Origin of the sequence: Acidihalobacter sp., assembly GCF_037381185.1 — a bacterium.
Classification (GTDB): domain Bacteria; phylum Pseudomonadota; class Gammaproteobacteria; order DSM-5130; family Acidihalobacteraceae; genus Acidihalobacter_A.
The window spans coordinates 57672-98371 of record NZ_JARRQY010000028.1; the positions used below are offsets into that span (position 1 = coordinate 57672).

The 40700-nt window shown below is 57.3% G+C and carries 49 protein-coding genes; 15 read left to right on the forward strand and 34 right to left on the reverse strand.

Translation table 11 applies throughout. The features are described 5' to 3' along the window. The first annotated feature begins 185 nt into the window (after nucleotides 1-185). The 8 genes from P8014_RS10885 (at nucleotide 186) to P8014_RS10920 (ending at nucleotide 8434) form a co-directional block, all read left to right on the forward strand. Entirely contained in the window at nucleotides 186-1532 is a 1347-nt protein-coding gene (locus P8014_RS10885) for a sugar ABC transporter substrate-binding protein (RefSeq protein ID WP_337817347.1), read from the forward strand. A 161-nt stretch (nucleotides 1533-1693) separates the two neighbouring features. After that, nucleotides 1694-2596 (forward strand): sugar ABC transporter permease, encoded by a 903-nt coding sequence (locus P8014_RS10890; protein WP_337817348.1) that lies wholly within the window; start codon nucleotides 1694-1696, stop codon nucleotides 2594-2596. A gap of 67 nt (nucleotides 2597-2663) precedes the next feature. Next, nucleotides 2664-3488 carry a carbohydrate ABC transporter permease gene (locus P8014_RS10895; protein WP_337817349.1) on the forward strand — a complete coding sequence of 275 codons (825 nt, stop codon included), beginning with the start codon at nucleotides 2664-2666 and terminating at the stop codon, nucleotides 3486-3488. A 234-nt stretch (nucleotides 3489-3722) separates the two neighbouring features. Continuing rightward, nucleotides 3723-4451: an SDR family oxidoreductase gene (locus P8014_RS10900; protein WP_337817350.1), complete on the forward strand. Its 729-nt coding sequence runs from the start codon at nucleotides 3723-3725 to the stop codon at nucleotides 4449-4451. 217 nt (nucleotides 4452-4668) lie between these two features. After that, nucleotides 4669-5346 carry an HAD family hydrolase gene (locus tag P8014_RS10905; RefSeq protein ID WP_337817351.1) on the forward strand — a complete coding sequence of 226 codons (678 nt, stop codon included), beginning with the start codon at nucleotides 4669-4671 and terminating at the stop codon, nucleotides 5344-5346. Between the two features lie 175 nt (nucleotides 5347-5521). After that, entirely contained in the window at nucleotides 5522-7039 is a 1518-nt protein-coding gene (gene xylB, locus P8014_RS10910) for a xylulokinase (protein WP_337817352.1), read from the forward strand. Between the two features lie 86 nt (nucleotides 7040-7125). Continuing rightward, nucleotides 7126-7698, forward strand: coding sequence for a hypothetical protein (locus tag P8014_RS10915; protein ID WP_337817353.1), 573 nt, complete (start codon nucleotides 7126-7128; stop codon nucleotides 7696-7698). 10 nt (nucleotides 7699-7708) lie between these two features. Beyond that, on the forward strand, nucleotides 7709-8434 hold the full coding sequence (locus P8014_RS10920; protein WP_337817354.1) for an SDR family oxidoreductase: 726 nt from the start codon (nucleotides 7709-7711) through the stop codon (nucleotides 8432-8434). 169 nt (nucleotides 8435-8603) lie between these two features. Here the strand turns inward: P8014_RS10920 and P8014_RS10925 are convergent, their stop codons facing one another. The 8 genes from P8014_RS10925 to P8014_RS10960 form a co-directional block, all read right to left on the reverse strand. Continuing rightward, nucleotides 8604-10019: a mannose-1-phosphate guanylyltransferase/mannose-6-phosphate isomerase gene (locus tag P8014_RS10925; RefSeq protein WP_337817355.1), complete on the reverse strand. Its 1416-nt coding sequence runs from the start codon at nucleotides 10017-10019 to the stop codon at nucleotides 8604-8606. Next, nucleotides 10016-11599 carry an apolipoprotein N-acyltransferase gene (gene lnt, locus P8014_RS10930; RefSeq protein ID WP_337817356.1) on the reverse strand — a complete coding sequence of 528 codons (1584 nt, stop codon included), beginning with the start codon at nucleotides 11597-11599 and terminating at the stop codon, nucleotides 10016-10018. Before lnt ends, P8014_RS10925 begins: the two co-directional genes overlap by 4 nt. A gap of 128 nt (nucleotides 11600-11727) precedes the next feature. Then, nucleotides 11728-12597: a transporter associated domain-containing protein gene (locus tag P8014_RS10935; protein ID WP_337817357.1), complete on the reverse strand. Its 870-nt coding sequence runs from the start codon at nucleotides 12595-12597 to the stop codon at nucleotides 11728-11730. Between the two features lie 112 nt (nucleotides 12598-12709). Then, nucleotides 12710-13141 carry an rRNA maturation RNase YbeY gene (gene ybeY / locus P8014_RS10940; protein ID WP_337817358.1) on the reverse strand — a complete coding sequence of 144 codons (432 nt, stop codon included), beginning with the start codon at nucleotides 13139-13141 and terminating at the stop codon, nucleotides 12710-12712. Further along, complete coding sequence (locus P8014_RS10945) at nucleotides 13138-14127, reverse strand: PhoH family protein (RefSeq protein ID WP_337817359.1); 990 nt, start codon at nucleotides 14125-14127, stop codon at nucleotides 13138-13140. Before P8014_RS10945 ends, ybeY begins: the two co-directional genes overlap by 4 nt. Next, nucleotides 14124-15467 (reverse strand): tRNA (N6-isopentenyl adenosine(37)-C2)-methylthiotransferase MiaB, encoded by a 1344-nt coding sequence (gene miaB / locus P8014_RS10950; protein ID WP_337817360.1) that lies wholly within the window; start codon nucleotides 15465-15467, stop codon nucleotides 14124-14126. The genes P8014_RS10945 and miaB overlap by 4 nt, the downstream gene beginning before the upstream one ends. Before the next feature lie 188 nt (nucleotides 15468-15655). Continuing rightward, nucleotides 15656-15868, reverse strand: a complete 213-nt coding sequence (locus P8014_RS10955; protein ID WP_337817361.1) for a DUF2892 domain-containing protein — start codon at nucleotides 15866-15868, stop codon at nucleotides 15656-15658. A gap of 200 nt (nucleotides 15869-16068) precedes the next feature. Continuing rightward, entirely contained in the window at nucleotides 16069-16629 is a 561-nt protein-coding gene (locus P8014_RS10960) for an acetate uptake transporter (RefSeq protein WP_337817362.1), read from the reverse strand. Nucleotides 16630-17300: 671 nt separating this feature from the next. Here P8014_RS10960 and P8014_RS10965 point away from each other — a divergent pair. The 5 genes from P8014_RS10965 (at nucleotide 17301) to P8014_RS10985 (ending at nucleotide 19199) form a co-directional block, all read left to right on the forward strand. Then, on the forward strand, nucleotides 17301-17573 hold the full coding sequence (locus P8014_RS10965) for a hypothetical protein (protein ID WP_337817363.1): 273 nt from the start codon (nucleotides 17301-17303) through the stop codon (nucleotides 17571-17573). Between the two features lie 133 nt (nucleotides 17574-17706). Then, the gene (locus P8014_RS10970) at nucleotides 17707-18057 is read left to right on the forward strand and encodes a Smr/MutS family protein (protein ID WP_337817364.1); all 351 of its coding nucleotides are present in this window, start codon (nucleotides 17707-17709) and stop codon (nucleotides 18055-18057) included. 101 nt (nucleotides 18058-18158) lie between these two features. After that, entirely contained in the window at nucleotides 18159-18452 is a 294-nt protein-coding gene (locus P8014_RS10975; protein ID WP_337817365.1) for a nucleotidyltransferase domain-containing protein, read from the forward strand. Nucleotides 18453-18499: 47 nt separating this feature from the next. Beyond that, nucleotides 18500-18811 (forward strand): hypothetical protein, encoded by a 312-nt coding sequence (locus P8014_RS10980; RefSeq protein ID WP_337817366.1) that lies wholly within the window; start codon nucleotides 18500-18502, stop codon nucleotides 18809-18811. Nucleotides 18812-18995: 184 nt separating this feature from the next. Then, entirely contained in the window at nucleotides 18996-19199 is a 204-nt protein-coding gene (locus P8014_RS10985; RefSeq protein WP_337817367.1) for a hypothetical protein, read from the forward strand. A gap of 44 nt (nucleotides 19200-19243) precedes the next feature. On the opposite strand, the gene P8014_RS10990 is transcribed toward P8014_RS10985, so the two are convergent. The 9 genes from P8014_RS10990 to P8014_RS11030 all read right to left on the reverse strand — a co-directional run bounded on the left by P8014_RS10990 (nucleotide 19244) and on the right by P8014_RS11030 (nucleotide 23365). Continuing rightward, nucleotides 19244-19630 carry a hypothetical protein gene (locus tag P8014_RS10990; RefSeq protein ID WP_337817368.1) on the reverse strand — a complete coding sequence of 129 codons (387 nt, stop codon included), beginning with the start codon at nucleotides 19628-19630 and terminating at the stop codon, nucleotides 19244-19246. Between the two features lie 84 nt (nucleotides 19631-19714). Beyond that, nucleotides 19715-20692, reverse strand: a complete 978-nt coding sequence (gene galE / locus P8014_RS10995) for a UDP-glucose 4-epimerase GalE (RefSeq protein WP_337817369.1) — start codon at nucleotides 20690-20692, stop codon at nucleotides 19715-19717. Nucleotides 20693-20853: 161 nt separating this feature from the next. Then, the gene (locus P8014_RS11000) at nucleotides 20854-21219 is read right to left on the reverse strand and encodes a type II toxin-antitoxin system VapC family toxin (RefSeq protein ID WP_337817370.1); all 366 of its coding nucleotides are present in this window, start codon (nucleotides 21217-21219) and stop codon (nucleotides 20854-20856) included. Beyond that, nucleotides 21216-21437, reverse strand: a complete 222-nt coding sequence (locus tag P8014_RS11005; RefSeq protein WP_337817371.1) for a CopG family transcriptional regulator — start codon at nucleotides 21435-21437, stop codon at nucleotides 21216-21218. The genes P8014_RS11000 and P8014_RS11005 overlap by 4 nt, the downstream gene beginning before the upstream one ends. Nucleotides 21438-21630: 193 nt before the next feature. Continuing rightward, a complete protein-coding gene (locus tag P8014_RS11010) occupies nucleotides 21631-21942 on the reverse strand; it encodes a nucleotidyltransferase domain-containing protein (protein ID WP_337817372.1) in 312 nt (103 codons plus the stop codon). Continuing rightward, on the reverse strand, nucleotides 21935-22327 hold the full coding sequence (locus P8014_RS11015) for a nucleotidyltransferase substrate binding protein (RefSeq protein ID WP_337817373.1): 393 nt from the start codon (nucleotides 22325-22327) through the stop codon (nucleotides 21935-21937). Before P8014_RS11015 ends, P8014_RS11010 begins: the two co-directional genes overlap by 8 nt. Before the next feature lie 202 nt (nucleotides 22328-22529). After that, the gene (locus tag P8014_RS11020) at nucleotides 22530-22820 is read right to left on the reverse strand and encodes a type II toxin-antitoxin system RelE/ParE family toxin (RefSeq protein WP_337817374.1); all 291 of its coding nucleotides are present in this window, start codon (nucleotides 22818-22820) and stop codon (nucleotides 22530-22532) included. Next, nucleotides 22808-23086 (reverse strand): CopG family ribbon-helix-helix protein, encoded by a 279-nt coding sequence (locus P8014_RS11025; RefSeq protein ID WP_337817375.1) that lies wholly within the window; start codon nucleotides 23084-23086, stop codon nucleotides 22808-22810. Before P8014_RS11025 ends, P8014_RS11020 begins: the two co-directional genes overlap by 13 nt. 96 nt (nucleotides 23087-23182) lie before the next feature. After that, the gene (locus P8014_RS11030; protein WP_337817376.1) at nucleotides 23183-23365 is read right to left on the reverse strand and encodes a sugar transferase; all 183 of its coding nucleotides are present in this window, start codon (nucleotides 23363-23365) and stop codon (nucleotides 23183-23185) included. Between the two features lie 49 nt (nucleotides 23366-23414). Here P8014_RS11030 and P8014_RS11035 point away from each other — a divergent pair, with 49 nt between their 5' ends. After that, nucleotides 23415-23708 (forward strand): BrnT family toxin, encoded by a 294-nt coding sequence (locus P8014_RS11035; RefSeq protein WP_337817395.1) that lies wholly within the window; start codon nucleotides 23415-23417, stop codon nucleotides 23706-23708. Continuing rightward, nucleotides 23692-23979 (forward strand): BrnA antitoxin family protein, encoded by a 288-nt coding sequence (locus tag P8014_RS11040; protein ID WP_337817377.1) that lies wholly within the window; start codon nucleotides 23692-23694, stop codon nucleotides 23977-23979. The genes P8014_RS11035 and P8014_RS11040 overlap by 17 nt, the downstream gene beginning before the upstream one ends. A 119-nt stretch (nucleotides 23980-24098) precedes the next feature. On the opposite strand, the gene P8014_RS11045 is transcribed toward P8014_RS11040, so the two are convergent. The 17 genes from P8014_RS11045 to P8014_RS11125 form a co-directional block, all read right to left on the reverse strand. Next, complete coding sequence (locus tag P8014_RS11045) at nucleotides 24099-24455, reverse strand: transcriptional regulator (RefSeq protein ID WP_337817378.1); 357 nt, start codon at nucleotides 24453-24455, stop codon at nucleotides 24099-24101. Then, the gene (locus tag P8014_RS11050) at nucleotides 24437-24727 is read right to left on the reverse strand and encodes a DUF6516 family protein (RefSeq protein ID WP_337817379.1); all 291 of its coding nucleotides are present in this window, start codon (nucleotides 24725-24727) and stop codon (nucleotides 24437-24439) included. The genes P8014_RS11045 and P8014_RS11050 overlap by 19 nt, the downstream gene beginning before the upstream one ends. A 192-nt stretch (nucleotides 24728-24919) precedes the next feature. Next, a complete protein-coding gene (locus P8014_RS11055) occupies nucleotides 24920-26323 on the reverse strand; it encodes an undecaprenyl-phosphate glucose phosphotransferase (protein WP_337817380.1) in 1404 nt (467 codons plus the stop codon). Between the two features lie 158 nt (nucleotides 26324-26481). After that, nucleotides 26482-27618: a glycosyltransferase family 4 protein gene (locus P8014_RS11060; RefSeq protein ID WP_337817381.1), complete on the reverse strand. Its 1137-nt coding sequence runs from the start codon at nucleotides 27616-27618 to the stop codon at nucleotides 26482-26484. Between the two features lie 53 nt (nucleotides 27619-27671). Further along, nucleotides 27672-28562: a GDP-mannose 4,6-dehydratase gene (locus tag P8014_RS11065; protein WP_337817382.1), complete on the reverse strand. Its 891-nt coding sequence runs from the start codon at nucleotides 28560-28562 to the stop codon at nucleotides 27672-27674. Then, nucleotides 28562-29638, reverse strand: a complete 1077-nt coding sequence (gene gmd, locus P8014_RS11070) for a GDP-mannose 4,6-dehydratase (RefSeq protein WP_337817383.1) — start codon at nucleotides 29636-29638, stop codon at nucleotides 28562-28564. The genes P8014_RS11065 and gmd overlap by 1 nt, the downstream gene beginning before the upstream one ends. 3 nt (nucleotides 29639-29641) lie before the next feature. Further along, entirely contained in the window at nucleotides 29642-30691 is a 1050-nt protein-coding gene (locus P8014_RS11075) for a glycosyltransferase family 1 protein (RefSeq protein WP_337817384.1), read from the reverse strand. 189 nt (nucleotides 30692-30880) lie between these two features. Then, complete coding sequence (locus P8014_RS11080) at nucleotides 30881-31777, reverse strand: hypothetical protein (protein WP_337817385.1); 897 nt, start codon at nucleotides 31775-31777, stop codon at nucleotides 30881-30883. A gap of 38 nt (nucleotides 31778-31815) precedes the next feature. Further along, entirely contained in the window at nucleotides 31816-32892 is a 1077-nt protein-coding gene (locus P8014_RS11085; RefSeq protein WP_337817386.1) for a glycosyltransferase family 2 protein, read from the reverse strand. Further along, a complete protein-coding gene (wzx, locus tag P8014_RS11090) occupies nucleotides 32858-33907 on the reverse strand; it encodes an O-unit flippase-like protein (RefSeq protein ID WP_337817396.1) in 1050 nt (349 codons plus the stop codon). Before wzx ends, P8014_RS11085 begins: the two co-directional genes overlap by 35 nt. Before the next feature lie 284 nt (nucleotides 33908-34191). After that, nucleotides 34192-35118, reverse strand: coding sequence for an NAD(P)-dependent oxidoreductase (locus tag P8014_RS11095; protein WP_337817387.1), 927 nt, complete (start codon nucleotides 35116-35118; stop codon nucleotides 34192-34194). After that, nucleotides 35111-35659, reverse strand: coding sequence for a dTDP-4-dehydrorhamnose 3,5-epimerase (gene rfbC, locus P8014_RS11100; protein ID WP_337817388.1), 549 nt, complete (start codon nucleotides 35657-35659; stop codon nucleotides 35111-35113). Before rfbC ends, P8014_RS11095 begins: the two co-directional genes overlap by 8 nt. Continuing rightward, nucleotides 35659-36975: a lipopolysaccharide biosynthesis protein RfbH gene (gene rfbH / locus P8014_RS11105; RefSeq protein WP_337817389.1), complete on the reverse strand. Its 1317-nt coding sequence runs from the start codon at nucleotides 36973-36975 to the stop codon at nucleotides 35659-35661. Before rfbH ends, rfbC begins: the two co-directional genes overlap by 1 nt. 22 nt (nucleotides 36976-36997) lie before the next feature. After that, nucleotides 36998-38080 carry a CDP-glucose 4,6-dehydratase gene (gene rfbG, locus P8014_RS11110; RefSeq protein WP_337817390.1) on the reverse strand — a complete coding sequence of 361 codons (1083 nt, stop codon included), beginning with the start codon at nucleotides 38078-38080 and terminating at the stop codon, nucleotides 36998-37000. Continuing rightward, on the reverse strand, nucleotides 38065-38835 hold the full coding sequence (gene rfbF / locus P8014_RS11115; protein WP_337817391.1) for a glucose-1-phosphate cytidylyltransferase: 771 nt from the start codon (nucleotides 38833-38835) through the stop codon (nucleotides 38065-38067). The genes rfbG and rfbF overlap by 16 nt, the downstream gene beginning before the upstream one ends. A 39-nt stretch (nucleotides 38836-38874) precedes the next feature. Further along, a complete protein-coding gene (locus P8014_RS11120) occupies nucleotides 38875-39861 on the reverse strand; it encodes an FAD-binding oxidoreductase (RefSeq protein ID WP_337817392.1) in 987 nt (328 codons plus the stop codon). Between the two features lie 67 nt (nucleotides 39862-39928). Further along, nucleotides 39929-40501, reverse strand: coding sequence for a hypothetical protein (locus P8014_RS11125; RefSeq protein WP_337817393.1), 573 nt, complete (start codon nucleotides 40499-40501; stop codon nucleotides 39929-39931). Nucleotides 40502-40700: the final 199 nt, after the last annotated feature.

The window sequence follows — 40700 nt, forward strand, 5'->3', positions numbered from 1 at the left end:
ACTTAACGAAAAAACCGCGCTTGGTCTTTACCGACGACAACACAAGGGGGATTACTCAAGCCACCAACATATTGCGCTCGTTCCTAGTCACTGGAGTCAGCGCACACACCCATGCTTCGAAGCATGGGCGATCTAACGCAAGACACTTAAAAAACACGACAAGTGACAGTTTGAGGAGAACCGTAATGAAGAAACGATGGCAAGTCCTGGGCGCTGCTCTGCTGATCGCGGGGGCGCACAACGCATACGCGTGGAACCTGAAACAGGCGGCTGAGCCCTACAAGGGAGAGACCATCACCGTTGTCGGCTTAGAGCGCCCGAGCTATCGTGCCGCACAAAAGCTGACGCCTATTTTCGAGAAGGAAACAGGCATTCACGTCAAATGGGCCATTTACCCGTACGAGAGCACTCTCAAAGCGGAAATGCTCAACTTCGTCTCCAATTCCCAGCAGTATGACGTCGTGCTCAGCGATGTCGTATGGCCAGTCACCTTCGTCGACGGGGGTTGGGTCGTACCGATCAAGCACTTCCTAGACGACCCGAAATTGCGCGATCCCAACATCAATCTCAAAGGCTTTTTCCCAATCTGGCTGGCGAGCTTTACCGTGCACGACAAGCTCTATGGCCTGCCCTTCGATTCCTACGCCGGGCTCCTGTACTACAACAAATCCATGTTCAGGAAAGCGGGTATCCAACACCCGCCGAAGACCTGGGAGGAACTGCGCTCGGATGCCGCCAAACTCACCGACAAGGACAAAGGCGTGTATGGGTATGCCTTGCAGTCAGCTCTGGGAGAGACCCAGACGGCGGACGGCTTCGCCCGTTTTCTCTGGCCCTGGGGCGGTCGTTTCATCGACACCGCGACGCACAAGGTTCTGGTCAATGACCCGCAGTCCGTCAAGGGAATCGAATTCCGCCACAGCCTGCTGAAATACATGCCATCCGGCATTGTCTCCGACAACCATGGTCAAGTGGTCCAGATGCTGATCCAGAAGCGGGTTGCGATGATTACCGAGTGGTCGGCGTTTTACTCAACGCTAAAGCAATCGGCGATCGGCGACGAACTCGGAATCGCCCCGGAACCCAAAGGCCCTCACGGTGCGTACGCAGCTTTTGGCGGCTTCGCCTACATGGTCAGCTCCGAGGTACCGAAGAAGCGGCAAAATGCCGCATGGCTGTTCGTGCAGTGGCTCACTTCGCAACAGATGGCCAAGCCGCTGATCAATGCCGGAGCGGTCGTCGCCCGCAAGGCGGCCGATACCGATGCGCAGATTCAAGCCAAGTACCCCTATCTCAAGCCGATGGTCTACACCTGGGAGCATGCGAGCGTGCCGGACTGGCGTCCACAACTGGGCTGCTATCCGCGTTTCTCGAACATCGTGTCCAACTGGGGAACACGCATCGAACTTGGCCGCGTACCGATCAAGGCGGGTCTGGACAAGATGGCCGAGAAGCTCTCGAGCTACATGCAGACCGCGAACTGCTGGTCGCGCACGAACGCGCCCGAAAAGTACATGGCACGTTACAAATAACGCTTCCTCCAAAGACGGCGCCTGTCCCCGATGCCATCTCGGCATCGGGGGCTCTTATCATCGCGAGCCGCTCAAACACATTGAGTCAGCCCTTCGGGGCAAGACCTGGAAATGCGTGAGGATACGCCGGGTAATCGACGGCATTGGTGGAGACTTCATGAATGAAAGTTGAGATTCAGGACACCCAGGAAAAACGTCCGATCAGGGAAGTTCTAGAACCTTGGTTCTTCATTGGACCGTCACTGGTCTTATTGCTGCTCATCGGCCTCTACCCCATCGTCTATACCGCCTACATGTCCCTCCACCATTGGGTGATGGGCATGGGCATACCGACGTTCAATGGCATCCACAACTACATCGTCGCGTTCACTTCGACCTCGTTCAGGGAATCCACGCTGCGAACCCTCTTCCTGCTGACATGTACATTGCCGATCGAGATGATCCTAGGTCTGGGTATCGCGCTCGCTCTGGACGCGCAGTACAACCAGCGGTTGAAACGGTTGCTGCAAATCTGCCTGGTGATACCCATCGCGATCACTCCAGCGGTGATCGGGCTGCTCACTCAAGTGATGTTCAACCAGCAATTGGGAATCATCAACTACTTGCTGGGCCAGATAGGCTTGGGCCCCTACGATTGGCTCGGCGGGTACACCAGCGCCTTCGTCACGGTCTGCATCGTCCAAATCTGGGAGTGGACACCGTTCGTCGCACTCGTGCTGTCGGCGAGTCTTGCCACCGTGCCCACGGATATCGAAGAAGCCGTAATGCTGGAGACGGAACGTTGGTGGCCTCGTTTCAAGAGCGTCATGCTGCCTTTTATGTGGCCAGGCATTACCGCGGCCCTCGTTTTCCAGACCGCCTTCATTCTCAAAGAATTCGGAATGATCTACTCGATCGAAAAAGGCGGACCTGGTTCGGCCACGGAAGTTGCCATGATTCACATCCAGCGCATCGCATTTCGAGGGTTCGATATCGGCGTCGCATCGGCGGAATCCCTTTTGATGCTGGTTCTATCCATCGTCCTCGCGCGCATTTATATCAAGTTGTTCTATCGCGAAGTCTGAAAATCAAGAACAGGATCAACCGCATTCTCTCACGCTGATGACAACGGTTTCGCGACTGGAGACAAAAATGGCCTCGGATTACATCAAAAGAACACTGCATGCCCTGGCACTCTTGCTCATGCTGCTGATTATTCTCTTCCCGCTGTACTGGATGGTCACCGCTTCCCTAAAAACCGATGACCAGATATTCAGCATCCCACCGGTATGGCTGTGGCAGCCGACCTTAAAGGGCTACATCGATGCCATCGAGCAATCCGGCATGCTTAGGGCGCTGTTGAACTCATTCATCGTTACCGGAGGCGCCGTCGTTCTCGGACTCTTGGTATCGGCACCGGCCGCGTACGGAATCGCGCGCTACCAGTTCAAGGGGCGCAAGGAAATTTGGTTCTGGTATGTCACGAACTGGATGCTAGTACCCGTCGTAGTCCTCATCCCCTTCTATCTGACGGCCTCCAAACTGCATTTGATCAACAATCCGGTCATTCTGATTCTGATCTATCAGATCTTTGTAGTGCCCTTGATGGTGTGGCTTCTGGTCGATCAATTCCGCTCGGTCCCGATCGCCCTGGAAGAAGCCGCTCAATTGGACGGCCTCAGCCGCTTCGGCATCTTCCTGCGCATCTGCTTACCGCTGGTCAAACCCGGCATAGCCGTTTCGGCAATCCTGGCCGGCATATTCGCATGGAACAACCTTTTGTACGCCTTCATCCTCATGCCGGGCCAAAGCGCACGGACGGCTTCCACCATCGCCTTGTCATATCTCGGTGGATACATCGTGCCGTGGACCAAGGTGATGGCCAGTGCATCGATGATCTGCGCACCGGTCATTCTCGGCGGCATCGTCGCCCATAAGCATATCGCGCGAGGACTCACCCTCGGAGCCGTCAAATAGGCGCAGCCCCCACATTGCTCAACGCCAATTGGAACTGATTTTGCGACTGCTCAGAAACGATATTTCGGTAGCCCTGCGACCAGCCACGGCTTAGTCGACAACAGCCGATATCGATCGCCTGAATGAACGGCCACCAACATGCTTTTTGGGCTCGCACCGAAGTTTTCAAATGAGCCACCGGACTCGGCGCAAAAGCGGCCGAGTGTTTTTTCGTTGAAAATCAGGAGAGTTGATATGACACAGGCACTAGCAGGAAAAATCGCGGTCATTACCGGCGCGGCCTCGGGTATTGGTCGCGCGAGTGCGCACGCCATGTCGGCAGCGGGCGCGCGAGTCGTGCTCGTGGACCGTGACGAGGCAGGCCTCGAAGCATTGTCCAGTGAACTCGGGGGGAACGCCGTCCCTCTGGCCGCAGACTTGCTGGATACGAATAGCTGCTCCGCGTTGATTCCCAACATCCTAGAACGGACCGGCCATGTGGATATCTTCCATGCGAACGCCGGAACCTATATCGGCGGTGACTTGATCGAGGCCGACTCCGACAGCATCGACAAGATGCTCAATCTGAACGTCAACGTAGTCATGAAAAACGTTCACGACGTACTGCCCCACATGATTGAACGCGGCACCGGCGACATCATCGTTACAGGCTCCGTCGCCGGACATTACCCCGTAGCCTGGGAACCGGTCTATGCCTCGTCGAAATGGGCGATAAGGTGTTTCGTGCAAACCACGCGCAGACAGGTATTCAAACACGGCATTCGTATCGGAGAAGTCTCTCCGGGCCCCGTAAACAGCGCGCTGCTGTCCGATTGGCCTGAGGAAAATCTCAGGAAACTAAAGGAGGCGGGAAGTCTCATTGAACCGACCGAAATCTCCGATACCGTCATGTTCATGCTGACTCGTCCCCGCAACGTCACGATTCGCGACGTAGTCATCGTGCCGAGCAGTTTCGATATGTAGAAGCGCCCCACTCCGGATTGCGTGCACGCCTTGTTTCGTATACCGGCGGGAGCCTCTCGCAATGCCCCGACATGGCCGATACCTGTCTCCTCGCCACGCAGCAGGCCATGTCGACGGTATTGACCGGGCAGGCATCGGCGCCGGCAAAATATATATCGCGTCCATAGGCCCGCAAGCGCGGCGCCGCACTCCAGACAAACAAGAGGAAGCGCCCGCCATGCCCGATTCGAAAGTCGCTTTTCTGTTCGATCTCGATGGAACCCTGGTCGACAGCGTCTACCAGCATGTCCTCGCGTGGCACGAGGCTCTCAGCGCCGAGCAGATAGAGTTGTCGATATGGCGCATTCATCGCAAGATCGGCATGAGCGGTGGCCTGTTCACTCAGATGTTGCTGCGGGAGACCGGGCTCGAGTTCACTTCAGAGCGGATGGAACGGCTGCAGCAAAGGCACACGGAAGTCTACCGACGGCACGCCGGCGAAGTAAGACCGCTCCCCGGAGCCCGTGCCCTAGTCAGCGCACTGAGGGACAAAGGGGTTCCGTGGGCGATCGCGACCAGCGGACGCATGGAAACGGCACGTTCCGCGCTAAACCTGATCGGCATCGACTTGGCAGATGTGCCCATCGTCACTCGGGACCAAGTCAAAAACGCCAAACCGGATCCGGACCTGTTCATCACCGCGGCTCAGCGCCTAGGAGTGGCAATCGAGTCGACGATGGTCGTCGGCGACAGCGTCTGGGACATACTCGCGGCCCAGCGTGCCCGCGCACTGGGCATCGGCCTGCTTTCAGGAGGTTACAGTCCGGATGAACTCAAGGAAGCCGGTGCTTACCGAGTATACGAGGATCCGGCCGATCTGCTTAACCATCTAGACGAAGTTGGGGTTCGGCAATAAGGCGCAAAACGCGGAATAGCGGCAAACATCGAACCGATCTCGTGGCCTCAGCGGCTACCGTGGGCCGCTGGCGCACCGAACGCGGCTGAGCACTCCGTTAAAGGCGGTCCCGAAACAATGGGCCTGTGACATTTCCTGGCCGACCCGCATCCTGTATCGCGAAGGAGTACTGCACATGAACAGCAATGCATCCCGGCACTATTTCATCGGCCTCGATGTCGGCACGAGCAGCACGAAGGGCTTACTCGTCGACACCGAAGGCAACGTCCTGGCCGCTGCCAGCAGAGACTACCCGCTGGACACCCCGAAACCAGGCTGGACGGAGCAAGATCCATCGCTGTGGTGGGAAGCCTCGCGCGAAATACTGCAGGAACTCTGCCATCAGGCACCGACCGCTCCCGCGGCTGTCGGCCTCACGGGACAGATGCACGGAGCGGTATTCCTGGACGCTTGCGGCGAAGTCATTCGTCCAGCCTTGCTCTGGAACGACCAGCGCACCGAAACGCAAAGCGCTGAGATCGAACGCCGTATCGGTTCCGAGCAGCTCCGCACGATAACCGGCAACCCAGCGCTTACCGGCTTCCAGGCACCGAAAATTCTCTGGCTGCGAGAGCATGAACCGCACCACTACCAACAGATCAGCCAGATCCTGCTGCCCAAGGACTATATCCGCTACCGACTCAGTTCGACGTTCGCCACCGATGTCTCCGATGCGGCGGGAACGATGCTCCTGGACATCGAACGGCGTAACTGGTCGGACGACATTCTGCGGGAACTCCAGATTCCACGGAAGTGGATGCCGAGAGTGTATGAAAGCGCGGAAATCTGCGCTCGAGTCTCGGTCGAAGGTGCCGGCAGTACCGGCTTAGTCGAAGGCACGCCGATTGTAGCGGGAGCAGGAGACAACGCCGCCGCGGCGGTCGGCTCAGGCATCGTCGAAGAAAACACCGCACTGGTATCCGTTGGGACATCCGGAGTCGTCTTCGCCCACACGAAGAAGGCGATGCCGGACCCCAAGGGCGAACTACACTGCTTTGGCCATGCAGTGCCCGGATCCTATTGCCTCATGGGCGTATCGCTCGCGGCTGGCGGCAGTCTGAAATGGTTCGCACGCGAGTTCGCGTCCGAAGAAGCGGAAGTGGCCAGGCGGCTGAACGGCGACCACTACGACTTGCTCGTCTCCGAAGCGGCTACAGTGCCCGCCGGTGCCGAAGGCGTGTTCTTTCTGCCCTATCTATCGGGCGAGAGAACGCCGCATATGGATCCCAACGCCCGCGCCGCCTGGCTTGGCCTGAGCTTCCGGCACACCAGAAGCCATATGCTGCGCGCAGTGCTGGAAGGTGTGGCGTTCGCGCTGCGCGACTCGCTTGAGCGTATCGAGCAACAGGATACCCGCATCGAGAAGCTGATTCTGGTCGGAGGCGGCGTAAGCAATCCGCTATGGAGAGGCATCATCAGCGCCGCACTCGACAAGCCGACTGCTCTGCAGCCGAACCAGGGCGGCGCGGCCTTTGGCGCAGCGGTACTTGCATCCGTTGGCGCCGGTGTTCACGAAAGCGTGGGAACGGCTGTCAAGGCCATGGTCGCTCCTGTCGAAGCATTCGAGACCCCAGACCGGGTTTTGGCGTCGGATTACGCGCGACTCTACAAACAGTTCACACGCATCTACCCGGCTTTGCGCGCCGTCCTGTAACGGACAACGGCCGACGCCCTCATCGAAGCACGCGCAATGCATGATGATTTGACGACGATACGCCATACAGGGGAGGAGCAACAACCATGAGCGCAGCAGACAAAGCACTCTCGACGTGGATCCAACGGGCTTGTGAAGAGATATCGGCGCCCTTCGATGAAATCGTCGACACCAAAGAGATCACTGCAATGCTGGAGACGCTCTGCTCCTCACGAAAAATCGCTCTCTACGGGGTTGGGCGGGAAGGACTCATGATGCGCGCCTTGACCATGCGTCTCCATCACCTTGGCCTCGATGCCCACCCGGTCGGCGACATGACGACACCGGCGCTAGGCAGCGAGGATTGCCTCGTCGTCAGCGCCGGGCCGGGTTATTTCGCGACTGTGGAAGCCCTCGTAAACGTCGCCGAAGCGAACGAGGCACGCATCGTCCTGCTCACCGCGAACCTCGAATCGCAGCTACGCAGCAGAGCCGATGTCAGCGTCGTGCTACCCGCGCGAACGATGGACGACACAACCGACAGCGCAGCGATACTTCCCATGGGCAGCACATACGAGGGAGCGTTGTTCCTGCTTTCCGAATATCTGGTTTCTCGTCTGCAAAAGACACTTGCGGTGTCCGAGGAATTCATGCGCGACAATCACACCAACCTGGAATAGGGGGCGCAGCATGCGCTTTGCGGACCGACGCGTATTGGTGACCGGGGCGACGCAGGGCATTGGTCGCGCAACGGCACAAGCCCTTAGCAGCCAGGGCGCTCATGTCATCGCACTAGGACGCAATGCTTCAGCACTGGAGTTGCTGCAAGTAGAAATCGGCTGCGAGGTGGTGGTTGCCGATCTGTCCAATACCGAAGCGGCGGCAGCGACCGTTGCGCGGCGGATGCCGATCGACCTGCTGGTGAACTGTGCTGGCATTGTGGAAATTTCGTCGTTCCTGACGACTTCCTGCGAGAACTTCGAACATACGATGCGGGTGAACACAATCGCACCAATGCGACTTGCTCAGACACTCGCCGCCGAGTGGATAAAAACCGGACACTCCGGCGCGATCGTCAATGTATCCAGCCTTGCGAGTTCGGCCGGCACTCCGGAACACGCCGCCTACTGCGCCTCGAAGGCCGCCTTGGACGCATTGACGCGGGTCATGGCAGTCGAACTTGGGCCTCACGGTATCCGCGTCAATAGCGTCAACCCCGTGGTAACAAGAACCCCGATGGCCGATACCGCTTGGTCCGAACCGACGAAAGCAGCGCGCATGCGCGAGCGCATCCCGCTCGGGCGATTCGCAGAAAGCCACGAAGTTGCAGCAACCATCGCGTTTCTTCTAAGCGACGAGGCATCGATGATTCATGGGGTTTGCCTGAACGTTGACGGTGGATTTGCAGCTGGTTGAAGCCGCAGGCACCGATAGATCAAAAAATCGACGCCCGCCGATAGACCAAGGCCGTTGCTGAATCAGCGGCCACGTGGACGACCTGCTGCTGCGCCGACGACGTTCATCGAAGGGCTATCGCCGTTCAACCAGCGGCTACTCGTCTCCACGAGCTTGCGTAGGTAGCTCCTCACCGCCCATAAACATCATCAAGCCGCACGATATCGTCCTCCCCCAGATAAGCCCCCGACTGCACCTCGATGATCTCCAGCGGAATCCGCCCCGGATTCTCCAACCGGTGCACCACGCCCAGGGGAATGAAAGTCGACTCGTTCTCGCTCAAAGTGAAAACATCGTCGCCGCGCGTCACGCGCGCCGTGCCCTGCACCACCACCCAGTGCTCGGCACGGTGAAAGTGTTTCTGCAGCGACAGACTCTGCCCCGGCTTCACCATGATGCGCTTGACCTGGAAGCGCTCGCCCAGCGAAATACCCTCGTAGCTGCCCCAGGGCCGAAACACCTCGCGATGAACCTGCCACTCCGTGCGCTTCTCGCGCTTGAGCTGCTCGACCACCGTCTTGACGTCCTGTACGCGATCTCGCGCGGCCACCAGTACCGCGTCGGCAGTTTCCGCCACCACTACGTCATCCAGGCCCAGGGCTGCGACCAGCCGGTTACCGGCATGGACATAGGTATCGCGGCAGTCGACGGCGATCACGTCGCCCTCCAGACGGTTGCCAGCATCGTCGTGCTCGCCGGCCTCCCACAGCGCATGCCAGGAACCGACATCGCTCCACCCGGCATCCAGCGGTATCACAGCCACCTCGCCCTCGGCCCGCTCCATGACCGCGTAGTCGATGGAATCGGCCGGACAGGCGGCGAAAGCGTCCGCATCCAAACGCAGGAAATCGAGGTCCTCCCGCGCCTGCGAATAGGCCTGACGCACCGCCTCAAGCATGGCGGGCGCGTATTTCTCCATAGCTTCCAGATAACTCGCCGCGGTGAACAGGAACATACCGCTGTTCCATAAATGGCGGCCACCCGCCAGATAAACCTCGGCGGTCTCGAGATCGGGCTTTTCGACGAAACGCACCACCTCGCGCGCAGCCGCCGCTCCCAGCGGCTCACCGGCCTCTATGTAACCGTAACCGGTTTCGGGCCGGTTCGGCACCACGCCGAAGGTAACCATGCGCCCGGCACGAGCGGTCTCAAGACCGGCCTGGACCGCCTGGTGGAACGCCGCGACATCCGCGATCAGATGATCCGCCGGCAGCACCAGCATCACCGATTGAGGATCCGTCGCCGCCACATCCAGCGCCGCCGCCGCGATCGCTGGCGCGGTATTGCGCCCGACGGGTTCGAGAATGATGCGTCCATGCAGGCCCAGTTCGAGCAACTGCTCGGCCATCATGAAGCGCTGCTCGTCGTTGCTCACCACGCAGGGCCCGGCCACGCCATCCAGTCCGTCCAGGCGTTGTATGGTCGCCTGAAACAGACTCAGCTCATCGAACAGCGGAATGAACTGTTTCGGGTATGCATGCCGCGACAGCGGCCAAAGACGGGTGCCGGATCCGCCCGAAAGCACCACGGGTACGAGCGACGTCATACTGACTCTCCTTTCCTCTTGCTTGATTGACGGCCGAAGGCAAACAAGCCAGCGCCCAGAAACACCAGCAGCGCCAGCCCGACGACGGGGCTGTTGCCCCATCGAACATAGGGCGTCGCACCGCTCATTGCTTGCACGTCAGCGCTCACCGCAACCGTCTTGTTACGGTCGCCCAAGGCCAGGATGCGGCCGTCGGGGGCCACGACTCCGGACAGCCCAGAATTCGTCGACGCCAGCATATAGCGGCCCGTCTCGAGCGCGCGCATGCGCGCCATCTGCAACTGCTGCGCCGGCTCCAGGGAATCGCCGAACCACGCGTCGTTGCTCACGTTGATCAACAGCTTGGCCTGCGGCAGGGCGCGAATGACCTCGGCTCCGTAGGCGACCTCGTAGCAGACGGACACGCCGATCGGTATGCCTGCGGCATGGATGAGATGACCGCCATGGCCAGGGCTCAGATTCGACATGGGCACGTTGAAGCCCCGGTACAGCCAGCCGAGCAGCCCCTGCAGCGGCAGATACTCGCCGAAAGGCACCAGATGATGTTTCAGATAGAACTCGGGCGGCGTGGTACCGATGCTGACCACGGCGTTGTAGAACTTGTCCGCACGCTGTCGGAACACACCCAGTACGATGTCGTCGCCGTGCTGCTTCGCTTCGGCCGCCAGCGGATCGAGATAGTTCGGCGCCACCGCGCGATAGAGTTGCGGAACCGCCGTCTCCGGCCAGACGATCAAGCGGCTGTCCCAGTGAGCCCGGGTCATGTCGCGGTAACGCCGCAGGATTTCATTCAGTGACTGCGGATTGAATTTCAGCCGCTGGGCGACGTTGCCCTGGATCAGCGATACGCGCAGCGGCGCACCATCCGGCTGCGTCCAATGAATGGCGCGCAGACTGCCGACGCCGGCCCAGATCACCGGGATAAGTAGCAGCGCGGCCAAACGGCGCGTCAGCCGCGGCTCCGACAGCGCCAAGGTCAGCAAACCACCGAGCAGCGCCAGCAGCCAGCTCACGCCAAGGGTCCCCGCCAGCGGTGCCAGGCCACCCGGCGCGAAACCGACTTGCGAGTCGCCTAACAACAACCACGGAAAACCGGTGAACAGCGTGCTGCGCAGCCACTCGAACAACACCCATAGCGCCGGCCAGGCCAGCAACAAGCGCGCGTCGCGTGGCAGCGGACGCATGTGCCAGGCGATCCAGCCCATCAAGGCCGGCAGCAAGGCCAGCAACATGACGAACAAGGCCGTCAACAGCGCTGCATAAGGCGCAATCGCCTGGCCGAACAGGCTCAGACTGTTATAGATCCAGGAAACGCCAAAGCCGAACAGCCCCAACCCGTAGAGATAACCGCGAGCAAAGGCCCGCCGCCCGGAACTCGCCGCCACCCAGGCGAGGAACAGCAGTCCCGGCCCCAGCACGGCCAGCGGCGCGACACCATAAGGAGCGAATGCGGCAACGGTCAGCGCCCCGCTCACGAACGAAAGCACGTCCGCACGCAAACGATGCTGTGTCAGACACTGGGCAAAGGAAAAATGCACCGCCTTGCGGTAAAACGACTCACTACGTTCGGCTTGGGCCATGCTAACCTTTTATCGCGAGAACCCGAGGAAGGTGACGGCGACGCGCTGTCTCCGCGAATGGCGCAGCTTACAGTCCGTACCCGTATATTTCGAGCACCGGTTGGGCGTCACCGGCAAAGCAACACGTATCAGGCTTCGCCTTCATCCTGCGGCGACGTTTCGTCCACTCTCAATTCGAGCAAATGGACGCGCCGCGTGTCGGCCCTGAGCACATGAAAACGGAACCGGTCCAGATCCACGGACTCGCCGCGCTTGGGCACGCGCCCGATCCGATTGATGAGCAACCCGCCAATGGTATCGAACTCCTCGTCGCTGTACTGTGCGCCGAAGTATTCGTTGAAATCCTCGATCGGCGTCAGCGCCTTGACCGTGTAGTGGCCATCCTCGTGCAGCAGGATCTGGCTCTCGTCGTCTTCTTCGTCATGTTCGTCGTCGATGTCGCCAACGATCTGTTCGAGCACGTCCTCGATGGTCACCAGGCCGGCGACGCCGCCGTACTCGTTTGCCACGATGGCCATATGATTGCGGGTGCGGCGAAAGTCCTTGAGCAAGACGTTGAGCCGCTTGCTCTCGGGCACGAATACCGGCGCGCGCAGCATGTCCTGCAGTTCGAAGGGCGCCTCCTGCCCATTGCGGCAGTAGCGCAGCAGATCCTTGGCCAGCAGCACGCCGATCACCTCGTCGCGATTGTCGCCCACCACCGGATAGCGCGAATGCCCGGTGGAAAGCACGAAATCGAGAATGGCGTCGAAACTGTCCTCGCGGCCGATGACTTCCATCTGTGCGCGCGGAATCATGATGTCGCGCACGCGCATGTCCGCCACCTCGAACACGCCCTCGATCATCGCAAGCGCGTCGACGTCCAGTAAATCGCGTTCATGTGCTTGGCGCAGGAGTTCGACGAGTTCCTCGCGGTCCTGGGGTTCGCCCGACAGGGCTCTACTCATGCGCTCCAGCCAGTTCAGCTGACTGGAGCGCGTACTCGGTCGGTCTTCCATTTAGTTCCTAGGGCCTATTCAAAATCGCCCAGCCAATGTGGAGCGGTCAGCGGCAAACAACCTGTTCCGGCCAGTTTCGCCGGCGCTGCCTACGGCTCACCTCTCCAATCCCTTAGTCATAAGGGTTGTCATAGCCTAACCGGCACAGAATTTCGATTTCAAGCGATTCCATGCGCTGCGCCTCTTCGACTTCCTCGTGATCATAGCCCTGCAGATGCAGCAAGCCATGCACCACCATGTGCGCATAGTGCGCCTCGGACGTCTTACTCTGCTCTCGCGCTTCGCGCTCGACCACCTCGGTGCAGATCACCAGATCGCCCAAATGCGGATCATCCAGGCCCGGAGGCGGCTCGATTGTGAACGACAGCACGTTGGTCGGCCGGTCCTTGCCGCGGTAGTCCCGGTTCAGCATCCGCGACTCCTGCGCATCGACGAAACGCAGCACGACCTCGCGCTGTGCGTCGGACAGCGCGGCCGCCACCCAGCGCTCCAGCGCCGCATCGTCCGGCGTCGCGCCCCGGGTCTCGCGCTGCACCTCGATCATCGGGACTCGCCGCCCTCGTCGAAGGATTCGTAGGCGCGCACGATGCGCTGCACCAGGGGATGCCGCACCACGTCCGAGGCGTTGAAGAAGGTGAAGCTCACACCGTCGACATCGCGCAGCACCTCGATCACCTGACGCAGGCCGGAGGTCACGTTGCGCGGCAGGTCGATCTGGCTCACGTCTCCGGTCACCACCGCGGTGGAACCGAAGCCGATGCGCGTGAGGAACATCTTCATCTGTTCCACTGTGGTGTTCTGCGCCTCGTCCAGGATCACGAACGCATCGTTCAGCGTACGCCCGCGCATGTAAGCCAGAGGCGCGACTTCGATGACATTGCGCTCGAGCAGCTTGCCCACCCGCTCGAAGCCAAGCATCTCGTACAGCGCGTCGTAGATCGGCCGCAGGTAGGGATCGACCTTCTGCGTCAGATCTCCGGGCAGAAAACCAAGGCGCTCGCCCGCCTCCACCGCCGGGCGCACCAATACCAGCCGGCGCACGGCCTCGCGCTCCAGCGCGTCGACCGCGCTGGCCACGGCCAGATAGGTCTTGCCGGTGCCAGCCGGGCCGATACCGAAGGCGAGATCATGGGTCTGGATCTGATGCAGATAGCGCATCTGCCGCGGACCACGACCACGGATGACGCCCCTCCGCGTGCGCAGCTCGACCGTCTGCAGTTCGTTCACATCCGGCTCGGACAGCGCCTCGGCCCCGGTTTCCTGAATGAACAGATGAACCTGCGCGGGCGTGATGTCCTGCTCGCCTGCGGCCCGGTAGAGCCCCTGCAGCACCGAACTGGCCGCTTCCAACGCGGACTCGTCCTGGCCGATCAGGTTGAAATGCCCGCCGCGGTTATTGATCTCCACGCCCAGGCGCCGCTCGATCTGGCGCAGGTGCTCGTCGAACTGTCCGCACAGATTGGCCAGGCGCTCGGCGCTGGCGGGCTTCAGGGTGAGGCTTTTCGCCGCAGGATGTTCCAAGGCCGTCATTGCGCCTGCCGCACCGGCTCCAGCAGCTCGCCGCGCAGCGAATTGGGCAGCGCCTCGGTGATACGCACCTCGGCGAACTCGCCGATCAGCGACGGAGAGCCGTCGAAATTCACCACGCGGTTGTTCTCCGTGCGCCCGGCAAGCTGGTTCGGATCCTTGCGCGAAGGCCCGACGACCAGCACCTGCTGACGCGTGCCGACCATGCCGGCGCTGATCGCCGCGGCCATCTCGTTGATTCGGGCCTGCAGCCGCGCCAGGCGCTCCTTCTTGACCGCCATCGGCACGTCGTCCGGCAGCGAAGCCGCCGGCGTGCCGGGGCGCGGGCTGTAGATAAAGCTGAAGGACAGATCGAAGCCGACGTCCTCGATCAGCTGCATGGTCGCCTCGAAATCGGCGTCGGTCTCGCCGGGAAAGCCGACGATGAAGTCCGAGGACAGGCAGATGCCCGGGCGCGCCTCGCGCAGCTTGCGGATCTTGGCCTTGTACTCCAGCGCCGTGTGCTTGCGCTTCATCGCCGCCAGAATGCGGTCCGAGCCGCTCTGCACCGGCAGATGCAGATGACTGACCAGCTGCGGCACCTCGGCGTAGGCCTGGATCAGAGAATCGGAGAATTCCACCGGATGCGAGGTCGTGTAACGGATCCGGCCGATACCGTCGACGGCGGAAATATAGTTGATGAGCAAGGCCAGGTCGGCGATCTCGCCATCGTGCATGTGCCCGCGGTAGGCGTTGACGTTCTGCCCCAGCAGATTGACCTCGCGCACGCCCTGCTCGGCGAGCTGGGCGACCTCGGCCAGCACGTCGTCGAAGGGACGGCTGACCTCCTCGCCGCGCGTGTACGGCACCACGCAGAACGTGCAGTACTTGCTGCAGCCCTCCATGATCGACACGAACGCGCTCGGCCCCTCGGCGCGCGGCTCGGGCAGGCGGTCGAACTTCTCGATCTCGGGGAAGGAGATATCCACCACAGGCGCCCGCGCCCGACGCACCTCGGCAACCATCTCCGGCAGCCGATGCAAGGTCTGGGGGCCGAACACGATGTCCACGAACGGCGCCCGCTCGCGCAGCGCCTCGCCCTCCTGGCTGGCCACACAGCCACCGACACCGATGATCAGGTTCGGATTCCGATCCTTGAACTCGCGCCAGGTGCCGAGCAGGGAAAACACCTTCTCCTGCGCCTTCTCGCGGATGGAGCAGGTATTGACCAGCAGAATATCGGCCTCGCCTGGAGAAGCCGCCGCAGTACTACCCTCGGCCGCATGCAGCACGTCCAGCATCTTGCTGGAATCGTACTCGTTCATCTGGCAGCCCTGGGTTTGGATATAGACCTTCGCGTTCATCGCGGGATTATATCAATTGCCCGGCCACCGATGCAGCAGCGCTGCACGACTGCCCGTTGAAACCTGCCGCCACGACCGCGGCGCCTTGCGCAGACTCGATAAAACTTGCGGGGGATGGGCTGCAAGCTCGGAGCCCACAGCATTGTTTTGCTATGAATGCGCGGCGGCACGACCCATTCGGCGAGCCACTACCCCTGTTCGCGGTGCGACTCGTGCTTCAGGCGCGCAAACAGCGAATACAGCGGGCAATACCCCAACGCGCCGGTCGCCATCACCAGCAGACCACAAAAGGTCCACTCGCGGTACGGGAAAGGGTTCACGAAATAGATGGCGAACAGAACGGCGCCGAAGTACAGGCGCATCCAGCGTTCGGCAGTCTGCATATTCTTGGGGATCTTCACGGGCGCTCCTCACGGATTGGCGACGTCTCGGCCCGGCATCGCATCAGCGTACAGCCGGTCCGTTTGCCGCATCATAGCCAGCGAGGCGGCGCAGATAACTGACCTGGGTCAAGAATGCGTGGTGCCGTGCGGCATCGAGGGGGAAGCAACGGCGCCCGAGCCTCCCTCAGCCCGGGCGCCGCGCCATCACCAAGCCAGACTCAGGTAGCCGACTCGTACGGGCCGATTGGCAGCACCGTCTTACCGTAAGCCTCGTTGATGACCTCGGCTGCCGACAGGTAAAAGGCCAGCACCGCCGTCACGAGACCGACGTAACCACCCGCTATGGTGAATCCGCCCTTGCCTAACCAGACGCCCAGAGCCAGCAACAGGAAAGTGATCCACAGCGCGAGGAACACCAACTGAACCGCCCGGTTGGCCCGGAAGGTCGCAATCCACATATAGAACGTGAACACGCCCCAGACGAAAAGAAACCAGCCGACGAACGCGCCCGGTACCTTGGCAGCGAAGAACTCGACGAACAGCGCGAACGACCACCAGAAAGCCCCGTAACTGGTGAAGGCGACCAAGCCGAAGGTATTGCCACGGGGAAATTCGAGCAGCCCCGCAAGAACCTGCGCGCTGCCGCCGTAAGCGAATGCCAGCGCCAGAACCAGGGGAACCGCGTCGCCGGTGAACCAACCGGCGTTGTGCATGCTGAGCATCCAGGTCGTAAAAGCAAAACCGGCCAGCCCCAGGGGAGCAGGATTAGCTAACTTCATATGATGTCCTCCTCTATTCCGATTTTATTCAAGCTTCGGAAGTGTTTTATAGGCATGGCCGATGCGCCCGGACCGAGAAGAATTCAAATTTTATTAAATACTTAGCGCATCCAAACAAACGCATCCCCCATGCGCGTCAGCGCCGTGTCAAAGCCCTGCTTGCCGGAGTGCGGCACCAAAACCTTAATCTACGGCGTAGAGTTAGTCCGTGTGTGTTTGGAAAAGTTCATAAAAAACATGAAGCCTTAAATAAGCAGCACTTCTTACAATGCGAAATGACACACATGAAAGCGGCCGAGAACCCACCAACTATGCACGAGCGTAGGGGAAAACCTGGAACAAGGCGCCGCCGTAGAACCGGGCCGCTTTTCGCGCTCCGCAACGCTGACGCTCGCTCATAGCCGGGTCACACCAGGCTCGCAGCACCTTGTGGGCCACGAGAAGCGGCTCCGGCAGCTCACCCGCTCAATAGCGCGAACAAGCGCCAGCCAGTATTGGAGGACAAAAGTCGCCACCTTGCTCGACGCGGAAGATCGTCCGCGCCACGATCCACTCAAGCCCGGACTCCGGTTCAGCACTCATTCAGCCGGACTGTCGGAACCTCTGCCCAGGCTGCAAAGGAAGTCGCCGGCAAACCCGCCACACGATGCATGCAGCCGGGAGGTCCACCCATGAAACGCACACTCCTCGCAAGCGCCGCCGTTGGAACACTGCTGCTCATCGGCGCCGGCGCAGCCAATGCGGACAGTGTCCGCTTCGACGTCCGCATTGGCGCGCCCCTGTATGGCATGCGCCACCTGTCGCCGCCTCCGCCGCGCGTGTTCGTGACACCCCGCCGCGTACGCTACTGGGTCCCGATGCACCCTCGCCACTACCGCCACCACAATCGCCGACATCACTGGCACGGCGACTGGGGCGCACACGGCCACCACTACCGCTGGTAAGCCAAGGCACGGCGGGTCGACGCGGCCCGCCGTGCCTTGCGCAAGCCTATACTGTGGGATGAAGCCGACCTTTATTCACCGCCCGCCCATGCCGCATAAGCCCCGATCACATCCCGAAACCGTCCGCCTGGAAGTGAACGGCGTACTCGACCTGCATCACTTCAAACCACGGGAAGTGCCCGAACTGGTGCGGGAATATCTGCACGAATGCAAACGCCTCGGCATCGACGAGGTACGCATCATCCACGGCAAGGGTAAAGGCGTGCTGCGGGGGATCGTGCAGGAGATCCTCGCCGCCGACCCCGGCGTGCGCGGCTTCGGCCCGGCGCACGACGGCAGTGGTTGGGGCGTTACGATTGCTTATCTGAGCGCCGACAGCGCCAAACGGCAGACCCCATCGAAACCAGCCGAACAGGCAGCGGCCGCAACGACGAAGCACCGCTGGTGGCGGAAACTATTTACATCATCCAACAGAAGTTCCTGACGCCTGAATCAAGCTATCTAAGCGCACCGCGCCAAAGCCGGGATTTGTTGACGCCACTGCGATAACATAAATTCTCGAATGTTTCGGGACGAGGCACGGCAATGCGGCTATCCGAGCGCGAACAACAAGCCATTCGCGAGATCGTTCGCAGGGAAGACCCCTCAGCCGAAATCTATCTCTTTGGCTCGCGCCTGAATGACGATCGCAAAGGTGGAGACATCGACCTCTATCTGGAAATCGGTGTGGATCAGGAACTACTCGGATTGAAGACCCGAATCCTGAGCAGCCTTTGGGAAAGGCTGGGACCGCAAAAAATCGATCTGCTGATCCATCGCCGCCAAACACCGCACACCGCTTTCGAAACGGAGATACAACGGTCAGGGAGGCTGTTGTGAGGCAACCCCAGGCAATCTTCCTTCAGAATCTAGACGTGGCTCAAAGAATGGCCCGCAATCTGGAACGGTCGCGGAAGCAAGCCTCGGCAGTATTGCCGATCACCGCAGAAACAGTAGGAAAATTGACAGAGCAGGAAATCGACGTTTTCGATCTGTTCCTTGCCCGGTTCGGGAAACTGCAGGATTTCCTCGTCTCCAAACTCTTCCGATCAGTGGCGCTGGCCAGTCTTGAAGACATTCATAGCGATGTCTCGATCCTCGATATGCTAGGGCCTGTTCGCACTATTGAGCGGTGCGCTGTTGCACCCGGTTGGCCGCCAATCAAGGCGCGAGGAGAGAGGTTTGGTCATTCCAAATGAACGACGAGTAAGGCCGAGGGGCGGCCAACCGGGCGCAACCCGTAGGGCCGGGCCGCTTTTCGCGTCCCACGGCGTTGCCGTTCGCTCATGTAGCCGGGCTACACCACGCTCGCGGCGCCTGGCGGGTCACGAAAAGCGGCTCCGGCAGCGCATCGCGCAATAGTGCGAACAGGCCCCAAGGCGCATGGAAAAATTCGGGATCATCGACTCCGCGGACAGCTGGCTCCAACTCCGCCTGCTTCGCAATGCCTTCGCACATGAATACCTGACAGACAACGCGGCCATCGCTGAGAACATCAACAAAGCGTCCGAATTAGCGCCCCTGCTGCCTACCGCGCTCACGCACGCAGAAAGCTATTTTGCCGAACACATAGCAGCGCAAAACTAGGCCCTGCCGCCCGTACTCGGATCACAAAAACAGGAGCAAAACACCTACAGGAACGCGCTCTCGAAGCGGGCGAAGAAAAGATCGGGGAACGGCTCCTTGTCGCGCGTTCCATGGCGGATACCGGTCACTCGCCCATGTGCACGCTTGAGAATGCCGCCCTCACCCTCCCATTCGAGTTCGACTTTACGTCCTGTCGGGGGCGCCGTATCGGTGATGAGCGTCATCGCCCAATCGCCATGATCGCACACCACCACATCCTTCGCCGCGGCACGGCCCGCCGCATCGATCCACAGATGGCCGTGACGCTTGAGCGCAGTACCGCGCTTGTCCTTGCGCGCTATTGCGCCACCCATCAGCTGCAGCTGATCGGCACGCGCCTCCAACTCCGGATCGATATCATCCATATTCAGGAAATCACGCGGATCAACCATGGTAACCTCTCAACCCCGACATTCCGGAAGACTACTTCTCACCTACCAATATATGACACTACAGGGAAAAATGCGCTCCCCCAGTCACATATCAGCAGATTTCGTCTCCCAACGCCACGCATCGGCGACGATGGTTTCAAGATCGTCGAATTTCGGCTGCCAGCCAAGCACTTCCTTGATCCGCGTATTCTCCGCCACCAGCGCCGGCGGATCGCCCGCCCGACGCGGGGCCTCGTCGACGCGAAAATCCACGCCGCTCACACGCTGCACGGTCTCGGCCACCTCACGCACGCTATAACCCCGTCCGTAACCGCAATTGAGCACCTGCGAGTCGCCACCGGCGGCCAGGTAATCCAGGGCATCCAGATGCGCCCGCGCCAAATCCTCGACATGGATGTAGTCGCGGATGCAGGTACCGTCCGGCGTCGCGTAGTCCGTGCCGAAAATCTGCAGCCGCTCGCGCTGGCCCAGCGCCGCCTGGCAGGCCACCTTGATCAGATGCGTGGCGTCCGGCGTCGCCTGACCGATACGCGCCTCGGGATCGGCGCCGGCAACGTTGAAATAGCGCAGCGCCACATAGCTCGGACCACCCGCGGCGCCCAGATCCATCAGCATGCGCTCGCTCATCATCTTGGACGCGCCGTAGGGATTGATCGGCGCCAGCGGCGTGGTCTCGTCGATCACCGTCTGCTCCGGCATGCCGTAGACCGCCGCCGTCGAGGAGAACACGAAGTGCGGCACACCGAAACGCCGTACCCGCTCCAGCAATCCCAGCGTGTTGCGCGTGTTATTGGCGTAATACTTCAGAGGCTCGGCCACCGACTCGGGCACCACGATGAAGGCCGCGAAATGCAGCACCGCGTCAAAGCGATGCTCTTCAAACAGCTTGTCGAGACGCTCGCCATCGGCCAGGTCGCCCTCGACCAGCGTACCCGCCAGCAACGCCCAGCGGTGACCGGTCGAAAGATTGTCGTAGACCACGACCTCGTGCCCGACCTCGCCGAGTTGACGCACCACGTGCGAACCGATATAGCCCGCACCTCCGGTAACCAACACCTTCATCGTCTACTCCTTTAGAGCTGCGCCGGGGCGCATCCTAGTTCAATAAGCGTTCTTGTGCACAAAACCGCGGAATAGGGTAAGAGGAATGCCCTTCAACTCAAAGCCTACCGACATAACACCGGCGCTGCGCACAAGCGCAGCACATCCACTGCACTGGATGCTCAAAGACGGTACGGGATACGCACCCCGGGGCTATCCTCTGGAAAATCCTTGACGTCACGGGTCACCAGCAAAGCCTGGTTGCATTCGGCCGTCGCCAGAATGATGGCATCGGGCAAACGCAGACTATTACTCCGACGAAGCATCACAGCGGCCTCTGCCACCTCGGCGCCGATCGGCACGACCACAAATGTCCCCAGAAACTCGCGGACTACGCGCTCTTCCTGCTCGTCCCGGCAACCGACGAGCACTTCCATCCATGTTATCTGGCTGATGCATCGCTGAGTGAAGCGTCCCAGTTCTGCTGCTGCCTGCGGAATGCCATTGAGGTAATCCACCAGGATATTGGTGTCGAATACCGCTTTCATGACATCCATTCATCGCGGAGCTGTTGCTGATAACTCAGCCCCTCAACCCGCCGCCCCCATAAACCGAATGCTGGAGACTGCTCATCCGGCGACGGCCGACTCGCGAGATAGGCGCTGACTGCGCGCCGAATAGCCTCCGCCTGCGAAATGTTCTCCCGCTTGGCCAACGCCTTGATTGCCTGGAGCGAATTTTCCGGCAGATCGATCACGGTACGCATGGAAGCCACCTCAAACGACATCAGATTGCATCATCATGAATCATTGATCCATGGTGGGCAAGGCTTCCCCGACTGATTCCTCAGCGCATCCACCGAGATGATTCGCTGCCCCTATCACAACAGCGGCAAAGGCACATACGCTGCGCTTATCCACTTTACGCCACACCCGCGCAGCCATTTATTCAGCCTGCCCTCAGGCAGACGCATGAAAATCGAAGCGTACCCTTTCGTCGGCAATACGTTCACGAAACTCGTCGGAAATCCGATACCAATCGACCACATCCACGCGAAACGGCAAGCCGGACTCCGAAAAAGCCTCCTCGAGTTCGGCCTGTTTGGCAAATGGCAGCGGCCCATCCGCCCGCACCAGCAAGTCGAGGTCCGAAAAGCGCCGAGCCTTGCCCGTGGCCCGCGACCCGAATACCCAGACCTGGCCATCGCCGCCAAGCACCCGGTCCAGAATCAAGCGCACCTCGGCCGTCTCATCCGACGAGAGCTCAAGCATCCGAGTCCTCCAATACCCGCAGTAGAGATTCCACATCGCCCAGAAACGCTTGGGCTACGACATACACCTCTTCCGCAATGCGCTCATTGTATGTATGCGACCTGATGTTTCGTGCTTTGTGATACTCGAACCAAGGCAGCGGATCGTCGATCAACGCGCGCTCAGCCGCGAGGCGAAACAGGTCTCGCCGGCTCAGCGGCACCACGGCTTCACCTCCCAAGTCTTCCACCAGCCGACGTTGCAGCGACTTCCAGGCAAGTTCGTAGGTATATTCGAAGCGCTGAATCACCGCATCGCGCACGAACTCATCCTTGGGCTGAGCCAATGCAGCGCGTAGCGACGCGATGGCTTTGCGCAACGGGGTCAAGATCAACGGCTCATTCATTCCGCCAACCTTAAATCAAATAAGCGCCGAATTGTCGAGCAAAATGACCCCGATTTGCCGCGATTTGCGGTTCAGCTGTCGGGTAGGGACGCTTCGGCAATGTTCTCTCGGTCGCGTGAATAGTTGCCGCTCCTGGGCACACTGGCACGAGTCAAGACAAATGGCCTGTCTCCAATTTACACAGCGCCCCAACGCAGATAGATCAATACCCGGCCTCCCGCTGATGCCGGACGGCCAAGATCGTGATCGTATCGCCTTCGACACGATACCGGGCCACGTAGCCGCCATCTCCGAAATCAATGGGCCACTCCCGGTATTGTTCCGGCAAGTCCTCCACGAGTCGCCCCATCCGCGGGTGCGTACCGAGAGCCTGCACACCTTGCCTGATCGCATCCGCGGCTCGCTTCGCAGCGCCAGGATTCTTCGGCCGAAGGAAATCACGCAATCGTTGCAGATCCCGAATTGCCGCCGGCGCAAAAATTACTCGTGACATGCCGGCGCGGGCAGCTCGTCTTCAGTTCCCCAGCTCTCAAGCCACTTATCCACTTCCTCGGCAGTCGCATGCTGGCCGGTTGCCTGAAACGCTTCCCATGCGTCCAGCATGTCGCGCTTCAGCGCCTCACGCTTTTCTTCGCGCTCGACATATTGCGCGATGGCTTCGCGCATGATCCAGTGCGAAGTGCGCCGGCGCGCTTCAGCCAAGTGTCGCACCCGCCCTTTCAGTTCGTCATCGAGCTTGATGGAAGTCGCTGTAGCCATGCCGCACCACCTTGTAGCGAAGAGTATTACCTAGTCGCACCATAGCAGGCACCATAATCGATTTTCAACGGGAATCTCCCGAACTACCAGACAACTTCAATACGCATTCTTGTGCACGAAGCCGCGGAACAGAGTCAGGAAAATGATCTTCAGATCGAAGCCCAGCGACCAGTTCTCGATGTAGTACAGGTCGTGTTCGATACGGCGCTCCATCTTGTCCACCGTATCGGTCTCGTCGCCTAGCCGGTGATACCGCACCCTGACCATGTGCTTCTGCATGTAGTGATCTCCACCGTCGCAAGATAGGCTGTTGACTAAACCATTTATCGTGCATACGATAATCCATCATGAAGATCAGCTTCGACCCCGTCAAAAACATCTCGAATATCGAAAAACACGGGGTGTCCCTGGCGCACGCAGGCTCGCGATCTGGACGTGGGACACGTTGGCATCGACTCCGGATCGGCGCAAAGACTACGGCGAGGGCCGAATGATCGGATACGCACTCAAAGCCGATCGGCTCTACTGCGTCGTCTTCACGGACCGCGGCAATACCCGCCAAATTATTAGCCTGCGCAAGGCCAACAGCAGAGAGGTCGAGAAATATGCGCAAATCGATTAAAACGCGCGTCGTGCAGCTTCCGACGAAGGAAGAGGATGAGCGGATCAACGCTGGCATCGCCGCCGACGAAGATACCTATGAGTTGAGTTCAACAGAGTTCAAACGTCTGAGGCGCGGTCGTCCGCCTGCCGAAACGACCAAGGAGCGCATCACGATTCGTCTATCGCCCGAAGTGGTCCAGCAGTTCCGCGCCACCGGCCGAGGCTGGCAAACGCGGATGGACGCGGCGCTCAAAGATTGGCTAAAACGGCATACGCCGTCCCAAATGTGAACACCCCCTGTGCGGCGGCGTGAAGGCAACCCCTGGGGCAGAATTGGGGACAGACCCCGATTAACGGACCCCGATTAACGCCGACCAACGCCTGGCTGTCATCCCCAACTAAGCGCGAACTAAACCGCCTCGCGCAAGTGCATATCGACGTGAATATCCGCGAACGGGCAATATACGCCGCCCCTATCGGTACGCTCGATCAAACCCAACTCGGCCAGCACGCCGACATCCTCATGTACCCGCCTCACATCGCGCCCAACGCGGCGAGCCAGTTCGCGCACGGATAACGTGCCCGCGCCCTGCAACGTCCGCACCAGCGCCCAGCGCCGTTCCGTGAGCCGGCCGAAGAACGCTTCCGGCGCCTCGAAGTTCAAGCGCTCGCCCTGGTAGTGCTCGGCTTCGGCCGCACGCGCCGTCGCGCGCAGTAGCTCGCGCCAATCCGGATCCAGTGTAATAGTCAGTGTGCGCTTTTCCATCGTGCCACCTCAGCGATGAAGTCTTCTGTCAGCCGTTCAATATCGGTGAACGTGTACGGGCGCTCCTCGCCATCAATGTGGCAATGATCACCCTTGCCACGCTCATTATCGAAACCAACGACACGCCGACCATGCACGACATAGACCAGCCGGTACTTGAACGCATGCGTGCATGGCGAAACCGGCTCAGGTACGCGCCACACAACCATCTGGATCAAGCTGCTAGCATCGGGCGCGACAGTCTTGGTTTCGATTATCTTTTCGGCTTCCATGTTGGCAAGTATGACAACAAAAAGTACCGTGCAAGAGCGTCTAAATCAAGCGCCCGGAACCGCTACGCCAGCGGCCCGATTCACAAGCAGAGAATTGGGGATAGATTCCGATTAACCTTAACTTATCGGCGACCAGCAGGTCGCCCCCCCTGGTCAGGATAGTTTCCGCTCCGTGATCCACCCTGGAGCGAATCAATACGCATTCTTGTGCACGAAGCCGCGGAACAGCGTCAGAAAGATGATCTTCAAATCGAAGGCCAGCGACCAGTTTTCGATGTAGTACAGGTCGTGCTCGATACGGCGCTCCATTTTCTCCAACGTATCCGTCTCGCCGCGCCACCCGTTGACTTGCGCCCAACCGGTGATCCCCGGCTTGACCTTGTGGCGCAACATATAGCCCTGAATCATATTCTTGAAGAACTCGTTATGCTCCACAGCATGCGGGCGCGGGCCGACGATCGACATACTCCCCTGTAAGACATTAATGAACTGGGGCAACTCGTCGAGGCTGGTGCGACGCAAGAATGCCCCGAAACACGTCACCCGTGGATCGCCGAGATGAGCCTGACTGACCAGCCCATTATCTTCCAGATGCAAATACATCGAGCGGAACTTCAACACCTCGATTTCGCGTCCATCCCAGCCGTGCCGCAATTGGCGAAAGAACACCGGCCCCGGCGAACTCAGCTTCACGCCCAGCGCGATCACCAACATCACAGGGCTGATCAGCAGCAGAATTAGCAACGCAAGCCCCCGATCCTCGATCGCCTTGGCCAGGCGATTCACCCCCGCCATGGGCGACGAGGTCAGATCGATCATCGGCATGTCCAGAATTTCGGACAGACCATGGTTGAGCAGGAACAGACCGAACAAGTCGGGCACGTAGCGCACATTGGCCGTACAGTACCGCAAACGGTCCAGCACCTCGCGCAGGCGATCGCCGCGCTCCAGCGGCACCGCGATCCAGATCTCGTCCACCTCATGATGCTCGACGAATTCCCACAACTCGTCCAGAGGTCTCGGCTCGACTGCCGTCAACGCCCGCGTCGGCCCACCGCCGTCGAAAACCGCAACCACCTCGAACCCCGCCCAGGACAGATCGCTCGCGCGCTCATACAGCTCGCCCGCCAGCGGCCCGCAGCCCACCAACACGGCCCTTCTTCGGTTGTAGCCCCGGCGGCGCAGCGCACGCAGCACGGCGAACACCGCGATCCGTAGCCCCACGAACAAACCGGTCGTCAAACAGAACCAGACCGCCATCCAGACCCGCGAATACGTTTCGGCCTGCTTGGCCAACACCAGCAGCATGAACAGCAGAAAGAACACGACGATCCACGCGCCCAACACTCTCAGCGCCGGCGCCAACAAACCGCGCGCGCGCCATGAGCCATAAACCCCGAGCAGCGGGAACAGCACGGCGACCAGCAACCCGCCGATCAGCATCAACACGCTGTAGCGGAGCGGAACGGGAAACCCGCCTGAGTCGAATCGCAACCAATAGGCCAATAGGCCACCAACCCCAATCATGAACACATCGAGCGTACGCGTGATCAGCGAAATCAATGCAGCGTGGGTTTTCAGCAGGCCGGATTGCATGTCAGAAATGGAAAGTTGAAGTCACGAATTCAGAGAAACGCCGCGAAATACGCACGAACATCGTCGGACCAGATACCGCGATCAGGATACCCTACCGCAGGCGCATCGCATCGAGCAGCCCAAGCATGAAACCTCAACCATCCCCAAATGCGTCCTAACTACCGCCGGCGAACCGCCCCCCACTCACGCTCGACCAACTCGCCCAGCGTCTTGCGAAAACGCTCCGGCGCAAAGCGCTCGGCATTCCTGCGACAATCTTCAGCCTGGATCGCCGCCCGCCCTTCCCGCTCGAAGCGCTCGACGGCCTGCACGATGGCAGACACGCTCTGCTCGCCGAAGAAAAGCCCCGTCGGCTCAGGCTCAGCCAGATCATGCACGGACTCCAGCGCCCCACCCCGCCCGAAGGCAATCACCGGCGTGCCGCAGGCCTGAGCTTCGACCGGCACAATGCCGAAATCCTCTTCCGCGGCGAACACGAATGCGCGTGCACGCCCCATATGGCTAACCAAGGCATCGGCTGACTGATACCCCAGCAACTCGATATTAGAGTGCCCGAAAGCGATGCGCTCGATCTTCTCCCGCTCGGGACCGTCGCCGATCACCTTCAAGCGCTTATCCGGCATCCGCGCAAACGCCTCGACGATGAGGCTCACCCGCTTGTAGGGCACCAGCCGGGAAGCTGTCAGATAGAAGTCTTCCTTGTCTTCGCGAAAAACAAAGGCTTCGACATCCACCGGCGGATACACCACCGCCGCCTCACGCCGGTACGTTTTCCAGATCCGTCGCGAAATGAACTGGGAGTTGGCCACGAATTGATCTACGCCATTGGCCGTGCGCGCATCCCACAGTCGCATCTTGTGCAGCAGCCACTTCGCGACCCAGCCTTTTACGCCCTTGTCCAGCCCCGATTCGCGCAGGTATTGGTGCTGCAAGTCCCAGGCATAGCGGATCGGCGAATGCACGTAGCTGACGTGCAACTGATTCGGCCCGGTCAGCACCCCTTTGGCCACCGCATGGGAACTGGACAGCACCAAGTCATAAGCGGACAAATCGAGCTGCTCAATTGCCAGCGGCATCAAGGGGAGATAGCTGCGATAGCGCTTGCGTGCCCCGGGAAGCCGCTGGATGAACGTCATTCGAGGTGTCTTGCCTCGCAAAAAGCCCCGCTCTCCCTCCGGGACAAAATCGCACACACTGAACAGATTCGCCTGCGGGTACATGACGAGCATCTGTTCCAGAACACGCTCTGCGCCGGCATAAACAGTCAGCCAGTCATGGACAATGGCAATTTTCATAGAGGAGCAACCACACTTCGGACAAACCCTAACGGCTCGCCCAATTTATCTATTCAACCCGGATGGAGCATCCGGGCAATTGTTTCCCGCAGCGGTGTAGCCGGTGCTGAACCGACCAACTTCCGAAGGAGCGCATTATCTCCGCGCAAAGAAGGAATTTCATTCTTGCGAACGAATGCGGGATTGACGTGGATATCGATCCGATAACCGGCCATCTCTTCGGCCATTTCCACAATTTCGCGTAGCGAAATGGCAACTCCCGAACAAATATTGACCGTGGCTGAGGAAACCGGTGACGTCAATAACGCCACATAGGCAGCCACCACATCCGACACATCCGAGAAGTCACGACTCACGTCCAGATTGCCCAACTCAATCTGCGATTCACGACGCCTAAAGTGATCAATGATTTTCGGCACGAGGAACCGCCCATCCTGGCCTGGACCTGTGTAATTGAATGGGCGCGTGATCACGATGGGCAAGCGCTCAAACCAGGTTCGAACCATGTGTTCCATGGCCAGCTTGCTGCAGGCGTAGTGATTCACGGGGGCAGGACAGGTTTGCTCATCGAGAACTGACTGATCGGGCTGCCCATATACATTGGCCGAACTGGCAATCAGTATCTTTTTCGGGCTGGCATCCTGGCCAGCCACAGCTTCGAGCAGATTGAGCGTGCCCAACACATTGACGCGATAGAAAGCTTCGGGATCTCCGTGCGCAACAAACGATAAGGCCGCAAGATGAACCACGTATGTAGGAGAGCACGTGGAAAGAGCCTTACGAACGGCATCACTATCCGTGAGGTCGCATTGTATCGAGACATCTGCCTCCGAAGCCCTGAGCCCCAGAGCCACCACACGACAACCTTCGCGCTTCAATGCCTGAATGAGGTGACGCCCAGTAAAGCCCGACGCACCAGTAACCAGAACCTCGGCGCCCTCCATCAAAACGAGAACCCCTGCTCGTTACGTCGCAGATCTGCCTCGACCATCATGCGGCACAACTCTTCCAGGCTAGTACCAGGCTCCCAACCCAGCTCCTGCCTGGCTTTTTCAGGGTTTCCAATCAACAGGTCCACTTCAGCCCGGCGATAGAACTTCGGATTGACGCGAACGATGGTCTTGCCCGAGGAGGCATCTACGCCATATTCCGACTCGCCCGCCCCGTGCCAGTCGACATCGATCTCGGCTGCCTTGCAGGCCATGTTCACGAAATCACGCACCGTCTCTGTTCTATTCGTCGCCAATACATAGGTATCCGGCCGATCTGCCTGAAGGATGCGCCACATGCCTTCAACGTATTCCTTGGCATAACCCCAGTCGCGCTTGGCATCCAGGTTGCCCAATTCCAACACATCCTGTTTGCCCAACTTGATCTTGGTGATACTGTCGGTGATTTTGCGCGTCACGAACTTGCGGCCTCGCAGAGGAGATTCGTGATTGAAGAGAATGCCGCTGCACCCAAAGATGTCGTAACTCTCGCGATAGTTGATTGTCATCCAGTGGGCGTACAGCTTGGCGACGCCGTAGGGGCTACGTGGATAGAAAGGGGTACTTTCCACCTGTGGAATCGCCTGTACCTTGCCAAACATCTCTGAGGTCGATGCCTGATAGAAACGGATCTTCGGATTCACGATCCGAATCGCCTCAAGCAGGTTCAAAGGTCCGATACCCGTGATTTCCGCCGTCGTCACGGGTTGGTCGAATGACACGCCCACGAAACTTTGCGCCGCGAGGTTATAGACCTCGGTCGCCCCACTGGACTCCAGCAAGCGAATCGCAGAGCTCATGTCCGTAAGGTCAAACTCAACCAGATGCAGATTGGGGTGCTGACCAATACCCAGCTCTTCAATTCGCCAGAAATTGACAGAACTGGTCCGGCGGTAAGTCCCGTAAACGACATAGCCCTTGTCGAGCAAGAGTTCCGCCAGATACGCGCCATCCTGGCCTGTCATACCGGTTATAATTGCAGATTTCATGAAATAGCTCAATCCAATAAATTCAAATTTCAGAAATGGCACATATCACATATCAGCCACTTCAAGCAACTTCTCCCACGTCAAGTCTGCAGTACGTTGCCAACTAAACATACGAGCCCGAGCTCGCCCCTGCTCACTCAACTTCTCGCGCAACACTGAATCCTTCAACAACGACAACAAGGCTGTCCCAATCTCATCAGCATCGTACGGATCAACCAACAAACCGGCCTCGCCTACAACTTCTGGCAAAGAAGCAACATTACCCGCGACCACAGGTGTACCTGATGCCATTGCTTCTAGCGGTGGGAGACCAAAACCTTCATACACCGAGGGGTAGACAAACGCCTCAGCGCCAGCATAAAGCGCTGGGAGATAAGCATCTTCCACATAGCCCACCAGATGTACTCGTGGGGGGAGACTACTCAACTCAGGAATATCTTGGAAAATAAAAGACTTCCCTTTAGCTCCGGAAAGGACAAGCGACACATCCTCATCAAGCTCTGGCAAAATTCGCCGCCACGCTTGCAGTAGTCTCGCTATATTTTTCCTAGGCTCCAGCGAGCCCACGGACAAAATATACCGTGGCGCGGGAAGATCAAGCTGAGACAAAATTCGGCTTGACTCGGCTCCGTCAGCAGAAGGTACAGAAACAAAGCGATCATCTACGCCACAAAGCGCTACCTGGATCTTATCTCCAGAAACACGTGATGAAGCAATTAGCCTTTCCTTGGTGAACTCCGAATCCACCAAAACACCCGCTACCCGGCGCACCAACCTTGGAACCAAATATTGGTACCAGGCAGAAAATTTCTTTCCAAACCATTCGGGATGATCCAGTGGGGCCAAATCGTGAATTGTGACCACCTGCCGACTCACGGTTAGCGGGCCGCTATTACTTGGACTCCATAAAACATTTTTCCCAATGCGAAAAGGAAGTACGGCTTGCTCCCATACATGCCCAGAAATCCCATGCAAAGAGGCGCGAGGATAAACATGCGCCAACCCAACAGGAAGACGCTTTTCTACTTCATTCAAATAACGCTGAACACCTGTAGTATGTGCCCCGAGAACCCTTGAATTAATCACAATAGACATAAATCACTCAAGTACGATCAAAAGTAAGGGAAGCTTGCTTAGAATATGCAAGAAAGAACAAGCCCCCCAGAATGATCCAAAAGGTAGGCTCCGCCTGAAATTCATAAAAAACACAAGCCACCCCTACTGCGATGGCAGTATACCAGACGCGAGAAAAAACCAAAGCCACCATAAGCAAGCAGTAACCAACTAAAGAAAAACCTTGATGCCTTCAGAAAGTAGCGATAAATGTATATTTGTCGAAGCCACCCTGGCGGGGGAACCAAAGAAAACTTTATACAGCAATGCCTCACCACCATAATATAAAAACCAAAAAGAAAAGGCGGCCAAGAAGAAAAATGAGAACAATAAAACAAAACCAGAGGCAGCAATACTAAATCGCCAACGAAGCGAAAAAATCAATGAAACATAAAAACCAAAAACAACAAAGAAATATGCTACTAGGCCAGTTCTAGAAACAGCCAAGCCCACCAATAGGGCAGAAACAAACATGTAAAATAAAGACCGTCCGACACGACCAATTAACAGGCATTGATACAAGACCACCCCCAAAAAAATAGACACCGTCACAGCAAATCTGTTCGGATCCGCCATGACACCATTATAGCGCGGAAACCCACCCACAACCCATGGATTAACGTCATACCAGCTGATTGAAAAATGCAATATATCTTTAAAATAAAGCCACTGAATCACAACCGCAAGGAAAGAAAAAACCAAAAACAGCTTGAATGCCGAAACAAATACACTCAATAAATGCTCCCGAACGACCAACAAAAACATTCCGGACACAAACAAAATCCAAGAAAAATACAAGAACCTTTTCAAGGAAATCCCAAGGGGATCTGGCCCTGAAAAAATAACTGACAACCCTGACAACACAATCATAGAAAGCAGAAAAAATAAATAATAATTTATACTTAAACTCGACTCTTGCCCTCTTAGCATCCAAACATAAACCACCGAGAGCGGGATATAAATTACAGACATAGCCAAAAATGGTGTAAGCACAAAGTGCGCACCCGGAAACAAGTCCACCACCTCAATCGGCGACACCGCTAAAATGAGCACGGACAAAATAACCATAAATCGACCGAATCTCATTATTCACCCAAACCGAATGCTCATAAAAATAAACACAACACCAACCCCAGCGCCTTGATAAAAAACTTTTTAGTGACCAGCGCTCCGCTACCGCCACAGCCTTTAAGATTGGAATAATCAACTGAATTATGAACAAACTCCAAGCCAAGTGAAAACCTACGCTCAAACCAGCACAAATCCACCTTCGTTCTATTTATGCTATACCACCGCCCTAAATTATAGACAATTGGAAATCTTAATTTTTGCAGCAAATCCTCTCGGACGAAACCGCCTATTCGCAAAAAACCCGCAAGAACATCGGGACGTCTTGAGGCGTTATCTTCCCACCGGTACTCCGCCAACACTCTATTAATTAAAAACCCACCACTCCGCCTAAAATACAGGTAGCTCAAAACGTAGTCTGAACTGGGCCAATATTTTTCGTCGTACCCACCAAGATCCACCAATGATCTTTTTTCAAAAAGAACACCAAGACTACCATAAAATGGGTGCCCTCTCAAATAATCACATTTACCCAGCCGCCTAACCCTTATTATCTTCGAAAGCTTACGCCACGCCTTCCTCACCAGGATTATTCCATAAGGCATTGGCGCCCGAGGAATATCCCCTATAACTTCTGCATCCACACCAACGAACGCATTTCCACTCCGGATACCCATGACCGTTTCTAGCCACCCATCAGCCAAGCGATCATCGTCATTTAAAATCGTCAGCCATGCACCTTGAGCCAACTCTATCCCGCGATTCCAATTCCCAAACATCCCTATATTTTCTTCATTTCGATATAGTACCAATCGATCATCTCCATACGACCTAATCATCTTGTCCACTTCCGCGCACACTGCCGCATCTTGGCAATTATCGATGACCACCACTTCAAATTTTCTGTCCGCCTTTTGCGACAAGGCCGAATCAATGGCCTCTCCTAGCATTTTAGGCCTGTTGTATGTCGGTATTACTATGGATACGTCAGGCCGCCCCTCACCGTGCGTTCCGACAACTAGGTTCGATCTGACATGGCTATATTTCGAGAACGAATCAACACGATCTTTTTCCAGTCCGTCACTTAAACCGTTTAGCAATCTGACGCCCCCCACACCTCAAGATATCTAACCAGCTCCCACCCAAATCTTTCATGGCTTCCATAGGCCACTTCCAATTGTTATAGGCAAGCTGTACCGCTCCTTGCGCAAAAACAAGCCCCCATATCCCCCACTCGGACACAAGCATTACGCTTAACCCCGCAATGACTAATCCTGAGTAGACAGCCGCTTTCAAGAACGGGACTTCGTTCTTTGTTGTGATGTATGCCGCAGCCACACTATGGTTCAACTCAAGCAGGACAATTAGCCCTAGGGCGATAAGTTCCGGACCGTTCAAGAGCGGAGTGTTACTCGCAATGGCCTTGAGCAATCCATCTCCAAGGGTTACTAAGAAAATCATTCCCGCGACAAAAACACCCCAAGCAAGGAGCAGAATTTCGCCATAAATGCTCCTGAGTTCTTGTCGACTTCCACTTACCTGTAGTGCGTTCAAGTGTGGCATCTGCACATTGCCAATTACGGTCGACACACTCATCAAAGCCATCAAGATGGTAATGGTCATGCCGTAACTGGCTGATGCCGCCAACCCAAGGAAGCTGGACGCAATTAGTATGCTGGAGCGCTGAATGAGAAACGCCCCCAAGTGAACTACACCCAGACGCCAACTGTTGTGCCACAAAGTTTTCAGAAGTCGGTTTTCCTGCTCAGATCGGATTTTGTGCGCCTGCCGTGCTTCCGGCCGGCCATCCACGAAGTAGTACGTCATGGATGCCCAACGCCCAACCAAAGCGGAAATCAGGGAAGCAATACCCAATCCAGGCAACCCATACCCCATCACGACAAGCAATGCACCCAGCACGATCAAAGTGCCGCGGGTAATGACGATCACCTTGTTTGCCGAGGTTATATCCCCCCTGCCCTGCAGCAACCCATTGAAGTAGCCGTAATAGAAGGTTGTGACATAGCCGAACCCGAACGCGCCCCACGCAGGCAAGTACACCCAAGGGTTCTGATTTGCCGTGAGCAACGTGGATCGCCGTATGTACGAGTTCCCCCAATAATGGGAGATTCAATGATTGCCCTTCTGGCGGTGGTGAAGACAGCCCCTTTTTCACCAAGGTTTGCGCACCGGCGTATACGTAGGCTGTATTGCGGGCCAGCGTTGGCTGGAAACCAAACTCCAGCAGTAGAGCCAAGCTCCCCAATGTGACGAACACAAACCAAAGCCCGACATCTTCCTGAGGCAGGTAGTGCAGAATGACGGGAAGAAGGATAAGGCCTGCACCGATGTTCAGTGCCTGAGCAACATAACCCCACACGATATCCCTGCGCGTAGCTGGGGCCGCCATCGAATCAACTCGCTTCTGTTCTTTTCGGGCGCGTCTGGACGATACCTTCTGCAAAGGAAATATGCGGTGTCCATCCCGGCGGGGTTCTATAGCTTTGCCATGGTTCCATGACTTCTCTTGGGCGATAGGGGCGCCCACCCCATTCGATGGGTAGCTTTTCGCAGCCTGTCGCTCGCTCAAAAGCATCTACCAAATCGACCAGTCGCATAGGGGCGCCCGATGACACACCATAGCGTTCGTGCCCCAGCGTTTGCCGTTCCAACATCGAGGCACTTAGTACAAAGGCTTCAACGACGTCATCCACATGGACTAGATCAATCTTCTGTAGACCAGGGGACATGGCAATGGGGGTTTGCTCAAGTGCTGTTTTCCACAACAGAGAGATCAGTTTGGGTCGCGGATCATTCGGGCCATAGGTATCGAAGAGCGCAAGAGTAATCACCCTCAGTCCGTGCGCATTTACGTAGTAGTCGAGGATATCCTCGAAAGCCTGTTTCGTGGCTGCGTACAGATTGACGGGGTTATAGGGAGCATCTTCGAAGTGCTGCCATGACGTACCGGTGTTGACGAGCATGCGCACGTCATTGGCAAGCATTCCTTCCACTAACTGAGTGGAGAAAAGGACATTGCTCGTAATCAGCCGGGCAACATCTTCTACGCGATGCTGTGCCAGGAACAGTGATGCCAGGTGAAACACGACATCAGGAGCCGCTTCCTTCACCAACCGAATCATCCCTTCGGTCGTTCCATCGTGCTCGTAGATTTCAACCGCACCGCCGAGATCAGACAGAGCCCCTCTGTCTGTTTCCGGCCGCACGATCACATGCACCGACCAACCTTCTACCAGAAGGCGTCGAACCAGATGCGAACCGATGAAACCTGTCGCCCCTGTCACCAACGCACGCCGGTCCTTGGCTACAGAATTACTCATACCAAAATGGGCTCTCAAATTCGTTCAGGGCGGAGAAACCTTGATCGCGCTCAGACATGATCGGTGACTCACTTGGCCAGTCGATACCCAACGAGCTCCAGAGAATGCCGGCATCCTGCTCGGGCGCATATACCGTTGACACCTTGTAAACGAGGGTCGCTTCGTCACTGGTTGCGCAGAACCCGTGAGCCAGCCCCTTGGGGATGTATAGGTAGTTGCCCACCTCTGCGCTCAGCGAGAATGTAGCCGCCTGACCATAGGTTGGCGATCCGCGCCGAAGGTCTACCACTGCATCGAACACGGAACCCTGCGTGCAGTAGACCATTTTCACATGGTCCATGGGCGGCACCTGGAAATGCATTCCTCGAATCACGCCTCGGCGCGATACCGAGTAATACTCCTCGGCAAAGTGGGTTTCCAGACCACGTTCTTCGAAGGCCTGTTCATGGAAGACCTTGATGAAACGACCGCGAGCATCCTCGAATACCCGCGGGAAAATCTGGTAGCAGCCCGGAATCGATGTTTCTCGCACATCGAACATCAGAAGTTGACCCCCAGGAAAGTCTCGATCGTGTCTGCAATGAAATCGAGCATTTCCTTGCTCAAGCCCGGGTAAACACCCACCCAGAAAGTGTGGTTCATCGTGATGTCGGTATTAGTCAGTTCGCCAACGACACGATATTCCCTGTCTTTCATGTAGGGCTGGCGAATCAGGTTGCCAGCAAACAGCAATCGAGTCCCGATCTTGTTTTGATCCAGGTACTGGGTGAGTTCCCGTCGACTGACATCCGACTCCGGACGGATCGTGATGGGGAAACCAAACCAGGACGGATCGGAATTCGGGGTCACCTCGGGCAGCATCAGGAATTCTTCGCAGCTCTGGAGTCGCCCCTTAAGGTACGCGAAGTTCTCCTTGCGGATCCGGATGAAATCTTCGACCCGATCCATCTGTGCCAGAGCGCAGGCAGCCTGCATGTCGGTGATCTTAAGGTTGTACCCGAGATGCGAGTAAATGTATTTGTGGTCATATCCTTCCGACAGATCACCCAATTTCCAGCAGAAACGTTTGCCGCAGGTGTTGTCTTTGCCCGGCGGACAGTAACAGTCTCGCCCCCAATCCCGGAACGACTCAGCGATGACCTTGAGTTCCGGATTGTTGGTAAATACCGCCCCACCCTCGCCCATCGTGATGTGGTGGGCTGGGTAAAAGCTCAGCGTCCCGATATCGCCGAAGGTGCCGACCTTTTGGCCGTTGTAGGTCGCCCCCAGGGCATCACAGCAATCCTCGACCAACCAGAGGTTGTGTTTTTTGCAGATGGACGTAATGGCCTCGAGATTGAACGGGTTACCCAAGGTATGCGCCAGCATGATCGCCTTGGTCTTCGGCGTGATGGCGGCCTCGATCAGGCTTGCATCAATGTTATGCGTCGACAGATCGACGTCGACAAATACAGGCACCGCACCGAACTGGATAATTGGATTAACCGTCGTCGGAAAGCCTGCAGCCACCCCAATCACTTCATCCCCTCGCTTGATGGCGCGATCACCAAGCTTTGATGATGTCAGTGTCGAAAAGGCCACCAGGTTTGCCGAGGAGCCGGAATTGACCGTGATCAAATGCTTGACGTCCATGAATGACGCCAGACGCTTTTCGAAAAGTTCGTTGAAACGCCCTGTGGTCAGCCAGCCATCAAGGCTTGCCTCGACCATGTTTTGCAATTCGGGGGCACCAATGACCTTCCCGGATGGAGGAACCACAGTCTGACCTTGCTCGAACGGCTTGAGCGCAAAGGCCTCCTCGGCATACTGAGCCACGAGTTCGGAGATCTGACTACGCAAAGTTTGAAGGCGGTCCATAAAAAATCTGCTCTTTAAATCATCAATGAGTGTTCATGTAGGCGTTGATCTGACGGATTGTCAGATCGTGCATATTTTCACCGCGGTAGTACGCACGATACCAATCAACGATGTGAGACAAGGTTTCATCGAGGCTCCAACGAGGGGCCCAACCAAGATGGGCTCGCGCCTTGGAGATATCGAGCTTGAGGTAGTTGGCCTCGTGAAGTTGTGGCTCCTTATCCAGGCGCCAGCTCGCGCCATCTCCCCAGCGCCGCACCAGCCTGTCGACCAGCCAGGAAACGGGTTGGGCGTCCTGGTCGACCGGACCGAAATTCCAACCAGAAGCATAGTCCGCCCCTTCTTCGACCAGCTTTTCAGCCAACGCGATGTAGCCGGATAGAGGCTCCAGCACGTGCTGCCATGGGCGAGTCGCATTCGGGGAACGAATGCACAGTTCCTCTCCGGCTGCCATGGCACGGATAAAGTCGGGTACCAGACGATCTCCCGCCCAGTCACCACCTCCGATCACGTTGCCCGCACGAACACTGGCAACCGCCACACCATGACGGTCAAAGTCATTCGGATTGAAATAGGAGGAGCGGAATGCAGAGACGACCAGCTCTGAACAGCCCTTACTGTTGCTGTATGGGTCATAGCCCCCCATGGGCTCGTTTTCGCGGTAGCCCCACTCCCACTCACGATTTTCATAGCATTTATCGCTAGTCACCATGACAACCGCACGAACGCTTGGGCAGGCACGAATGGCCTCAAGCAGATGCACACTGCCCATGACGTTGGAGGCATAGGTGGAAACTGGATCGCTGTAGGACAGTCGCACCAGCGGTTGCGCAGCCATGTGAATGACCACTTCCGGCTGCACCGCAAGAAGCGCCTGCTTCATCGCATCAAGATCGCGGATATCACCAACTGTGGACTCGATCGCGGACGACACATTCGCCGCTTCGAAAAGGCTCGGTTCAGTTGGCGCCGGGAGGGAATACCCGTGAAGCTCAGCCCCCATATGGCGCAGCCAGAGAGCTAGCCACCCACCCTTGAAGCCGGTATGCCCCGTGATGAAGACGCGCCGACCTTGCCAAAATTTCGGGTTTACCAACGTTTCCATGGAGCCTTACCGGATTGCCAAAGTTCTTCGAGGTGCTGCTTGTCCCGGAGGGTATCCATCGGCTGCCAAAAACCACCATGCTTGTAAGCAACAAGCTGGTTTTCCGACGCCAGGCGCTCCAGGGGAGTTCGCTCCCAGATCGTATCGTCCGCATCGATGTAATCGATCACCTTGGGCGACAAGACAAAAAAACCACCATTGATCCAACCACCATCGCCACTAGGCTTTTCCTGAAAGCTGTGGACATGGTCACCATCCAAGCCAAGGGCCCCGAATCGTCCAGGTGGCTGCGTCGCCGTCATGGTCGCCAGTTTTCCGTGCTCGCGGTGGAAATCGATGGTGCGGCTGATGTCAATATCACCAACACCGTCCCCATAGGTGAAGCAGAACATTTCTTCATCTTTCAGGTATTCACCCGCTCGCTTCAAACGACCGCCTGTCATGCTGGCATCGCCCGTATCCACCAGCGTCACGCGCCACGGCTCGGCGCTATTCTGGTGAACCTGCATCTGGTTGTTTTCCATGTCGAAAGTCACATCCGACATATGCAGAAAATAGTTGGCGAAATACTCCTTAATTACGTAGCCCCTGTACCCTAGACAGACAACAAAATCCAGGATACCGTAGGTCGAGTAAATTTTCATGATATGCCACAGAATAGGCTTACCACCCACCTCGACCATTGGCTTGGGGCGGGACCCTGTTTCCTCGCTAAGGCGAGTTCCCAGCCCGCCGGCAAGGATAACTGCTTTCATCGATGTGACTCCGCGATATCTACAAAGACCACTAAAGGGTCACGAGGAGGTAAACGGGTCGCTGCGGAAACGATCTTCCGGCAACCCTAGTGATTGGCAAAGGACCCGTGCGGATTCGATCATAGCAGGGTTCCCGCACGCAAAAACCAAGGACTCGCTTAAGTCCGAATGCCTCGCGGCAACAACATCTTGCACGTAGCGAGGGCCATCATGCGACTCCTGAGAAAAAACCGAAACGTATTCAAATGCACACCTTGAACTCAAAGCACGCAACTGCTGACCGAGATATTCATCAGACTGGACTCGATTGCCCCAATACACAGATATTGAGCCCAACGCCTCCATTCGCTCCGACCCTAACCCCTTCAATATGGCGTAAATTGGAGCAATTCCAGTACCAGTCGACAAAAAAATCGTCTTACGAGCTTGATCTTTGTGCTGAACAAAAAAGTGCCCATGAGGCCCTTCTAGATGCAACAAATCTCCTTCCTTCGCCTCACAAAACAAGTAATCACTAAACGCCCCATTTGAGACGCGGCGAACGTGCATCCTAATAAGGCTATCCGCCGCCGAAACATCAGAGAGTGAATAGCTGCGCGTCACACGTTTTTTGTTTGTAATACGCACGAACTGCCCGGGCAAATAACGAAAAACTTGCGTTGGCGGCAGTCGAAGAACAACCTCAACAATCCAATCTCCAAGCGCACTCAACTCATGAATTTTCGCAGGAGTTCTCAAAGACTGAATTGAATCCAATTCAGGAAAATAAGGAATACGCACAACCACGTCGCTACATGCGGTCACATTACAAAGAAAAATCTCATCGCCATTACGAGAAGGCGCAGAGGCATTCATTGACTCCACACTCCCAGACACAAGTGTCGCTGAACACTGACCGCAATCCCCCCGCCTACAGGAATATGAAACATCAATCCCCGCCGATAGCAAACAAGAAAGCAAATCATCTCCAGGAAGACTCAAAACTTCACGCGTAGTGTCTGACTTGCGAACTTCAAGCTTAAACATGGCCTAGAGCACCTCCCCAACCACGCCCAACATACAACTAAAACGCTCCCCCAAATGCCCCATCTAATCAACCGCCTGAAATACGCTGCCTGACCCGCCCCAAGAAAGACGCGAGAACGACCACCATCAACGAGAGAACAACACCCAGAAACACCGACAAAACCACTATCATATATTTTTTTGCGCGCCCAACTTTCAACATCAAAGAATGCAATTTTACATCGACAATTCTCATCGAAATACGAAAGCGACTATCCACTGGAAGACGACCATTGGAATCAGAAAAATCTTTAACTATTGCTTTCAACAAATCCCGACAAACCTCCCCACCACCTTCTGCAGATTCACACTTGAGCAATACCACATTAGTACCCAAAGGAACCTCCGAACTGATTAAAACACGACTCCGAGGATGAGCATCCTTATAAGCCATCAAAACATCTTGGACAAACCTCGCATCTAACAGCCGCTTCACCGTAGCCTGCGGAGAGGCATGGCCGACTCGACTGTCATTTGACACTGAATTTTTCCAATCCACCTGAAGAGCAACGTCACGACTTGAAACAACACTCGAACTCGAGGACTGGCTTATATAGTGAAGCTCCCCAAAAAGCACCCTGCCAGTAATCACCAAAAACACCGCCAACGCCTACCCCATAGTATCAAAACCAAATCGACCAAATCCATTTCGTCGTCGCGTGATAGCGCGGGCTTGCTCATTAGGGACACGCTTATATGGGTTCTCCCTCGTTTGCCAGTTGATCTGCGTTTGGGTAGGTTCGACTGCGCGCTTATATACGGCCTGTTGATGAGCAAAGGTGCTCTGGCCCAGAGGGTCA

Coding starts and splice junctions, on each gene's coding strand:
- P8014_RS11045 (WP_337817378.1), bottom strand. CDS start 24,455: ATGGAAAAGCGCACACTGACTATTACACTGGATCCGGATTGGCGCGAG.
- P8014_RS10890 (WP_337817348.1), top strand. CDS start 1,694: ATGAAAGTTGAGATTCAGGACACCCAGGAAAAACGTCCGATCAGGGAA.
- P8014_RS10990 (WP_337817368.1), bottom strand. CDS start 19,630: ATGGTTGATCCGCGTGATTTCCTGAATATGGATGATATCGATCCGGAG.
- P8014_RS10925 (WP_337817355.1), bottom strand. CDS start 10,019: ATGACGTCGCTCGTACCCGTGGTGCTTTCGGGCGGATCCGGCACCCGT.
- P8014_RS11005 (WP_337817371.1), bottom strand. CDS start 21,437: ATGCGTACCGTGATCGATCTGCCGGAAAATTCGCTCCAGGCAATCAAG.
- P8014_RS11015 (WP_337817373.1), bottom strand. CDS start 22,327: ATGAATGAGCCGTTGATCTTGACCCCGTTGCGCAAAGCCATCGCGTCG.
- P8014_RS10900 (WP_337817350.1), top strand. CDS start 3,723: ATGACACAGGCACTAGCAGGAAAAATCGCGGTCATTACCGGCGCGGCC.
- P8014_RS11080 (WP_337817385.1), bottom strand. CDS start 31,777: ATGGTTATTTTGTCCGTGCTCATTTTAGCGGTGTCGCCGATTGAGGTG.
- P8014_RS10985 (WP_337817367.1), top strand. CDS start 18,996: ATGGAAAAATTCGGGATCATCGACTCCGCGGACAGCTGGCTCCAACTC.
- P8014_RS11095 (WP_337817387.1), bottom strand. CDS start 35,118: ATGAGTAATTCTGTAGCCAAGGACCGGCGTGCGTTGGTGACAGGGGCG.
- P8014_RS10960 (WP_337817362.1), bottom strand. CDS start 16,629: ATGAAGTTAGCTAATCCTGCTCCCCTGGGGCTGGCCGGTTTTGCTTTT.
- P8014_RS10885 (WP_337817347.1), top strand. CDS start 186: ATGAAGAAACGATGGCAAGTCCTGGGCGCTGCTCTGCTGATCGCGGGG.
- P8014_RS11050 (WP_337817379.1), bottom strand. CDS start 24,727: ATGGAAGCCGAAAAGATAATCGAAACCAAGACTGTCGCGCCCGATGCT.
- P8014_RS11120 (WP_337817392.1), bottom strand. CDS start 39,861: ATGTTTAAGCTTGAAGTTCGCAAGTCAGACACTACGCGTGAAGTTTTG.
- xylB (WP_337817352.1), top strand. CDS start 5,522: ATGAACAGCAATGCATCCCGGCACTATTTCATCGGCCTCGATGTCGGC.
- P8014_RS11010 (WP_337817372.1), bottom strand. CDS start 21,942: ATGCTTGAGCTCTCGTCGGATGAGACGGCCGAGGTGCGCTTGATTCTG.
- P8014_RS10905 (WP_337817351.1), top strand. CDS start 4,669: ATGCCCGATTCGAAAGTCGCTTTTCTGTTCGATCTCGATGGAACCCTG.
- P8014_RS11040 (WP_337817377.1), top strand. CDS start 23,692: ATGCGCAAATCGATTAAAACGCGCGTCGTGCAGCTTCCGACGAAGGAA.
- P8014_RS11030 (WP_337817376.1), bottom strand. CDS start 23,365: ATGCAGAAGCACATGGTCAGGGTGCGGTATCACCGGCTAGGCGACGAG.
- P8014_RS10915 (WP_337817353.1), top strand. CDS start 7,126: ATGAGCGCAGCAGACAAAGCACTCTCGACGTGGATCCAACGGGCTTGT.
- rfbF (WP_337817391.1), bottom strand. CDS start 38,835: ATGAAAGCAGTTATCCTTGCCGGCGGGCTGGGAACTCGCCTTAGCGAG.
- P8014_RS10945 (WP_337817359.1), bottom strand. CDS start 14,127: ATGACGGCCTTGGAACATCCTGCGGCGAAAAGCCTCACCCTGAAGCCC.
- miaB (WP_337817360.1), bottom strand. CDS start 15,467: ATGAACGCGAAGGTCTATATCCAAACCCAGGGCTGCCAGATGAACGAG.
- P8014_RS11055 (WP_337817380.1), bottom strand. CDS start 26,323: ATGCAATCCGGCCTGCTGAAAACCCACGCTGCATTGATTTCGCTGATC.
- P8014_RS10935 (WP_337817357.1), bottom strand. CDS start 12,597: ATGGAAGACCGACCGAGTACGCGCTCCAGTCAGCTGAACTGGCTGGAG.
- lnt (WP_337817356.1), bottom strand. CDS start 11,599: ATGGCCCAAGCCGAACGTAGTGAGTCGTTTTACCGCAAGGCGGTGCAT.
- P8014_RS11075 (WP_337817384.1), bottom strand. CDS start 30,691: ATGTCTATTGTGATTAATTCAAGGGTTCTCGGGGCACATACTACAGGT.
- P8014_RS11000 (WP_337817370.1), bottom strand. CDS start 21,219: ATGAAAGCGGTATTCGACACCAATATCCTGGTGGATTACCTCAATGGC.
- P8014_RS11065 (WP_337817382.1), bottom strand. CDS start 28,562: ATGGAGGGCGCCGAGGTTCTGGTTACTGGTGCGTCGGGCTTTACTGGG.
- P8014_RS11020 (WP_337817374.1), bottom strand. CDS start 22,820: ATGTCACGAGTAATTTTTGCGCCGGCGGCAATTCGGGATCTGCAACGA.
- P8014_RS10975 (WP_337817365.1), top strand. CDS start 18,159: ATGCGGCTATCCGAGCGCGAACAACAAGCCATTCGCGAGATCGTTCGC.
- rfbH (WP_337817389.1), bottom strand. CDS start 36,975: ATGGACCGCCTTCAAACTTTGCGTAGTCAGATCTCCGAACTCGTGGCT.
- rfbG (WP_337817390.1), bottom strand. CDS start 38,080: ATGGAAACGTTGGTAAACCCGAAATTTTGGCAAGGTCGGCGCGTCTTC.
- P8014_RS11025 (WP_337817375.1), bottom strand. CDS start 23,086: ATGGCTACAGCGACTTCCATCAAGCTCGATGACGAACTGAAAGGGCGG.
- ybeY (WP_337817358.1), bottom strand. CDS start 13,141: ATGATCGAGGTGCAGCGCGAGACCCGGGGCGCGACGCCGGACGATGCG.
- galE (WP_337817369.1), bottom strand. CDS start 20,692: ATGAAGGTGTTGGTTACCGGAGGTGCGGGCTATATCGGTTCGCACGTG.
- P8014_RS10895 (WP_337817349.1), top strand. CDS start 2,664: ATGGCCTCGGATTACATCAAAAGAACACTGCATGCCCTGGCACTCTTG.
- P8014_RS11060 (WP_337817381.1), bottom strand. CDS start 27,618: ATGAAAATTGCCATTGTCCATGACTGGCTGACTGTTTATGCCGGCGCA.
- P8014_RS10920 (WP_337817354.1), top strand. CDS start 7,709: ATGCGCTTTGCGGACCGACGCGTATTGGTGACCGGGGCGACGCAGGGC.
- rfbC (WP_337817388.1), bottom strand. CDS start 35,659: ATGTTCGATGTGCGAGAAACATCGATTCCGGGCTGCTACCAGATTTTC.
- P8014_RS10965 (WP_337817363.1), top strand. CDS start 17,301: ATGAAACGCACACTCCTCGCAAGCGCCGCCGTTGGAACACTGCTGCTC.
- P8014_RS10980 (WP_337817366.1), top strand. CDS start 18,500: ATGGCCCGCAATCTGGAACGGTCGCGGAAGCAAGCCTCGGCAGTATTG.